The organism is Massilia arenae, from assembly GCF_008014745.1.
Classification (GTDB): domain Bacteria; phylum Pseudomonadota; class Gammaproteobacteria; order Burkholderiales; family Burkholderiaceae_D; genus Telluria; species Telluria arenae.
Genome location: NZ_VPFD01000016.1, coordinates 55500 through 112705, shown reverse-complemented (window position 1 = coordinate 112705; position 57206 = coordinate 55500). Strand labels below are relative to the sequence as shown.

Annotated in this window: 52 protein-coding genes, 1 tRNA gene and 1 riboswitch (2 of these 54 cut by a window edge); of the genes, 39 read left to right on the top strand and 14 right to left on the bottom strand. The window is 63.9% G+C overall.

The genetic code is table 11. The features are described from left to right. The 19 genes from dapB to FVD38_RS15580 form a co-directional block, all read left to right on the top strand. Positions 1–302 carry the end of a 4-hydroxy-tetrahydrodipicolinate reductase gene (gene dapB, locus FVD38_RS15670; RefSeq protein WP_123071717.1) on the top strand. Its footprint begins 508 nt before the window's first position, so only the last 302 of its 810 coding nucleotides appear in the window; the start codon falls outside the window, past its left edge; its stop codon occupies positions 300–302. A 2-nt stretch (positions 303–304) separates the two neighbouring features. Further along, the gene (locus FVD38_RS15665; protein WP_147935670.1) at positions 305–631 is read left to right on the top strand and encodes a barstar family protein; all 327 of its coding nucleotides are present in this window, start codon (positions 305–307) and stop codon (positions 629–631) included. 133 nt (positions 632–764) lie between these two features. Further along, entirely contained in the window at positions 765–3407 is a 2643-nt protein-coding gene (leuS, locus tag FVD38_RS15660; protein ID WP_147935669.1) for a leucine--tRNA ligase, read from the top strand. An 8-nt stretch (positions 3408–3415) separates the two neighbouring features. Then, positions 3416–3925, top strand: a complete 510-nt coding sequence (locus FVD38_RS15655) for an LPS-assembly lipoprotein LptE (RefSeq protein ID WP_123069771.1) — start codon at positions 3416–3418, stop codon at positions 3923–3925. A 14-nt stretch (positions 3926–3939) separates the two neighbouring features. After that, positions 3940–4953, top strand: a complete 1014-nt coding sequence (gene holA, locus FVD38_RS15650; protein ID WP_147935668.1) for a DNA polymerase III subunit delta — start codon at positions 3940–3942, stop codon at positions 4951–4953. Positions 4954–5019: 66 nt separating this feature from the next. Continuing rightward, positions 5020–6285, top strand: coding sequence for a glutamate-5-semialdehyde dehydrogenase (locus FVD38_RS15645; RefSeq protein WP_147935667.1), 1266 nt, complete (start codon positions 5020–5022; stop codon positions 6283–6285). A gap of 18 nt (positions 6286–6303) precedes the next feature. Next, entirely contained in the window at positions 6304–6717 is a 414-nt protein-coding gene (locus FVD38_RS15640; RefSeq protein WP_123069768.1) for a CopD family protein, read from the top strand. 216 nt (positions 6718–6933) lie between these two features. Next, positions 6934–8136, top strand: a complete 1203-nt coding sequence (locus FVD38_RS15635) for a THUMP domain-containing class I SAM-dependent RNA methyltransferase (RefSeq protein ID WP_414675154.1) — start codon at positions 6934–6936, stop codon at positions 8134–8136. A 12-nt stretch (positions 8137–8148) separates the two neighbouring features. Then, the gene (locus FVD38_RS15630) at positions 8149–9438 is read left to right on the top strand and encodes a multidrug effflux MFS transporter (protein ID WP_147935666.1); all 1290 of its coding nucleotides are present in this window, start codon (positions 8149–8151) and stop codon (positions 9436–9438) included. A gap of 317 nt (positions 9439–9755) precedes the next feature. Beyond that, entirely contained in the window at positions 9756–11933 is a 2178-nt protein-coding gene (locus FVD38_RS15625) for an HDOD domain-containing protein (protein ID WP_147935665.1), read from the top strand. A gap of 8 nt (positions 11934–11941) precedes the next feature. Further along, the gene (locus FVD38_RS15620; protein WP_147935664.1) at positions 11942–14155 is read left to right on the top strand and encodes an EAL domain-containing response regulator; all 2214 of its coding nucleotides are present in this window, start codon (positions 11942–11944) and stop codon (positions 14153–14155) included. 6 nt (positions 14156–14161) lie between these two features. Continuing rightward, positions 14162–15733 carry a tetratricopeptide repeat protein gene (locus tag FVD38_RS15615; RefSeq protein WP_147935663.1) on the top strand — a complete coding sequence of 524 codons (1572 nt, stop codon included), beginning with the start codon at positions 14162–14164 and terminating at the stop codon, positions 15731–15733. Between the two features lie 104 nt (positions 15734–15837). Continuing rightward, positions 15838–17067 (top strand): putative DNA modification/repair radical SAM protein, encoded by a 1230-nt coding sequence (locus tag FVD38_RS15610; RefSeq protein WP_109346055.1) that lies wholly within the window; start codon positions 15838–15840, stop codon positions 17065–17067. Further along, complete coding sequence (locus FVD38_RS15605) at positions 17064–18617, top strand: UdgX family uracil-DNA binding protein (RefSeq protein ID WP_147935762.1); 1554 nt, start codon at positions 17064–17066, stop codon at positions 18615–18617. The genes FVD38_RS15610 and FVD38_RS15605 overlap by 4 nt, the downstream gene beginning before the upstream one ends. Before the next feature lie 119 nt (positions 18618–18736). Then, a complete protein-coding gene (locus FVD38_RS15600; RefSeq protein ID WP_147935662.1) occupies positions 18737–19768 on the top strand; it encodes a TraB/GumN family protein in 1032 nt (343 codons plus the stop codon). Positions 19769–19836: 68 nt separating this feature from the next. Continuing rightward, positions 19837–19910 (top strand) — tRNA-Gly (locus FVD38_RS15595). 33 nt (positions 19911–19943) lie between these two features. Continuing rightward, a complete protein-coding gene (locus FVD38_RS15590; protein ID WP_147935661.1) occupies positions 19944–20153 on the top strand; it encodes a hypothetical protein in 210 nt (69 codons plus the stop codon). A 112-nt stretch (positions 20154–20265) separates the two neighbouring features. Beyond that, complete coding sequence (locus FVD38_RS15585) at positions 20266–21153, top strand: aldo/keto reductase (protein ID WP_229493712.1); 888 nt, start codon at positions 20266–20268, stop codon at positions 21151–21153. Further along, positions 21150–21818 carry a DUF6064 family protein gene (locus tag FVD38_RS15580; protein ID WP_147935659.1) on the top strand — a complete coding sequence of 223 codons (669 nt, stop codon included), beginning with the start codon at positions 21150–21152 and terminating at the stop codon, positions 21816–21818. Before FVD38_RS15585 ends, FVD38_RS15580 begins: the two co-directional genes overlap by 4 nt. A gap of 4 nt (positions 21819–21822) precedes the next feature. Here the strand turns inward: FVD38_RS15580 and FVD38_RS15575 are convergent, their stop codons facing one another. Then, positions 21823–22353: a YqhG/Tai3 family protein gene (locus FVD38_RS15575; RefSeq protein WP_147935658.1), complete on the bottom strand. Its 531-nt coding sequence runs from the start codon at positions 22351–22353 to the stop codon at positions 21823–21825. Between the two features lie 138 nt (positions 22354–22491). Next, on the bottom strand, positions 22492–23607 hold the full coding sequence (locus FVD38_RS15570) for a succinylglutamate desuccinylase/aspartoacylase family protein (protein WP_147935657.1): 1116 nt from the start codon (positions 23605–23607) through the stop codon (positions 22492–22494). A gap of 171 nt (positions 23608–23778) precedes the next feature. Between FVD38_RS15570 and trmB the strand changes: the two genes are divergently transcribed. The 3 genes from trmB to FVD38_RS15555 all read left to right on the top strand — a co-directional run bounded on the left by trmB (position 23779) and on the right by FVD38_RS15555 (position 26551). Continuing rightward, positions 23779–24459, top strand: a complete 681-nt coding sequence (gene trmB / locus FVD38_RS15565; protein WP_147935656.1) for a tRNA (guanosine(46)-N7)-methyltransferase TrmB — start codon at positions 23779–23781, stop codon at positions 24457–24459. A gap of 131 nt (positions 24460–24590) precedes the next feature. Beyond that, positions 24591–25805 carry a sensor histidine kinase gene (locus FVD38_RS15560; RefSeq protein WP_147935655.1) on the top strand — a complete coding sequence of 405 codons (1215 nt, stop codon included), beginning with the start codon at positions 24591–24593 and terminating at the stop codon, positions 25803–25805. Then, positions 25802–26551, top strand: a complete 750-nt coding sequence (locus tag FVD38_RS15555; RefSeq protein WP_147935654.1) for a LytR/AlgR family response regulator transcription factor — start codon at positions 25802–25804, stop codon at positions 26549–26551. The genes FVD38_RS15560 and FVD38_RS15555 overlap by 4 nt, the downstream gene beginning before the upstream one ends. Before the next feature lie 5 nt (positions 26552–26556). On the opposite strand, the gene recQ is transcribed toward FVD38_RS15555, so the two are convergent. Continuing rightward, positions 26557–28389 carry a DNA helicase RecQ gene (recQ, locus tag FVD38_RS15550; RefSeq protein WP_147935653.1) on the bottom strand — a complete coding sequence of 611 codons (1833 nt, stop codon included), beginning with the start codon at positions 28387–28389 and terminating at the stop codon, positions 26557–26559. A 41-nt stretch (positions 28390–28430) separates the two neighbouring features. Next, entirely contained in the window at positions 28431–29264 is an 834-nt protein-coding gene (locus FVD38_RS15545) for an undecaprenyl-diphosphate phosphatase (RefSeq protein WP_147935652.1), read from the bottom strand. Positions 29265–29502: 238 nt separating this feature from the next. Here FVD38_RS15545 and FVD38_RS15540 point away from each other — a divergent pair, with 238 nt between their 5' ends. Then, entirely contained in the window at positions 29503–29910 is a 408-nt protein-coding gene (locus tag FVD38_RS15540) for a hypothetical protein (protein WP_147935651.1), read from the top strand. Position 29911: 1 nt separating this feature from the next. Here FVD38_RS15540 and FVD38_RS15535 read toward each other — a convergent pair whose 3' ends face one another. Next, positions 29912–30193, bottom strand: coding sequence for a YkgJ family cysteine cluster protein (locus tag FVD38_RS15535; RefSeq protein ID WP_308616899.1), 282 nt, complete (start codon positions 30191–30193; stop codon positions 29912–29914). A gap of 203 nt (positions 30194–30396) precedes the next feature. Here FVD38_RS15535 and FVD38_RS15530 point away from each other — a divergent pair, with 203 nt between their 5' ends. The 4 genes from FVD38_RS15530 (at position 30397) to FVD38_RS15515 (ending at position 33582) form a co-directional block, all read left to right on the top strand. Further along, positions 30397–31038 carry a TetR/AcrR family transcriptional regulator gene (locus FVD38_RS15530; RefSeq protein ID WP_147935650.1) on the top strand — a complete coding sequence of 214 codons (642 nt, stop codon included), beginning with the start codon at positions 30397–30399 and terminating at the stop codon, positions 31036–31038. Between the two features lie 161 nt (positions 31039–31199). Continuing rightward, entirely contained in the window at positions 31200–31853 is a 654-nt protein-coding gene (locus FVD38_RS15525; protein WP_147935649.1) for a protein-L-isoaspartate O-methyltransferase family protein, read from the top strand. Between the two features lie 9 nt (positions 31854–31862). Continuing rightward, positions 31863–32186 carry a rhodanese-like domain-containing protein gene (locus tag FVD38_RS15520; protein WP_123067826.1) on the top strand — a complete coding sequence of 108 codons (324 nt, stop codon included), beginning with the start codon at positions 31863–31865 and terminating at the stop codon, positions 32184–32186. A gap of 37 nt (positions 32187–32223) precedes the next feature. Beyond that, complete coding sequence (locus FVD38_RS15515) at positions 32224–33582, top strand: TolC family outer membrane protein (protein WP_147935648.1); 1359 nt, start codon at positions 32224–32226, stop codon at positions 33580–33582. A gap of 90 nt (positions 33583–33672) precedes the next feature. Here the strand turns inward: FVD38_RS15515 and ribB are convergent, their stop codons facing one another. The 7 genes from ribB to FVD38_RS15480 form a co-directional block, all read right to left on the bottom strand. Continuing rightward, positions 33673–34320 (bottom strand): 3,4-dihydroxy-2-butanone-4-phosphate synthase, encoded by a 648-nt coding sequence (gene ribB, locus FVD38_RS15510; protein WP_123067824.1) that lies wholly within the window; start codon positions 34318–34320, stop codon positions 33673–33675. A 102-nt stretch (positions 34321–34422) separates the two neighbouring features. Then, positions 34423–34574: riboswitch (FMN riboswitch) on the bottom strand. Between the two features lie 97 nt (positions 34575–34671). Next, on the bottom strand, positions 34672–35781 hold the full coding sequence (locus tag FVD38_RS15505; protein WP_147935647.1) for a hypothetical protein: 1110 nt from the start codon (positions 35779–35781) through the stop codon (positions 34672–34674). A 15-nt stretch (positions 35782–35796) separates the two neighbouring features. Next, a complete protein-coding gene (locus tag FVD38_RS15500; protein WP_187271609.1) occupies positions 35797–37359 on the bottom strand; it encodes a hypothetical protein in 1563 nt (520 codons plus the stop codon). Positions 37360–37397: 38 nt separating this feature from the next. Beyond that, positions 37398–40223, bottom strand: coding sequence for a type VI secretion system Vgr family protein (locus FVD38_RS15495; RefSeq protein ID WP_147935646.1), 2826 nt, complete (start codon positions 40221–40223; stop codon positions 37398–37400). Between the two features lie 205 nt (positions 40224–40428). Beyond that, the gene (gene gloA, locus FVD38_RS15490) at positions 40429–40842 is read right to left on the bottom strand and encodes a lactoylglutathione lyase (protein ID WP_147935645.1); all 414 of its coding nucleotides are present in this window, start codon (positions 40840–40842) and stop codon (positions 40429–40431) included. A gap of 99 nt (positions 40843–40941) precedes the next feature. Next, on the bottom strand, positions 40942–41373 hold the full coding sequence (locus tag FVD38_RS15485) for an OsmC family protein (protein ID WP_123067820.1): 432 nt from the start codon (positions 41371–41373) through the stop codon (positions 40942–40944). 3 nt (positions 41374–41376) lie between these two features. Further along, on the bottom strand, positions 41377–41703 hold the full coding sequence (locus FVD38_RS15480; RefSeq protein WP_147935644.1) for a hypothetical protein: 327 nt from the start codon (positions 41701–41703) through the stop codon (positions 41377–41379). Positions 41704–41847: 144 nt separating this feature from the next. On the opposite strand from FVD38_RS15480, the gene FVD38_RS15475 reads away from it, so the two are divergent. The 10 genes from FVD38_RS15475 to FVD38_RS15430 all read left to right on the top strand — a co-directional run bounded on the left by FVD38_RS15475 (position 41848) and on the right by FVD38_RS15430 (position 52859). Then, positions 41848–42756 (top strand): DUF3667 domain-containing protein, encoded by a 909-nt coding sequence (locus FVD38_RS15475; RefSeq protein ID WP_147935643.1) that lies wholly within the window; start codon positions 41848–41850, stop codon positions 42754–42756. 130 nt (positions 42757–42886) lie between these two features. Beyond that, on the top strand, positions 42887–43789 hold the full coding sequence (locus FVD38_RS15470; RefSeq protein ID WP_147935642.1) for an NAD kinase: 903 nt from the start codon (positions 42887–42889) through the stop codon (positions 43787–43789). A gap of 66 nt (positions 43790–43855) precedes the next feature. Then, positions 43856–45520, top strand: a complete 1665-nt coding sequence (gene recN, locus FVD38_RS15465; RefSeq protein ID WP_147935641.1) for a DNA repair protein RecN — start codon at positions 43856–43858, stop codon at positions 45518–45520. A 277-nt stretch (positions 45521–45797) separates the two neighbouring features. Further along, positions 45798–46226: an organic hydroperoxide resistance protein gene (locus FVD38_RS15460; RefSeq protein WP_147935640.1), complete on the top strand. Its 429-nt coding sequence runs from the start codon at positions 45798–45800 to the stop codon at positions 46224–46226. A gap of 147 nt (positions 46227–46373) precedes the next feature. Further along, positions 46374–47477 (top strand): ferrochelatase, encoded by a 1104-nt coding sequence (hemH, locus tag FVD38_RS15455; RefSeq protein WP_147935639.1) that lies wholly within the window; start codon positions 46374–46376, stop codon positions 47475–47477. A 238-nt stretch (positions 47478–47715) separates the two neighbouring features. Beyond that, a complete protein-coding gene (gene grpE, locus FVD38_RS15450) occupies positions 47716–48291 on the top strand; it encodes a nucleotide exchange factor GrpE (RefSeq protein ID WP_147935638.1) in 576 nt (191 codons plus the stop codon). Between the two features lie 121 nt (positions 48292–48412). After that, positions 48413–50365: a molecular chaperone DnaK gene (gene dnaK / locus FVD38_RS15445; RefSeq protein WP_147935637.1), complete on the top strand. Its 1953-nt coding sequence runs from the start codon at positions 48413–48415 to the stop codon at positions 50363–50365. 115 nt (positions 50366–50480) lie between these two features. Continuing rightward, entirely contained in the window at positions 50481–51614 is a 1134-nt protein-coding gene (gene dnaJ / locus FVD38_RS15440; protein ID WP_147935636.1) for a molecular chaperone DnaJ, read from the top strand. 200 nt (positions 51615–51814) lie between these two features. Continuing rightward, positions 51815–52513, top strand: a complete 699-nt coding sequence (gene can, locus FVD38_RS15435; RefSeq protein WP_123069023.1) for a carbonate dehydratase — start codon at positions 51815–51817, stop codon at positions 52511–52513. Continuing rightward, the gene (locus FVD38_RS15430) at positions 52491–52859 is read left to right on the top strand and encodes a nucleotide pyrophosphohydrolase (RefSeq protein WP_147935635.1); all 369 of its coding nucleotides are present in this window, start codon (positions 52491–52493) and stop codon (positions 52857–52859) included. Before can ends, FVD38_RS15430 begins: the two co-directional genes overlap by 23 nt. A 114-nt stretch (positions 52860–52973) precedes the next feature. Here FVD38_RS15430 and FVD38_RS15425 read toward each other — a convergent pair whose 3' ends face one another. Next, positions 52974–53504: a PEP-CTERM sorting domain-containing protein gene (locus FVD38_RS15425; RefSeq protein ID WP_147935634.1), complete on the bottom strand. Its 531-nt coding sequence runs from the start codon at positions 53502–53504 to the stop codon at positions 52974–52976. A 412-nt stretch (positions 53505–53916) separates the two neighbouring features. Here FVD38_RS15425 and FVD38_RS15420 point away from each other — a divergent pair, with 412 nt between their 5' ends. Further along, entirely contained in the window at positions 53917–54696 is a 780-nt protein-coding gene (locus tag FVD38_RS15420) for a gamma-glutamyl-gamma-aminobutyrate hydrolase family protein (protein WP_147935633.1), read from the top strand. Between the two features lie 80 nt (positions 54697–54776). Beyond that, on the top strand, positions 54777–56147 hold the full coding sequence (locus FVD38_RS15415) for a glutamine synthetase family protein (RefSeq protein WP_147935632.1): 1371 nt from the start codon (positions 54777–54779) through the stop codon (positions 56145–56147). A gap of 148 nt (positions 56148–56295) precedes the next feature. Here the strand turns inward: FVD38_RS15415 and FVD38_RS15410 are convergent, their stop codons facing one another. Further along, positions 56296–57206: the 3' portion of a high affinity choline transporter 1 gene (locus FVD38_RS15410; protein WP_147935631.1), read on the bottom strand. 550 nt of this gene lie beyond the right edge of the window; only the last 911 of its 1461 coding nucleotides appear in the window; the start codon falls outside the window, past its right edge; it ends in the stop codon at positions 56296–56298.

Below are 57206 nucleotides of genomic sequence, written 5' to 3'. Positions count from 1 at the left end.
GGATGGGCGAAGTGATCGCCGACGCCATCGGCCGCGACCTGAAGGAATGCGCCGTCTATGGCCGCGAAGGCGTCACCGGCGAGCGCGATCCGTCGACCATCGGCTTCGCCACCGTGCGCGGCGGCGACGTGGTGGGCGACCATACCGTGATGTTCCTCGGCACCGGCGAACGCATCGAGATCAGCCACAAGTCGAGCAGCCGCGTGACCTATGCCCACGGCTCGCTGCGCGCGGCGCGCTTCCTGGCGGACAAGGCCAACGGCCTGTTCGACATGCAGGATGTGCTGGGCCTGAAAGGTTGATCATGGCGGTGGCAGAACTGAACGGCGCCGTCATTGTCGATGAGGCATCGTTTCATCAGCAGAGCCGCGAGGCCTTCGGTTTCCCGGACTCGTATGCGGACAGCATCGACGCCTGGGTCGACTGCATGAGCTATCTGCGCGACGACGAGAACATGACCAAGTTCCGCCTGAAAGCGGATGAAGTGCTGGAAATCGTCATCCTCGAGGCCGACAAGATGAAGGCGGCGGCGCCGGACCTGATCGAAGAGCTGAGCTATTGCGTCGGCGGCATCAACGAGCGCTATGAGGATTACGGCGAAAAGCCGGCGCTGGAGCTGATCCTGCGTTGATTTCCCTGGGGCAGCGTTCATCGAGACGCTGCCTTTTTTTCATATTTTTCCCGCCTGCACCGCGCCACTCCGCAGTGCAAAATGAACCAGTTATAATGACCGGTTCCACATCCCACCTTACGTCTGCAGAATCATGCAAGAAAAATATAGTCCAGCCGAAGTAGAACAAGCCGCCCAGGCCTACTGGAAATCGATCGACGCCTATAAGGCCGTCGAAAACGATCCTCGTTTCCCGAAAGGCAAGTATTACGCCTGCTCGATGCTGCCTTACCCATCGGGCAAGCTGCACATGGGTCACGTGCGCAACTATACGATCAACGACGTGATGTACCGCTACCTGCGGATGAATGGCTATAACGTCCTGATGCCGATGGGTTGGGATGCGTTCGGCATGCCGGCCGAAAACGCGGCGATGGCCAATAACGTGCCGCCGGCCGAATGGACCTACTCGAACATCGCCCACATGCGTGGCCAGATGGAATCGATGGGCCTGGCGATCGACTGGTCGCGCGAGATGACCGCGTGTAAACCGGACTACTACAAGTGGAACCAGTGGATGTTCCTCAAGATGCTCGAGAAGGGCATCATCTACCAGAAGACCGGCACCGTGAACTGGGACCCGGTCGACCAGACCGTGCTGGCCAACGAACAGGTCGTGGACGGCCGCGGCTGGCGTTCGGGCGCGCTGATCGAGAAGCGCGAGATCCCGATGTACTACGTGCGCATCACCGACTACGCCGACGAACTGCTCGACCACGTCGACAACAAGCTGCCGGGCTGGCCGGAGCGCGTGCGCACCATGCAGGCTAACTGGATCGGCAAGTCGACCGGCGTGCGCTTCGCCTTCCCGCATAGCGTGAAAGACGACAGCGGCGACGCGATCGGCGAAGGCAAGCTGTATGTGTTCACCACCCGCGCCGACACCATCATGGGCGTGACCTTCTGCGCCGTGGCGCCGGAACACGCGCTGGCCCAGCACGCGGCCCGCAACAATCCGGCCCTGCAGGAATTCATCGCCGAGTGCAAGATGGGTTCCGTGATCGAAGCCGATATGGCGACCATGGAGAAGAAGGGCATGCCGACGGGCCTCTTCGTCACCCATCCGGTCACGCAAGAACAGATTCCGGTCTGGGTCGGCAACTACGTCCTGATCACCTATGGCGACGGCGCCGTGATGGGCGTGCCGGCGCACGACGAGCGCGACTTCGGTTTCGCGAAAAAATACAACCTCCCGATCAAGCAGGTGGTGGCGGTCGAAGGCCAGGAATTCTCGCTGGAGGCCTGGCAGGAGTGGTACGGCGACAAGGAAGCCGGCCGCACCATCAATTCGGGCAAGTACGATGGCCTCGATTACACCTCGGCCGTGAACGCGGTCGCCGGTGAACTGGCCGAACAAGGCCTGGGCGAGAAGAAGACCACCTTCCGCCTGCGCGACTGGGGCATTTCGCGCCAGCGCTACTGGGGCACCCCGGTGCCGATGATCCACTGCGGCGACTGCGGCATCGTGCCGGTGCCCGAGGCCGACCTGCCGGTCGTGCTGCCCGAGCACCTGGTCCCGGACGGCACCGGCAATCCGCTGAACAAGGACGAAGCGTTCTTGACATGCGACTGCCCGAAATGCGGCAAGCCGGCGCGTCGCGAGACCGACACGATGGACACCTTCATCGATTCGTCGTGGTACTACATGCGCTATACCTCGCCGGGTTCGAACGAGGCGATGGTCGATGCCCGCAACGATTACTGGATGCCGATGGACCAGTACATCGGCGGCATCGAGCACGCCGTCATGCACCTGCTGTACGCGCGCTTCTGGACCAAGGTGATGCGCGACTTCGGCCTGGTGAAGTTCGACGAGCCGTTCGTCAACCTGCTCACCCAGGGTATGGTGCTCAACGAGACCTACTACCGCGAAGACGCGTCGAGCAAGAAGACCTGGTTCAACCCGGCCGACGTCGATCTGACCTTCGACGACAAGGGCCGTCCGCAGAGCGCGACCCTGCGCGCCGACGGCCAGCCGGTGGAAATCGGCGGCACCGAGAAGATGTCGAAGTCGAAGAACAACGGCATCGACCCGCAAGCCCAGATCGAGCAGTACGGCGCCGACACTGCGCGCCTGTTCACGATGTTCGCCTCGCCGCCCGAGCAGACCCTGGAATGGTCGAACAGCGGCGTCGAAGGCGCCAGCCGCTTCCTGCGCCGCGTGTGGGCCTTCGGCTACGCGCAGCGCGAGCGCATCGCCGCCAGCTTCAATGGCGAAGCGCAAGGCACGCTGAACGACGACCAGAAGACGTTGCGCCGCGAAGTGCACAAGGTGCTGCAGCAGGCCGACTACGACCTCAAGCGCATCCAGTACAACACCGTGGTCTCGGCCTGCATGAAGATGCTCAACACGCTGGAGTCGGCCAAGCTGGACGACTCGGCGGCCTCGAACGCGATCGTCGCCGAAGGCTTCTCGATCTTCCTGCGCCTGCTGAACCCGGTCGCGCCGCACATCACCCACGCGCTGTGGCAGGAACTGGGCTTTGCCGGCGCCCATGGCGACATCTTGAACGCCGCCTGGCCGCAGGTCGACCCGGCCGCGCTGGAGCAGTCCGAGATCGAGATGATGATCCAGGTGAACGGCAAGCTGCGCGGCTCGGTCAAGGTGGCGAAGGAGGCCGACAAGGCCGCCATCGAAGCCGCGGCCCTGGCTTCCGAGGCGGTGCAGAAGTTCATCGAAGGCACGCCGAAGAAGGTCATCGTGGTGCCGGGCAAACTCGTCAACATCGTGGTGTAAGGATCAATATGTCGAACAAGACCCTGGTGCGTGCGCTGGCGGCACTCTTGATGGCAGGCGTGCTGGCCGGCTGCGGCTTCCAGCTGCGCGGCAGCGACGGCCAGTACAACCTGCCGTTCCAGAGCATCTGGCTGTCGTTCGGCGAAGCCTCGCCGCTGGGCACGGAACTCAAGCGCAACCTGCGCGCGGGCGACACCGTGCGCATCGAGACCGACGCCTCGAAGGCCCAGGCCCTGTTCGACGTGATCAGCGAAACGCGCGGCAAATCGATCCTGTCGCTCAACAGCCTGGGCCGGGTGCGCGAGTATTCGCTCAGCTACACCCTGGTGTTCCAGGTGCGCGACGCCAACAACCGCCAGTTGCTGGCGCCGACCGAGATCACCCTGCGCCGCAACATCGCCTTCGACGAATCGCAGGTGCTGGCCAAGGAATCGGAAGAAGCGCTGCTGTACCGCGACATGCAGTCCGACCTGGTGCAGCAGATCCTGCGTCGCCTGGCCGCGATCAAGCCGGCGTGAGGAAGTAAGCGACGATGCAGTTGCGGCTCGAGGCACTCGACGGCCATCTGGGCAAGGGACTGGCTCCCCTGTACGTGATCGCCAGCGACGAGCACCTGCTCGCGCTGGAAGCGGCCGACCGGATCCGCAAGACGGCGCGCGCGCAAGGGTACACCGAGCGTGACGTGCTGACGGTCGAGCGCAGTTTCAAGTGGGGCGAGCTGCTGGCCGCCAACCAGGCGCTGTCGCTGTTCGGCGACAAGAAGCTGATCGAGCTGCGCATCCCGACCGGCAAACCGGGCAAGGACGGCAGCGCCGCGCTGCAGAGCTACGCGAAAGATCTCAGTCCCGACAATCTCACCCTGATCACGCTGCCGAAGCTGGACTGGCAGACCGCCAAGTCGTCGTGGGTGACGGCGCTGCAGCAGTCGGCGGTCTATATCGAGATCCCGAACGTCGAACGCGCCCACCTGCCGGGCTGGATCGGCCAGCGGCTGTCGAGCCAGGGCCAGAGCGTCGAGCGCCAGAGCCTGGACTTCATCGCCGACCGGGTCGAGGGCAACCTGCTGGCGGCGCACCAGGAAATCCAGAAGCTGGGGCTGCTGTACGAGCCGGGCAAGCTTAGTTTCGAACAGGTGCACGACGCCGTGCTGAACGTGGCGCGCTACGACGTGTTCAAGCTGTCCGAGGCGATGCTGGGCGGCGATCCGGCGAGGTTGGCGCGCATGCTCGAGGGTTTGAAAGGCGAGGGCGAGGCGCTGCCGCTGGTGTTGTGGGCGGTGTCCGAAGAAATCCGCACGCTGCTAAAATTAAAGACCGGCATGTCGCAGGGACGCCCGCTGGGCGCGCTGCTGAAGGAATACCGGATCTGGGGACCGCGCGAGCGGATGATGGAACCGGCGCTGCGCCGCGTGTCGCTTGGCACGCTCGAAGCGGCGCTGCAGGACGCGGCGCAGGTCGACCGCATGGTCAAGGGCTTGCGCGCGAAGAGGTTCGCGGGCGACGCGTGGGATGCGATGTTGCAGCTGGCGTTGAAGGTGGCGCGCTAAGGCAGCCGCTCTCGATACGGATGTGCATCGCTCGGCGCGCCTGATCGATAACGCAACGGGAACACGATGGACATCACCGCACACATGCACCAACTGGGCCGCCAGGCCCGGGCCGCCTCGCGCGCCATGGCGCGCGCCAATACGGCCACCCGCAACCGCGCATTGGAACTGATCGCCGCCGCCATCGAACGCGATGCCGATAGCCTGCGCGCCGCCAACCAGAAGGATCTGGAAACGGCGCAGGCGGCCGGCCTGGCCCCGGCCCTGATGGACCGCCTGGCCCTGTCGGACAGTGCGATCGCCACCATGGTCGCCGGCCTGCGCCAGATCGCCACCTTGCCCGACCCGGTCGGCGAGATCTCGAACATGAAGGTGCGGCCGAGCGGCATCCAGGTCGGCCAGATGCGCGTGCCGCTGGGCGTGATCGGCATCATCTATGAGGCGCGCCCGAACGTGACGGTCGACGCGGCCGGCCTGTGCATCAAGAGCGGCAACGCCGCCATCCTGCGCGGCGGTTCGGAAGCGATCCACTGCAACCGCGCGCTGGCGACGCTCGTGGCCGAGGGCCTGGCGGGCGCCGGCCTGCCGCAAGACGCGGTGCAGGTGGTCGACACCGTCGACCGCGCGGCGGTGGGCGCCATGATCACGATGCCGGAGTACGTGGACGTGATCGTCCCCCGCGGCGGCAAGGGCCTGATCGCGCGCCTGATGAAGGAAAGCACGGTGCCGATGATCAAGCACCTGGACGGCATCTGCCACGTCTACATCGACGACAAGGCCGACGTCGAGAAGGCGCTGGCGGTCGCGTTCAACGCCAAATGCCACCGCTACGGCACCTGCAACACGATGGAGACCCTGTTGGTGGCGCGCGGGATCGCGCCCACCGTGCTGCCGCGCCTGGCCGCGCTGTATGCGACGCAAGAGGTCGAGCTGCGCGCCGACCCGGAGTCGCGTGAGATCCTGGCCGGCTATCCGCACCTGGCCGCCGCCACCGAGGAAGACTGGGCGACCGAATACCTGGCCCCGATCCTGGCGGTGAAGGTAGTGGCCGACATGGATGAGGCGATCGACCATATCACCGCGTACTCGTCGAAGCACACCGAGGCCATCGTCACCGAGGACTACACGCGCGCCATGCGCTTCCTGCGCGAAGTAGACTCGGCCTCGGTGATGGTGAACGCCTCGACCCGCTTCGCCGACGGCTTCGAATACGGTCTGGGCGCCGAGATTGGCATCTCGAACGACAAGCTGCATGCGCGCGGCCCGGTCGGGCTGGAAGGACTCACCTCGCTCAAATACGTCGTGTTCGGGCACGGCGAAGTTCGTCAATAATCAACAACAAGGAACCGCATGTACCTCTGGATCAAAGCCCTGCACATCGTCTTCATCGCCTCGTGGTTCGCCGGCCTGTTCTACCTGCCGCGCATCTTCGTGAACCTGGCCCAGGAAACCAACCCGGCCGCGACCGAACGCCTGCTGGGCATGGCGCGCCGCCTGTACCGCTTCACCACGATCCTGATGGTGCCGGCGCTGCTGCTCGGCCTGTACCTCGCGATGATGATCGGCATGAAGCACGGCTGGCTGCATGCGAAGCTGGTGCTGGTGATCCTGGCGATCGGCTACCATCACGCCTGCGGTTCGATCCTGAAGAAATTCGAGCGCGGCGTGAACACGCGCAGCCACAAGTGGTTCCGCTGGTTCAATGAAGTGCCGGTGATCCTGCTGTTGGTGATCGTGATTCTCGCGACGGTCAAGCCGTTCTAAGACGCGGCCTGTGCACGTCGTCCCCGCGAAGGCGGGGACCCAAGGTGCTTGCTCAGCCACTTGCGCATGCGCTGCTGGCTGCGCTTAAGACTTGGGTTCCCGCCTTCGCGGGAACGACGTGCGCAAGCAGGTAGCAATAACTATTCTGACGGTCATCCGGCACAACCGGTGACGCGTTATCAACACAGTTTCATCAACGGACAAAGGGTACCCCTCATGGCCTCATATTTTTGCCCATGCCCGCGCGGCATGGAAGCGGCGCTGGCCGAAGAGCTGGGCGAGATCGCCCAACTCTCCACCACCTTCAAGGTGCACAACCAGGTGCCGGGCGGCGTGCACTGCTCGGGTTCGATGCAGGACGCCTGGCTGGTCAACCTGCATTCGCGTATCGCCTCGCGCGTGCTGATGCGCATGGGCCAGCGTAGCTACAGCAACGAGAACGACATCTACGACCTGGTGCTCGAGCAGCCCTGGGAAGACTGGTTCGGCCCCGATCACACGATCCGGGTGGACGTCACCGCCGTCAAGTCGCCGCTCAAGAGCCTCGAATTCACCACGCTCAAGATCAAGGACGCGATCTGCGACCGCTTCCGCGACCAGTACGACAAGCGCCCCTCGGTCAACACCCGCGAGCCGGACATGCGCATCGTCGGCTTCCTCGACCAGCGTAACTTCATCATCTACCTCGATACCTCGGGCGAAGCGCTGTTCAAGCGCGGCTGGCGCGAAGAGACGGGCGACGCGCCGCTGCGCGAAAACCTGGCCGCGGGTCTGCTGCGCGTCTCGGGCTGGAAGCCGGGCGTGCCGCTGTTCGACCCGATGTGCGGCTCGGGCACGATCCTGGTCGAGGCGGCCCAGATGGTGCAGGGCATCCCGCCCGGCGCGCGCCGCCGCTTCGCCTTCGAACAATTCGCCGACCACGACCGCCAGGCCTGGGCCGACATGAAGGCTGCGATCAAGCCGAACCCGCTGCCGACCGAGCCAACCATCTTCGGCTCCGACATCTCGGGCGACATGGTCGCCATGACGCGCCATAACCTGAAGGTGGCCGGCATCCTGTTCGACGTGCCGCTCAAGCAGATCGAGGCCCAGCACGTGGTGGCGCCGACCGAACAGGCAGGCATCCTGCTCACCAACCCGCCGTACGGCGAACGGATCGGCGTGCGCGGCGACAGCACCGTCCCGCAGGACGAGATGGCGCTGGGCTTCTACTCGGCCTTTTCCACCACGCTCAAGCAGCGCTTCGCCGGCTGGACCGCCTACCTGTTCACTGCCGATCTGGGATTGCCGAAGATGCTGCGCCTGAAGGAATCGCGCAAGACGCCGTTCTTCAACGGCGCGCTCGAGTGCCGCCTGTTCCGCTTCGACATGGTGGCAGGCTTCAACCGCCGCGAAGAAGCGAAACCAAAGCAGGACTGACCTGGACTGACGATGCTGCCGCCAACCGACCCGCCCGATCTTCCGAAGGACCCCGTCACCCCGGTTCCACTTCCTCCCCCCCACAAGATCGTGATGCTGTCGGCCGGCGGCCTGGCCACCCTGCTGGCGGCCCTGGCGATGCTGGGGCCGTTCTCGATCGACGCCTACCTGCCGGCCTTCCCGCAGATCCAGGCCGAGCTGGCGGCGACCCCGCTCGAGGTGCAGCAGACCCTGACCGCCTATATGCTGGCCTTCGCCGGCATGGTGCTGTGGCATGGCGCGCTGTCGGACGCCTTCGGGCGCCGCAACGTGATCCTGGTGGCGCTGGTGGTGTTCGCGATCGGCACCTTCGGCTGCGCCTCCGCGTCCTCGGTACATTACCTGTGGGTGTTCCGCATCATGCAGGGCGTGTCGGCGGGGGCCGGCGTGGTGGTGGGGCGCGCCATCATCCGCGACCTGTATTCCGACACCGCGGCGGCGCGCCTGCTGTCGATGGTGACGATGATCTTCTCGATCGCGCCGGCCATCGCGCCGGTGGTGGGCGGCTGGATCGTGCTGTGGTTCGACTGGCGCGCGATCTTCCTGGCGCTGTGCATGTACACCGTGCTGCTCGCCTGGTTCTGCTGGAAGCACCTGCCCGAGACCATCCCCAGCACCCAGCGCCAGCCATTCAACCCGCGCTTCCTGGCCAAGAGCTACGGCGCCATCTTCAGCTCCTTCCTGTTCCACATGAAGGCCGGCGTGACCGCCCTGAACTTCGGCGGCCTGTTCCTGTACATCGCGGCGGCGCCGGTCATGCTGCCCGAGAGCCTGGGCCTGGGGCCGTCGCAATTCGCCTGGCTGTTCGTGCCGACCGTGAGCGGGATCTTCCTCGGTTCGCTGATGGCCAACCGCCTGGCCGGCAGGATGGACTTCGCGCGCCAGATCCGCATCGGCTTTTTCTTCATGCTCGCCGCGGTGACCTTCAACGTGACCTATCACGCCTTCCTGCCGCCGGCACTACCGTGGACGGTGGCCCCGATGTTCTTCTTCACCTTCGGCAGCTCGCTGATCGCGCCCGGCGCGACCCTGCTGGCGCTCGACCTGTTCCCGCACATCCGCGGCACCGTGGCCTCGTGCCAGTCCTTCGTCTCGACCCTGCTCGGCGCAATCGTGGCCGGCGTCGTCGCGCCGATGCTGTCGCACTCGGTGCTGGCGCTGGCCGTCGGCCAGATGTTCTTCGTGCTGGTCTCGCTGGCGTTCTGGGATACGGCGCGGCGCCACCGGCGAAAATTGCGCGCACGGGGAGAGCAGGTCCCCTAAACATGAACCCGGCTCCTGCCGGGTTTTTTGTGTCTAAAACTCACGATTTTTTATGCAACAGTCGTATCGATGCAACAAGCATAGGCCTCATTCCCCTCTGCCGTACAGTTAGAACTAATCCTCGGCAACAGTTATTAGTGGAACTATTGTTCCTGATCAGAAATGTATATATGCTACGATACGTTTTTTACATCCGGAGCAGAGGGCAATTCACTCGCCTGTTCCATTGACTGAAGTGCCAGATGTTGTGGCCGCCCCCGGGTAGCGGGCAATGCCACCAACCCAACCTTCGACAAGTGGCGGCCGTGCTAGAAAACATGCACCAATCCGACCAGGACATCCGCAATCGTTTGCTGATTGCCCGTCTGCCGGCCATGCCGCAGATCCTGGTCAAGCTGATCGAGCACCTGCAGGCCGACGACCTCGGCATGCCGGAACTTGCCGCCCTGATCGCGAAGGATGCCGGCATGACCGGCAAGCTGCTGGCGGTCGCCAACAGCTCCGCCTACCACCGCCACACGCGCAGCGCCGACCTCGAACAGTCGCTGGTGGCGCTCGGCACCGACATGATCAAGACCCTGGTCATCAGCGATTCGGTGTTCCAGACCTTTAACAGCTTCCCGCATTCGAACAGCATCGACCTGCGCGCGTTCTGGAAGCATTCGCTCGCCGCGGCGGTGCTGGCGCGCGACGTGGCGCGCTCGCTCGACTACGCGCATCCCGAAGAAGCCTACCTGGCCGGCCTGCTGCACAACGTCGGCCGGCTGGCGCTGCTGGCCGCGGCGCCCAAGGAATACGGCTTCAACTTCACCGCGCGCGACGACGACGATTTGTGCGCGGTCGAGCAGCGCACCCTGCAGATCACCCACACCGAGGCCGGCGCCTGGCTGATCGAGCGCTGGCAGCTCGATTCCTTCCTGGCCGACGCGGTGCTGTACCACCACGAACCGAGCGAGCGGCTCGAATCCAGCCATCCCCTGATCCGCATCGTGCGCCTGGCGCATGTGCTGTCCCATCATGCGGACGATGCGACGATGGTGAACGAAGCCGGCGCGCTGTGCGGCGTCGATGCCGCGCAGGCGGCCAAGCTGATCGAGAAGGCCGCGCGCCAGGTCGAGCAGGCCGCCGCCCACCTGGGCATCGACCTGGCGGGCGCCGACGACATCCCGAGTCCGCCGGCCTGGGCGCCGCCGCCGCCCGCCGATCCGGTGCAGCAGCGCCTGAATGAGGAAGTGCGCAATATGGTGCTGGTGTCCGAAGTCGGCCAGAGCCTGGCGCGCCAGCAGGGCGAATCCGGCCTGCTGGACGCGATGACGCGCACCGCGCGCATCCTGTTCGATTTCGACAGCGCCGTGGTGCTGCTCGAGAACCCGACCGGCCAGCTGCTTGCCGGCGCCCCGACCTTCGGCGCGCAGCGCATCGCCGAGTTCACGCTGCCGCTGGCGAAAGGCGGCCCGGTCGCGCGCAGCGCGCTGGAACGCCGTCCGGCTTTCGTGCAGCGTGCGCGCCACCACGATCAACTGGGCCTGGCCGAGGAACAGCTGCTGCGCATGCTTGGCACCGACAGCCTGGTGGTGGTGCCGCTAGTCGCCGGTCCGCGCTGCCTGGGCGTGCTGGTCGGCGGCGTGCCGGGCTGGCAGCTGCCGCATTGCCAGCGCCGCGAGCGCTTCATGCAGGCCTTCGGCGCGCAGGCCGCGAGCGCGCTGGAAAACCTGCTGCTCGAGCGCGGCCACGCGCGGCGCCAGCTGGCCAGCGTGGCCGAGGAATTCCGCGACGCCTCGCGCCGCGTGATCCACGAAGTGAACAACCCGCTGGCGATCATCAAGAACTACCTCAGTGTCCTGGACGGCAAGCTGGCGCGCCAGGAGCCGGTGGGCGGCGAGCTGTCGATCCTGAACGAAGAGATCGACCGCGTCGGCCAGCTGATCGGCAGCCTGGCCGACCAGAGGACGCCGGACGCCGTTCCGCGTCCGCTCGATGCGGCCAAGGTGGTGGACGACGTGCTGCGCCTGTTCCGCGGCAGCGGCTACGTGCCGGCCACGACCCAGGTCATGGCGCGCATGGAGGGCGATGGCGCGATCGAGGGCGATCCCGACCTGCTCAAGCAGATCCTGGTCAACCTGGTCAAGAACGCGGTCGAGGCCCTGGGTTCGCGCCCGGCGGGGCGGATCGAGATCGTCAATCGCGGCCACGTGAACCGCGAGCGCAAGGTCTACCTGGAGCTCGTCGTCAGCGACAACGGCCCGGGCCTGTCGCGCGAGGTGCTGGCCAACCTGTTTTCTCCGGTCAGGAGCGCCAAGGACGGCGCCAACGCCGGCGCCAACGGCAACCGCGGCCTGGGCCTGTCGATCGTCCACGGCCTGGTCAAGCAGCTGGACGGCCACATCGCCTGCCGCAGCGGCAGCGCCGGCACTTCCTTTGAAATCCTCCTGCCGGCGTGGTCCGGCGCCGGCGCGGCCCCCGCGCTCCCGGCGCGCGCCCTCGGTTCCGCTTAACCCTCACCATGAACGCGCATCCCGCCACCATGCTTCCCGGCGAACCCGCTCCCTTCTCCCAGACCCTCGAGACCGACAGCCAGCCACGCCTGCTGCTGGTCGACGACGAGCCACGCCTGCTGTCCTCGCTGTACGAACTGCTGCAGGGACGCGGCTACCGCCTCACGACAGCGCCGTCCGGGTCTGACGCTTTGGCACACCTTTCGCGCCAGCACTTTGACCTGGTCCTGCTCGACCTGCGCCTGCCCGACATCGGCGGCCACGAGATCATGGACTTCATCAACGAGAAGGGCATCGACGCCGACGTCATCGTGATGAGCGGCGAGATCGGCATCGACGCCGCGATCGGCGCGCTCAAGCGCGGCGCCTACAGCTACCTGCGCAAGCCCTATAGCCGCGAAGAGCTGCTCTCCACCGTGAGCAATGCGCTGCAGCGGCGGCGCTTGACGCTGGATAATGCGCGCATCGCGAACCAGCTCGAGAACTCCGAGAAGATGTACCGCTACCTGGTGGATTCGTCGCCGGACATCATCTATACGCTGAACCACGAGGGCCGCTTCACCTTCGTCAATGACCGCGCCTACCAGCTGCTGGGCTATACCCGCGAAGAGCTGATCGGCCAGCATTACTCGATCCTGGTGCACGAGGAAGACCTGGAGCGCGCGCGCTATGTTTTCAACGAGCGCCGCGTCGACGAGCGCGCTTCGCGCAACGTCGAGCTGCGTCTGAAGTGCCGTGGCGGCAACGGCCATGACCGCACCTTCAACACCACCCTGATGACGATCTCGCTCAACGCGATCGGCATGCACGTGCCGGACCAGGAAGTCAGGAAGCTCGAATTCTTCGGCACCTATGGCGTGGCGCGCGACATCACCGACCGCAAGCGCGCCGAAGAAGTCATCTCCTACCAGGCCTACCACGACATCCTGACCGACCTGCCGAACCGCATCCTGTTCAAGGACCGCCTCGGCCTGGCCGTGATCCAGGCCAAGCGCAAGCAGACCGAGCTCGCGGTGATGTTCATCGACCTGGATCGCTTCAAGCTGGTCAACGACACGCTGGGCCACGTGAAGGGCGACGAATTGCTGCAGCAGGCAGCCGGCCGCCTGAAGGAATGCCTGCGCAAGGGCGACACCCTGGCACGCCAGGGCGGCGACGAATTCACCATCGTGCTGCCCGAGCTGCGCGACCGCGACGACGCGCGCATGGTGGCCGATAAATTCCTGGAGGTGCTGCAGGAACCGTTTGACCTGGACGGCCACGAGGTGCACATCTCGGCCTCGATCGGCATCGCGATCTATCCGAAGGATGGCGAATCGATCGACGAGCTGCTGCGCCACGCCGACATCGCGATGTACCAGGTCAAGGCGCTGGGCAAGAACGGCCACAGCTTCTACCACGACTCGATGCTCGAAGTGTCGCACCAGAAGATCGCGCTCGAGCAGGCCTTGCGCCGCGCGCTCGAGCACGACGAGCTGGAGATGTTCTACCAGCCGCAGATCGACGCCATGAGCGGCCGCATCACCGGCGCCGAAGCCCTGATGCGCTGGAACCATCCAACCCGCGGGCGCCTGTCGGCCGGCGAATTCCTGCCGTTCGCCGAAGAGAACGGCCTGATGCTGCCGATCTCGGACTGGATGATCGGCGCGCTGTGCCGCGACATGCTGCACTGGAATGCGATCGGCGGCAGCGACATTCGCCTGTCGCTGAATTTGTCGCCGCAATACCTGGACCGCGGCGACTTTTTCGAGAAGATGCGCGGCGCGCTGGCGCGCTACGGCATCTCGCCGCAGCAGATCGAGGTGGAGATCACCGAGAACATCTGCATCCGCAATCCGCAGTATGCGATCGAGCAGCTCAACAAGCTGTGCCAGTTGGGTGTGTCGATCGCGATCGACGACTTCGGCACCGGCTACTCGTCCCTGTCCTACCTGCACCGCTTCCCGATCCATACCGTCAAGATCGACCAGTCCTTCGTCAAGGAGATCCACCAGGAAGACGGCCACTATCCGGTGATCCTGGCGATCATCTCGATCGCGCGCGGCCTGGGCCTGAACCTGATCGCCGAAGGCGTCGAGACCGAGGAGCAGGCGCGCTATCTGCGCGCCAACGGCTGCCTGACGATGCAGGGCTATCTGTTCTATCGCCCGATCTCGCTGCAGGACTTCATGGCCGCGCTGCGCACCCAGTCTGGCGGCGCCCTGCGCGCGGTACAGGCCTGACCGATCATGCTCGACGCCACGCTGCAATCGAGCGCCACGCCTACTTATAGCGCTGAGTTCTTGCGAGTAAAGGCGCAGGCCGAGCGCGGCGTGGTGCAGGCCCAGCACAGCCTGGGCTTCATGTACGTGAGCGGCCAGGGCGTGCCCAAGAGCGACGAGCTGGCGGTGGCCTGGTACCGGATGGCGGCGGCGTCGGGATTGGTGCAGGCCCAGTACAACCTGGCCGTGATGCTCCAGAAGGGCCAGGGCGTCGAGCAGGACTTCGGCCAGGCGGCCCACTGGTATGGGCGCGCGGCCGAACAGGGTTATGCGCCGGCCCAGTACAACCTGGGCTGGCTGTATGCGAAAGGCCATGGCGTGGCCAGCGACGTGGGCCAGGCGCTGCACTGGTTCAGCCAGGCGGCCGACCAGGGCGAGCCGGGCGCGCAGCACAACCTGGGCATGATGTTCGAGACCGGCAAGGGCGTGGCCCAGGACCAGGAAGCGGCGCTGCACTGGTATCGGCGCGCCGCCGAGCAGGGCTATATGCGCTCGCAGTACAACCTGGGACTGCGCTACGACGCCGGCCAGGGCGTGGCGCGCGACGCGCGCGAAGCGCTGGCCTGGATGCGCAAGGCAGCGGAGCAGGGCCATGCGCCGGCCCAGTTCAACCTCGGCCTGCGCTACGACAAGGGCCAGGACGTCGAGCAGGACAGCCGGCAGGCGATCCTGTGGTACGGCCGCGCCGGCGAGCAGGGACACGCCAGCTCGCAGTTCAATCTCGCGCTGATCTACGACACGGGTCACGGCGTGGCGCGCGACGAGGCGCTGGCCCTGGCATGGTACCGGCGCGCCGGAAACCAGGGCCATGCCGGCGCCCAGAACAGCCTCGGCATGCGCTATGAACGCGGACAGGGCGTCGCGGTCGACGCGGCGCAGGCGGCCGCCTGGTACCGGCGCGCGGCCGAGCAGGGACTGCCGGCGGCCCAGTACCAACTTGGGCAGCTGCTCGATGCCGGCAACGGGGTCGAGCAGGATCCGGCCCAGGCGACCGAGTGGTATCGCAAGGCGGCCGAGCAGGGACACCTGCGCGCCCAGTTCGACCTGGGCCTGCGCTATGAGAGTGGCAACGGCGTCGAACAGGACAGCGCGCAGGCCCTGGCCTGGTACCGGCGCGCGGCCGGCCAGGATTACGCGCCGGCCCAGTACATGGTCGGCGCGCTGCTCGACCGCCTGGAGAGCGGCGACCCGTTCGAGGCGACCGACTGGTTCCACAAGGCGGCCGACCACAGGCACGCGCTGGCACAGTTCGAGCTGGGGCTGCGCTACGACTGCGGCAAGGGCGTGGAGCGCGACTACGAGGCGGCCCATTTCTGGTACCTGTGCGCCGCGCGCCAGGGCCATGCGCGGGCCCAGTTCAACCTCGGCGTGATGTATGCGGCGGGACAGGGCGCCCAGCGCGACCTGGTCGAAGCCTATGCCTGGCTGCACCGGGCCGGCGGCGCCGGCGTGGCGCCGGCCACGGCCTACATGGCAAAGATCGCCGGGCGGATGGAGCCGCAACAGTTGTCCCAGGCGGAGCGTTTGATTTCAGTCTGATGTACCGCATTTGAACCGTCGGCAGGTGTGCACGGCTGCGCCAGTGCACCGTGTGCGTATGCACGCCGCGTTATACTGTATGCCCATACAGTCACGCCTGCGCGATGGAACTCAACGACAAGCTCGAAATCCTGGCCGACGCGGCCAAGTACGACGCATCCTGCGCCAGCAGCGGTGCGCCCAAGCGCGGCTCCGAAGGCAAGGACGGCCTGGGCGCCACCACCGGCATGGGCATCTGCCACAGCTATACGCCGGACGGCCGCTGCGTCTCGCTGCTCAAGATCCTGCTCACCAATTTCTGCATCTACGACTGCCAGTACTGCATCAACCGGCGCACCTCGAACGTGCCGCGGGCGCGCTTCGCGGTCGACGAGGTGGTCAAGCTGACCCAGGATTTTTACCTGCGCAACTACATCGACGGCCTGTTCCTCAGCTCGGGCATCATCCAGTCGGCCGACTACACGATGGAGCAGCTGGTCGCGGTGGCGCGCCAGCTGCGCGAGGTGCACCAGTTCCGCGGCTACATCCACCTCAAGACCATCCCCGACGCCGATCCATTGCTGATCCAGGAAGCCGGCCGCTGGGCCGACCGCCTGTCGGTGAACATCGAGCTGCCGACCCACGACAGCGTGACCCGCCTCGCGCCCGAAAAGAGCGTCCACACGATCAAGCTGGCGATGGGTTCCATTCGCCGCAAGCTGGACGAAAAAGCCGAAGAGCCGAAGGCGCCGGCCTTTGCGCCGGCCGGCCAGAGCACGCAGATGATCGTCGGCGCCGACGCCAGCGACGACCACACCATCCTGAACACGGCCGAGACGCTGTACGGCAGCTATAAACTCAAGCGCGTGTACTACTCGGCCTTCAGCCCGATCCCGCAAAGCCCCGGCAGCGTGCCGCTGGCGCCGCCGCCGCTGCTGCGCGAGCACCGCCTGTACCAGGCAGACTTTCTGTTGCGCGGCTATGGCTTCACGGCCGGCGAACTGATGCCGCAGACGGGCAACCTGGCGCTGGACGTCGACCCCAAGCTGGCCTGGGCCTTGAGCAATCGCGAGCATTTTCCGATGGACCTGAACCGGGTGGATGCATCGCTGATCCCGCGCATTCCTGGCATCGGCCTGCGCAACGCCAAGCGCATCGTCGAGCTGCGCCGCCTGCGCCGCATCCGCTGGGAAGATCTGTCTCGCCTGCGCTGCAGCCTCAAGAAGCTCGCCCCCTTCGTCGTCACCGCCGACTACAAGCCGGCGCAGGGCGCGACCAGTTCCGACCTGCTGCGCAAGCACATGGCCGATGCGCCGCAGCAGATGAACCTGTGGCCCGAATTGCAGGCGGCATGAACCTGGACGCCAGCGCCGCCGCCCTCGCCGCAACCGCGGTAGCGAGCGTGCGCGCGGGCCAGCCGTTGCTGGTGGACGGTTTTACCACGTGGCGCGCGGTGGCGCGCGAACTGCTGCGCGCCGGCGTGCCGCCCCAGGCGATCACCTGGGGTGCGCCGGGCGCCGACCTGTTCTCGGGTGCGCCGGGCGAGGCCGCGCATCATGGAGGCGACCTTCTGTCGTCCCAGGTGCAAGCAGCCGCGCAGGAGCCTTCGAACGCAACGGCGCCAAGGCCGCCGAGGCCACAAGTCCCGCGCTCCCTGATGGAGATGCTGCAGACCGCCGCCTGCTACCGCGACCATGACCGCTGGGCCTTCCTGTACCGGGTGATCTGGCGCTGGCAGCAGGGCGAGCACGACGTGCAGTCGCCCGCCGATCCGGACGGGCAGCGGCTGCACACGATGGCCAAGGCAGTGCGGCGCGAGGTACACGATATGCACGCCTACATCCGATTCCGCGAACGGCCGATGGAGGCCGGCGCGCCCCATTTCGTGGCCTGGTTCGAACCCGCCCACGATGTCTTGCCGCAGGTGGCCGAACACTTCGTCGCGCGCATGGGCAAAGTGAGCTGGATGATCGCCACGCCCGACGCCAGCGTGCTGTGGGACGGCGCCACCCTGCACCATACCGGCCCCCTGATGTCGAGCGCGGCCGATCTCGACGATGCCGGCGAGGCGCTGTGGCTGACCTATTACCGCAGCATCTTCAATCCGGCGCGCCTGAACACGCAGGTGATGAACAGCCATATTCCTTCGCGCTTCTGGAAGAACCTGCCGGAAGGCGCGCTGGTGCCGTCCCTGGTAAGCCAGGCCGGCCTCGGCGCGCGCCGCATCGGCCAGGTGGAGGCGGTGGGAAGGCGCAGCGGTCGCACGATCCCGATCGAAGCGGAAATGGCGCAGCCCGAGCGACAGCTGCCGTCGAAGCTGGACGAGTGCCGACGCTGCGAGCTCTGGGAACACGCGACCCAGGCGGTCGGCGGCGAAGGGCCGAAACACGCAAAGATCATGCTTGTCGGCGAACAGCCGGGCGACCAGGAAGACCTGGCCGGCCGGCCCTTCGTGGGCCCGGCCGGCAAGCTGCTCGACCGCGTGTTCGAGCAGGCCGGCGTGGAGCGCGAGGGCGTCTACATCACCAACGCCGTCAAGCATTTCAAGTGGGAGCCGCGCGGCAAGCGGCGCCTGCACAAGACGCCGGCGCAGAAGGAGATCGAGGCCTGCCACTACTGGCTCGAGAAGGAGATCGCCACCCGCAAACCCAGGGTCATCGTGGCCATGGGCGCGACCGCGCTCAAGTCGGTGCTGCAGACCGGCAGCGTGACGTTGAAGGACAAGCTGGGACGGCCGGTGCGCCATGGCGACAGCTGGGTGGTGACGGTCTATCACCCGTCGTACGTGCTGCGCGTGCCGGACGAAGCGAGCAAGCACGAGGCGCTTTCGGTGATGGTCGAGGGCTTGAGGCTGGCGCAGGAATTGCTGGACCGGCCCGACGTTCCGGAGCCGCCGGAAGGCTGACATATGCATTTATATGCACAATATGCGCTGCTCATGTAATTGAAACAGCCGTGTTACAGCGGGTTCGCCAACGATGCCATTGGCGTAAGATCTGGCGATTCTCATCACCGGATCATTTCATGAACAAGCTCGCCGTACCTGCTTTCTGCATATGCATGCTGGCCGCTCCCGCCTGGGCGCAATCGGAAGATGTGGCCGTCACGGCGCAGGCCGCCGTCGATGCGCTTGAGACCGCTGCCGAACCGGTGCCGGAGCAGATCCACGTCGTGGCCCAGCGTCCCGGCCCGGGTATGTGGAAAGTGTCGAAGGGCGAGCACGTCTTGTGGGTGTTCGGCATGTACGGGCCGGTGCCGCAGGACATGCAGTGGCGCTCGCAGCAGGTCGAGAATGTGATCCGTAATTCGCAGGAATACCTGTCGCCGCCAACCGCTTCAGCCAATCCCGGTTTCTTCAAGTCGATCACACTATTGCCGAGCATGATCGGTATGCGCAAGAATCCGGATGGCGCAACCTTGCGCGACGTGATGCCGGCCGAAGACTACGCGCGCTGGACCGCGCTCAAGGCCAAGTACCTGCCTGAGAACGATGACGTCGAGCGCGAGCGTCCGATCTTCGCGGCGGAGGTGTTGTCGAACGCCGCGCGCAAGCAGGCGGGCCTGGTCGACAGCTACACGGTGCGCAAGCCGCTGCTGGACCTGGTCAAGAAGGCGAAGCTGAAGGAGACCGCGTCGACCTTCCAGCTGCCGATGGACAATGCGCGCACGGTGCTGAAGAATTTCAAGAAATCGACCCTGGGCGACGCCGCCTGCCTGACGCGCACGATGGCTACGCTGGAACAGGACCTCGAGGCCGCCAGCCGGCGCGCCAATGCATGGGCCAAGGGCGACGTGGATGAGATGCGCAAGCTGGACTTCGCCACGCGTGAAGAGGCCTGCTTCGGCGCCCTGATGAACAGCGCGGCATTCGATGCCGAGCCCGAATTCAAGAACATGAAGGCACGCGCGGATGCGATGTGGATTGCTTCGGCCGAGAAGGCGCTCGCGGCCAATGCCTCGACCTTCGCCGTGCTGAAGATCGAGAGTATCTTCGACCCGAAAGGGGTGATTGCTGCGCTGGCAGCGAAGGGATATACGGTCGAGCAGCCGGATTGATCCGGGGCAGGCGCGGGAGGGACGGGAAATTGTCAAACCGTCCCAAACGCGCGTAGAATGCTGGCAACGCGGGTGTAGTTCAATGGTAGAACGGCAGCTTCCCAAGCTTCATACGAGGGTTCGATTCCCTTCACCCGCTCCACGCGATCATGTCGTATCCGCCGATGCTCATGAAATGATCTTCAAGACATCATTCAAAGACCGCTCTCTGCTGCTGTTGACGGGCCTCGTCGCAGCAGGGGCAGCATGGGCCTTCTGGCGCTACCTCGGCGAAAACGGATTTGTCGTGCTGGCGGCCATTGCGATGGTAACGCTCTGGCTCGACAATCGGCGTCTGCGGCGCCAACTGCGCGACAAGCCACCGTCCGGGCCGGAACAGCACTGATAGCAGCGCCATCTCATCTTTAGACGCAGTATCCTGTTGATTCCTGCACTCAGCCATGCGAGGAACAAGGATGATACTGGACTCACCTTCACGCCGCCGCCTACTGCAAGCAATGCTCGCCGCATCCGGCAGCCTGGCCCTGCCAATGCTGCACGCCGCGCCAGCCAGGGCGCCGCTGCTCACCCGCCCGATCCCCTCGTCCGGTGAGCAGATCCCCGTCATCGGCCTGGGCAGCTGGATCACCTTCAACGTCGGCCGCGACCCGCAGGCGCGCAAGGAATGCCAGGAGGTGATGCGCCAGTTCCTCGCTGGCGGCGGCCGGATGATCGACTCGTCCCCCATGTACGGCTCGGCCCAGGACGTGATCGGCGAAGCCGTGCAAGCCATCAAGCCGCCGACCTTGTTCTCGGCCGACAAGGTGTGGATCAGCGGCGGCGCCCGTGGCGTGCAGCAGATCGAGACTTCCCGAAAACTGTGGCGCGTGCCACGCTTCGACCTGCTGCAGGTGCATAACCTGCTGTCGTGGGAAGAGCATCTGCAGACCCTGCTGGCGATGAAGAAGGAGGGGCGGCTGCGCTATGTCGGCATCACGACGTCCGAAGGGCGGCGCCACGGCGAGATCGAGAAGATCATGGCCTCGCACCCTATCGACTTCGTGCAAATCTCGTACAACGCCCTCGACCGCGAGGTCGAACAGCGCATCCTGCCGCTGGCGCGCGAGCGCCGCATCGGCGTGATCGTCAACCGGCCGTTCCGCCAGGGAGATTTGACGCAGGCGCTGGCCGGCAAGCCGCTGCCCGGCTGGGCCGCGGATATCGGCTGCACCACCTGGGCGCAGGCGCTGCTGAAGTTCCTTGTGTCCCATCCCGCCGTCACCTGCGCGATCCCCGCCACCTCGAACGTGGCCCACGTGCGCGAGAACCTGCTGGCCGGCACTGGCCGGATGCCCGACGAGGCCCTGCGCAAGCGCATCGCCCAGGATGCCGAAAGGCTGGCATGAGCGAGTGGTGGACCTATACACTGTCAGACTTCCTGATGTTCTCGCAACGCAGCTACTACCGGCTCATCGCCCTGTACAACGAGGCGGTCTGGCCCGCGCACCTGCTGGCGCTGGCGGCCGGCCTGATCGTCATCGGCTGCATCGCGCGCCCTGGCGCCCACACCCGCCGCATCGCGCTGCTGGTGCTGGCCGTGGCCTGGGGCTGGGTGGGGTGGGCGTATCAACTGGAACGCTATGCGGACATCAATACCGCCGGCCCCTGGTTCGCGCTCGCCTTCGGCGTGCAGGCCGTGATGCTGTGCTTCATGGCGCTGCAGTCGCGCGCTGCGACGCCGGCCGGGATGCAGAAGCAGGTAGCGCTGGGGCTGACCGGCCTGGCGGTGATCGCGTACCCGCTACTGGCGCCGGGTAGCGGCCGTGGCTGGAGCCAGGCCGAGGTGTTCGGCATCGTACCCGATCCGACCGCGATTGCGACCTTGGGCGTGCTGCTGGCCTGTCGTGCGCACCCGATTGCCTGGCTGATCCCGCTGGCGTGGTGCGCGGTGAGCGGGGCAACTCTGATGGAGCTGCGCGTCTGTTATGCCTGGCTGCTGCCGACGTTCGCCATCCTCGCGGTTGCGGCCGGTTTACTCTTCAGGCATGCAAGGCGTTCGCCAGTACATTGAGCGGCTATTTTCCGCTGTCAGGAAGCTTACGCGCGAGCAGCTGTTTGAGAGAGGCATCCGACATGCCCGGATAACGAATGTCGCCGATGCGCCATGCACCCTGGTTTTTGGTCAGGCGATATTCCAGCTTTACCTTCTCGCCATTAGCAGGATAGGTAAATTCGACAGCCACGATATCGTTCGGCATGGAACGGATCGACAAGTCGACTGCGGCAGGGTCTTGCGAGGCGAAGATCGGGTCGAAGTCGAGGTTGCAGATCCCACCGACCTTGGCGACGCAAAGACGATCCTTGATCAGTAGAGAAGTCAGCTCCTGGTCGAAATAGCGACGAAGGACCGGGTCCTCTTGCTGCGCCAGCGGTTTGCCAAAGAGATCGTCTGAGCTTGAAAGTACCTGCCATGCAAATGCCTTGTACAGGCTGCCGACAATGGCGATCTTCTCGTCGGCTACGTGTGGCGCCGCACCTGTCTGCGTCACGAGCACGAAAGCCAGCGATGTCGAGCCAAGTACGCGATTAAGGAGGGTAGGCAGCATACTCGGGCTTCTCCCTGCGGTGGGTTGGACCTGCCCGGAAGTCCTTTTGGGCGAACTGGGATTATTGTCGCCCGGCGGGTGAGAACATTGTGCAATCGCAACCATTTGCCAAGGCCAAGTGACCTCAGCAAAAGGCCTTTAGCTCGACAACAGATTGCCCAACCTGAACGAATCCGTTCCCGCCACTTTGCAAATATGCATCCCACGCAGCAGGTGCCGGTGCGCCGTGCTGGCGAACAGCAGTCCCGGACGGCTGGCCGACACGGTGGTCACCTGGCCGCTGACCGGATTGACGATGTCCGCGATCGGCTCGCCCGCCGCCACCTGATCGCCCAGCTTCTTGCGAAACACCAGCACGCCCGCGTGCGGCGCCACCAAAGGCTCGACCGCATCGAGCGGCGTCGGGCCGCAGTGCGCCGCAGGCAGGGCGTTCGCCGGGATGTCGAGCACACCCACATGCGCCAGGTACTGCAGGATGGCGTCGGCATCCTGCTGCGCATAGTCGTAGTTCACGTCGTTCTCGCCGCGCAGTTCGACAGTGACAGCGGCGCAGGCGGGCGGAATGGCGGCGTCCGTAAAATGGTCGGCCAGGTCCCACCACACCCGGCTGCAGGCTTCGTCGAAGGCTTCGCCGCCCGACTCCTTCGCCACCAGCAGCACGCGCGCGCCCATCAGGTCGGCCAGTGGCTGGATCACGTCGACCAGCGGCGTGCCGGTGTACATGTGCAGCACCGCCTCGTTATCGCAGTGCAGGTCGAGCACGATGTCGGCGTCGATCGCCATCGTCAGCAGGAGTTTCTTGAGCGTGGCGGCATTGTCCGCCGGCTCCCAGGCCGCCACCTCGTCGCGGGCCAGCTCGCGGATCAGCGCGACGTTGGCCGCAGCGTCCTGGCCCAGCCGGCCTTCGAGCGCGCTTTTGAGGGCGGCGGCCACGTGGCGATAGGAGCGGTTGAAGTTCAGGCCGGTGGACAGGTCGTAGCGGCCGAAGGGCGCGCCATGCAGCACCTGGGACAGGCCGAGCGGGTTGGCTGCCGGGACCAGGACGATCTCACCCTTGATGCGCCCTTCGGCATCGAGCTTGTCGAGCTGCCCGCGCAGCAGGTGTGCGACCAGCATTGCCGGCACTTCGTCGGCGTGGATCGCGGCCTGGATGTACACCTTCTTGCCGCTGCCGGCTACGCCGTAGTGGAACGACGTCAGGTTCAGGGTGGCGACACTGTCTTCGATGGCGATCGGGTGTTTCGTCGAGTGCATGGCAAGGAGCTCCGGCGTTGCTGGGGGAAGACACCAATTATGCGCGATTCCGCCTTGCCGCCACGCACGGTCGATGGTGGGAGCAGCTGCGCTATAATGACAGCCGTTTTTTCCGCATACTCAACGCTCCCCATGTCTTCTGAAAAGCCTACCAGTGGTCCGGCACGGTCCATGCTGTACGATCCAACCGAACACCGCATCCGCAGTTTCGTCACGCGCGCAGGGCGGCTGTCGACCGCGCAGGCGCGGGCTTTCGAGGAGCATGGACCCAAGTTCCTGATCGAATACAAGAAGGAAACGCTCGACCTCGAACAGGCCTTCGGCCGCAAGGCGCCGGTGGTTCTCGAAATCGGCTTCGGCATGGGCGACACCACGGCCCATATCGCGAAGCTGATGCCCGAGAAGGACTTCCTGGGCGTCGAAGTACACACGCCGGGCGTGGGCAGCCTGCTCAAGCAGATCGGCGAGCAGGGCATCGATAACCTGCGCCTGGTCCAGCACGACGTGTTCGAAGTGCTGAACCACACGATCGCCGACGGCTCGCTGCACGGCGTGCACGTGTTCTTCCCAGATCCATGGCACAAGGCGCGCCACAACAAACGCCGCCTGATCCAGCCGGCCTTCGTCAAGCTGCTGTGCCAGAAGATCGCGCCGGGCGGCTACCTGCACCTGGCGACCGACTGGGAAGACTATGCGGTGCAGATGCTCGAGGTCTTGAGCGCCGAGCCGGAGCTGGTCAACACCGCCGAGGGCTATGCGCCGCAGCCTGCATACCGTCCGCTGACCAAGTTCGAGAACCGCGGCATCAAGCTGGGTCACGGCGTCTGGGACCTGGTCTTCACGCGCAAGTAAGTGTCAATCCGGGGGCGAATCGTCGTTCGTTCCCCCGTCTTCGTCGTTCGTCGCCACCTGCTGTCCCGGGCCACCGGAAGTTCCTAGACTGGACTCGTTGATATACATTAACGAGCACAGAGGAGAACGGCATGTGGAAACGCATCGAACAATGGAACCGTGAGGTGGAATCAGAGCAGCTCGCGGTCCTGCGCGACCCTGCGCTGGTGGATCAGGTGCCGGCCGGCTGCCGCCGTTTTTTCGCCCGCAAGCTGGCGGAAATGTCGCCCGCCGAGCGCGAATCCCTGTACAAGTTTTCCAGTACCGTCAGCACCTCGGCCGCCCTGCTGGCGGTGCTCAAGCTGAGCGTCGTGCTGTCGGTGCTCGGTTTCCTGATCAATCTTGCCTTCCTGCCGTCGACACCATGGTGGCAAACGGTCGTCGCCGCCAATGCGATCGGCATTGCGGTGGCCATGTCGCTGATCGGCGTCTGGTTCAACTACGGGAAGGTCGTGCGCGCCAAGGGCAGGGCGCTGGTCACGATCGTCGGCCTCGGCCTGGTGGGCGGGCTGTTCGGCGGATTGACCGCGATGTTCGAGACGGGCAGCCATTGGTCCATCCTGGTCGACAAGCTGCCCAGGATCGTCGTGACCGTGATACTCGTCGTGACTGCACTGGTGGCGATACCGGTCATCCTGGTTGCCGTACTGCGCAATCGTCACTACGAAATCCAGGCCGCGCAACTCAAACGCGATGCCGAGCAGGAACGCCTGGCGCGCGAACTGAGCGAAACCCAACTGCGCCTGCTGCGCGCCCAGATCGAACCGCACTTCCTGTTCAACACCCTGGGCGCAGTGCAGCAGCTGGCCGAGCAGGGTGCTCCGCGCGCTGCCGAACTCACGGCCCACCTGATCGACTTCCTGCGCGGCAGCATGAGCGATATGCGCTGCGAGCAGGTGGCGCTGGCCACCGAATTCGGTCTGGTCGAGTCCTACCTGCGGGTGATGCAGATCCGTATGGGCGAACGGCTGCGCTACACGGTCGACGTGCCGGAAGCGCTGGCAGCCACCCAGGTGCCCAGCATGCTGGTGCTGACCCTGGCCGAGAACGCGATCAAGCATGGCATCGAACCGTCCCTGCACGGCGGCGAGATCGTCGTCACGGCCCACGACGACGAGGGAACGATCCGCATCCGGGTGCGCGACAGCGGCGTCGGCATGAGCGACACGCCGGGCGCCGGCACCGGCCTGGAAAACGTACGCCACCGCCTGCGCCTGGCCTATGGCGAAGGAGCCTGCCTGCTGCTCTCCGAAGCCGAACCTGGCCTGCTGGCCGAAATCGCCATCCCCTGCAAGGAGCCGAAATGAGTGTCACAGTGCTGGTCGCCGAAGACGAACCCCTGATGCGCGAGCGCCTGCTCGGCATGCTGGCCACGGCCTGGCCCGAAGCCCAGGTAGTCGCTGCGCCCGAGAACGGCATCGATGCCTGGGACGCCTGGCTCGAGCACGAGCCGCAGGTGGTCTTTCTCGACATCCGCATGCCCGGCATGTCGGGCCTGGAAGTGGCCGAGCGCATCGGCCGCCGTTCGCACGTGGTGTTCGTCACCGCTTACGACCAGTATGCGGTCGATGCCTTCGACACCGGTGCGGTCGACTACCTGCTCAAACCCATCCAGCCGGGTCGGCTCGACAAGGCCCTGGCGCGCCTGCGCGAGAAGCTGGACGCCCGTCCGGACGATGTCAGCGAGGTGGTACAGCAGGTGAAGGCGGCGTCGCCGCCACCGAAGCGCGAAAAGCTCAAATGGCTCAAGGCCAGCGTCGGCAAGCAGATTCGCCTGATCGACGTCGAGGAGGTGCTGTTCTTCCAGGCCGACACCAAGTACACGCGGGTGGTGCTGGCCGACTCGGAGGCGCTGGTGCGCATCCCGCTCAAGGACCTGGTGGGCGGACTCGATGCGGGCCTGTTCTGGCAGATCCACCGCGGCACGCTGGTGAACGTGAATGCGATCCGGGCGGCCGAGCGGGTCGATGCCGAACGCATGCAGGTGCTGCTGCGCGGGAGCGACGAGGTGCTCCCGGTCAGCCGCAGTTTCACCCACCTGTTCCGGGAGTAGTCCGGTCAGCTCATCTCGTTGATGATCGCGACGATCTCGTCGCCATACGAGACGAGCTTCTTCTCACCGACGCCCGATACGCCGCGCAGCTGGTCGATCGACGACGGCTTGACCTTGGCGATCTCGCGCAAGGTCGCATCCTGGAACACGACATAGGCCGGCACGCCGTGCTCGCGCGCGGTGCCCATGCGCCACGAGCGCAGGCGGTCGAAGATCGCCTGTTCGTCGCGCGACAGTTCGGTTTCTTCGTAGCTCGAGCGCGAGGTGGACGGACGCTTTGCCTTGACCGGCTTCTGGTACTGGCGCAGCTGCACCTTCTGCTCGCCCTTGAGCACCGGGCGCGCGGCGTCGGTGAGCTTGAGCGAACTGAAGGCGTCGTGGTCGACCGTCACCAGGCCGAGGGCGATCGCTTGCCGCAGGATGGCGCGCCATTCCTGTTCGGAGCGGTCGGCGCCGACGCCATACACGGTGAGCTTGTCGTGATGCCACTGGCTGATGCGCTCGGTCTGCGCGCCGCGCAGCACGTCGATCACGTGGCCGCCGGCGAAGCGCTGGTCGACCCGGTAGATGGCCGACAGCAGCTTTTGCACCGGCACCGAGCCGTCGAAGCTGACCGGCGGCACCAGGCAGGTATCGCAGTTGCCGCAAGGGCCGGAGCGCTCGCCGAAGTAGTCGAGCAGGCGCATGCGCCGGCAGCTGAGCGTTTCGCACAGGCCCAGCATGGCGTCGAGCTTCATCGACAGCACGCGCTTGAAGGTTTCGTCGGCCTCGGATTCGTCGATCATGCGGCGCTGCAGGACCACGTCTTGCAGGCCATAGGCCATCCAGGCGCTGGCAGGAGCGCCGTCACGGCCGGCGCGGCCCGTCTCCTGGTAATAGCCCTCGATGCTCTTGGGCAGGTCGAGGTGGCAGACGAAACGCACGTCGGGTTTGTCGATGCCCATGCCGAAGGCGATGGTGGCGACCATGACGATATTCTCTTCGCGCAGGAAGCGGGCCTGGTTGGCGGCGCGCACCGTGTGCTCCATGCCGGCGTGATACGCCATGGCGCGGATGCCGTGCTCGTTCAAAAAGTCCGCCGTCTCCTCGACCTTCTTGCGCGACAGGCAATAGACGATGCCGGAATCCTGCGCGTGTTCGCTGCTGATGAAATCGATCAGCTGCTTGCGGCCGGTGGTTTTCTCGACGATCGAGTAGCGGATATTGGGACGGTCGAACGACGAGACGAACTGGCGCGCGTCTTCGAGCTGCAGGCGGTGCGCGATCTCGGCCCGGGTCTGCTGGTCGGCGGTCGCGGTGAGGGCGATGCGCGGCACGTTAGGAAAGCGCTCGTGCAGGATCGACAGCCGGATGTATTCGGGCCGGAAGTCATGACCCCATTGCGAGACGCAGTGGGCCTCGTCGATGGCGAACAGCGAGATACGGCTGCTTTCGAACAGTTCGAGGCAGCGCGGCGTCATCAGGCGCTCGGGCGCCACGTAGACCAGGTCGATCTCGCCGGTACGCACCAGGCGCTCGATGCGCATGGCTTCTTCGAAGCTCTGGGTCGAGTTGAGGAAGGCCGCGCGCACGCCGACTTCTTCCAGCGCATCGACCTGGTCTTGCATCAGCGCGATGAGCGGGGAGACGACGACGCCGACGCCGTCGCGCAGCAGGGCGGGGATCTGGTAGCACAGCGACTTGCCGCCGCCGGTCGGCATCAGGACCAGCGCGTCGCCACCGCTGGCCACGTGTTCGACGATCTCTCCCTGCTGCCCGCGGAAGGCGGGATAGCCGAAGACCGTCTCCAGCACGTGGAGAGCGCGCGCGCCGAGGTCGGCGCCGATATCGGGATTCATACTGTCTGTTTCAGTGTTTTGGATCTGGGTAAGGCGCTAGTTTACTCCGACCAGTTGACCAAGCCAAAGTGAGCGGTCACCAGCACCAGGATACCGAATACGATACGGTACCAGGCGAAGATCGTGAAGTCGTGCGTGCTGATGTAGCGCAGCAACCAGCGCACGCACAGGAAGGCGGCGATGAAGGCCGAGACGAAGCCGAGGCCGAACATCGGGACGTCGGCCATCGACAGTGCCTCGCGTTCCTTGACCACAGAATACACCGTAGCGCCAAGCATCGTCGGCATGGCAAGGAAGAACGAGAACTCGGTGGCCGCCTTGCGCGACAGGCCGAACAGCATGCCGCCGATGATGGTCGAGCCCGAACGGCTGGTGCCGGGAATCAGGGCGAAGGACTGGGCGAAGCCGACCTTCAGGGCATCGAGCGCCGTCATCTGGTCGACCGTCTCGACCCGCGGCGGCGTCGCGCGCTGGCGCTGGCGGTGTTCCACCCACAGGATGATGACGCCGCCCACGACCAGGGCGATCGCCACCGGCACCGGGTGGAACAGGAGTTCGGTGATCGTGGCGCTGAACAGCACGCCGGCCACGGCGGCCGGCATGAAGGCGATCGCGACGTTGCGCGCGAAGCGCTGCTGCAGCGGATCCGAGCCCAGCCCGGCGAACAGGCGCATGACACGCTCGCGGTACTCCCAGACGACGGCCAGCACGGCGCCCAGCTGGATCACGATCTTGAATACCGTTTCTCTGACGCCTGTGAAGTTGAGCAATTCGCCCGCAAGAATCAGGTGACCAGTGGAAGAAATCGGAAGAAATTCGGTGAAGCCCTCGACCAGGCCCATGATGATCGCCTTGATGGCGAGCGCAATATCCATGAATTGTGTTGGTGTGGAAGTGATCTGGGGACGAGCCGGGACAGGCACGCCGGCTTGGGCTCGAAGCTTACCATGAGCCGGGCCGCCACCGTTGGGCTAACTGAACCGTACGGGCGATTTTGCGGGGGTAATGTGCGGCCGGCCGGCGCCTGGACCTGCGCGCGAATGAAAAAAGCGCTTGCATCGAATGTGAAATCGCGTGCTAAACTAAATCCATGAGTAATCCTGCACTCACCCAATGAGTCTATTATTGGTCATCATCCTTGCCGCGCTGTCCTGGCTGGCATTTCATGACTGGCAGTTGCCCAACGCATTACGCTACCGACCCTTCCAGGGCCGGGTCTGGCGCAGTTCCTTCCCATCCGCATCCCGTAAAGACATCCGCGAATTCCTGTCGGTGTTCGGCGCCGCCTTCTCGTTCGGCGACAGCGAGAAGCTGCACCTGCGTCCCGACGACCAGGTGCTGGGCGTGGTGCGCGCCGCCAGGTCCGCACGCTGGATGCCCGACGCATCCGACATCGAGCCGCTGGCGCGCGCTCTGCGCGAGCGCTACGACCTGCGGCTGGACGAGGTCTGGCATGACGGCTTGACCCTTGGCGGGTTGTTCCAGCGCGTGCAACAGGCGCGTGGAAAATCGGCGGTCTAGCTCAGGAAGATGCGCAGGCAGGTGCGGTAGCCTTTTCCAGCTCGCTCAGCCAGCGGATCGCCTGCGGGCGGTCGTCGCCGCACATCTCGTGCGATGGCTGCAGGCCGCCGCAGAAGGCCGGCCGTTCCGGTTGCCCAAAGATGCGGCAGCGTTCATCCTCTCCCAATTGCACGCAACGCACCCCGGCCGGTTTGCCGTTTGGCATACCGGGAATCGGGCTGGTGATCGAGGGCGCGGTGCAGCAGGCGCCGCATTGCGGCCGGCACTGGAAAGAGGCGGACATGGACATCGAGGATTGCCTGAAACAGAGCCCGCCAGTATACCTCCGTCGTCTGCAATGGCCGGCAACATCTTCGTGAAACCGGTTTAATCTACGGTTACTACCATATTTCGACTAATATAGTTTCGGTTATACAACGCTTGCTTGACTGTACGGACGAGCGCGGTCTATATTGGTTGTTCCTTAGATAATTTCTGGGCGGGAATATGGACTGCCAACTTGACAGCAAGCCGCGCTGGGAACGTCGCAAGGATGCGCGTCCCAAGGAACTCCTGGCATCTGCCATGGAGCTGTTCGTCGAACGCGGTTTCGCCTCTACGCGCCTGGAAGACGTGGCGCGCCGCGCGGGGGTGTCGAAGGGAACGCTTTACCTGTATTACGCCAACAAGGAAGACTTGTTCAAGGCCGTCGTCCGCCAGACCATCCTGCCGATGATCGACGATGCCGAGACCTCGGTGGCGGAGTTCGATGGGCATAGCGCCGAATTACTGCGCCATGTGATGCTGTCGTGGTGGGTGCGCATCGGCTCGACCAAGGCCTCAGGCATCAGCAAGCTGATCCTCGCCGAAGCCGATAATTTCCCTGAACTGGCGCGCTTTTACCAGGAAGAGGTCATGACGCGCCGCATGCGCATGATTTCGAACATGCTCGAGCGCGGCATCCGCCGCGGCGAATTCCGCGCGATCGACGTGTCGCAGACGGCCCAGGTGCTGATCGCGCCGCTGCTGATGCTCTCGACCTGGAAGCATACGATCGCCCCCTGCGAGCGCTGCGACCTGCAGCCCGAGGCCTTCCTGGAAGCCTTCCTCGACATCACCCTGCACGGCCTGCTTCCTCCATCCAAGTAACTTGTCAATCACGCCAGGGACGGATTTCTGGCGTTCATCCCCCCCAAACTGCAGACTGTCGCAATTTTCCTCTGGCTCGGCCGTGCATCGTTAAGATGTGCGTCCAGAGGCCATTGAGCGATTAGAATATCGGATTATTTATTTTTCCACCGAGAACTGAAATGAATATCGAACAAGCCCGCTTCAACATGATCGAACAGCAAATCCGTCCTTGGAACGTCCTGGACGAGGACGTGCTGGCGCTGCTGCACGTGGTCAAGCGCGAACAATTCGTGCCGAAGGCCTACGAGAACCTGGCATTTGCCGACGTCGAGATCCCGCTGGCGGGCGGCGAAACGATGTTCAATCCGAAGGTCGAAGCGCGCATCGTGCAAGAGATCGCGGTGCAGAAACATGAGAACGTGCTGGAGATCGGCACCGGTTCCGGCTACATGACCGCGCTGCTGGCGCACACCGCGCGTCACGTGACCACGGTCGAGATCCAGCCAGAAAGCGTCACCCTGGCCAAGGAAAACCTGGCCAAGGCGGGTGTGATCAATGTCAGCGTGGAAGAAGGCAATGGCGCCCAGGGCTGGTCGACGGGCACCGAATACGACGTGATCGTGGTCTCGGGCGGCCTGCCGGTGCTGCCGGAAGCCCTGGTCAAGCAACTGAAGGTGGGCGGCCGCATGATCGCCATCCTGGGCGAGGCGCCGGCGATGACTTGCCAGCTGATCACCCGCACCTCGGAAACGGCGCACGACGCGGTCAAGGTGTTCGAGACCGTGACCAAGCCGCTGACCGGCGCCGAAGCGCCGTCGCGCTTCACCTTCTGAGGACGAGCGATGCGACAGATAACCGCACCCGAGTTGGCCGCCTGGCTGGCCGACCCGGCGCGCGAGCAGCCGCTGCTGCTCGACGTGCGCGAGGACTGGGAATTCGAGACCTGCAAGATCGCAGGCTCGACCCAGATCCCGATGCACCTGATTCCGGTCCGCGTGGGCGAGATCGACGACGACCGGGAAGTGGTGTGCATCTGCCACCACGGCGCGCGCAGCATGAACGTGGCTGCCTTCCTCGAGCGTAACGGGTTCAGTAACGTAACGAATTTAACGGGCGGGGTACACGCCTGGGCCGTACAGGTCGATCCGTCGATGCCGAAGTATTGACCTGATCCTCAACTAGATGACTCCTGTGGAGATAGCAATGCAGAAACCCCTACTTGCCGTGCTGCTTGCCAGCGCGTGCTTCTCGCTCAACGCACATGCTGCCGACCTGATCCAGGTGTACCAGCAGGCGCTGGCCAACGATGCGACGTATGCGAGCGCGCGCGCCTCGCTGGCCGCCGGCCGCGAGCGGATCACACAGGGGCGTGCAGGCTTGCTGCCGACCGTGGGTCTCAGTGGTGGAATCAGCAAGAACGACAGCGACTTCGATCCATGGAATATCGGCCAGGTGGGCACCTTGCCGAACGGCCAGCCGGGCATCATCGATTCGAGCGGTTCGAACCTGCGCACCAACGAATACACGCTGTCGCTGCAGCAGCCGCTGTACCGCTGGGATCGCTGGCAGACTTACCAGCAGAGCAAGCTGCAGCAGGCGATCGCCGAGGCGCAGTTCGCCCAGGCCCAGCAAGACCTGATCACGCGCGTGGCCACGGCCTATTTCGACGTGCTGGCGGCGCAGGATGCGCTGGAGTCGACCCGCGCCCAGAAGGAAGCGACCACCGAACAGCTCGCGTCGGCCAAGCGCAACTTCGAGGTCGGTACCCAGACCATCACGGACACCCACGAGGCGCAGGCCGCGTATGACCTGGTGCTGGCGCAGGAATTCGCTGCCGTCAATGACCTGGACAACAAGCGCAACACGCTGCAGACGATCATCGGCACCGCGCCGGGCAATCTGGCCGCACTGAAGCCGGGTGTGACGCTGGCGGTACCGCAGCCGGCCACGGTCGATCCCTGGGTATCGTCGGCCGAGAACCAGAACTATGGCGTGACCGTCGGCCAGCTGCAGGTCGAGATCGCCATGCGCGACATCTCGCGCAACCGCGCCGGCCACCTGCCGACCGTCGACCTGGTGGCGAGCTCGACCCGCCGCGACGTCAACGGCCGCACCGGCAGCTCGGGCGACACGAAGAACAATGCGATCGGCGTGCAGTGGAGCGTGCCGATCTTCAGCGGCTTCGCCGTCACCAGCCGGGTGCGCGAATCGATCGCGCTGGAAGACAAGTCCCGCAACGACCTGGAAGCGACCCGCCGCAACGCGGCGCTGCAGGCGCGCCAGTCGTTCCTGGGCGTGAATAGCGGCCTGGCCCAGGTCAAGGCGCTGGAAGCGGCGGAAGTGTCGAGCCAGTCGGCGCTGGAGTCGAACAAGCTGGGTTACCAGGTGGGCGTGCGTATCAATATCGACGTGCTGAACGCCCAGCGCCAGCTGTACCAGACCCGCACCGACCTGTCGCGCGCGCGCTATGACGTGATCATCAACGGCCTGCGCCTGAAGGCGGCGGCCGGTTCGCTGCGCGAGGCGGACCTGGTGCCGGTGAACAGCTTGTTGGGAGAGTGATCTTCCGAGCCTGCGCCATGGATGCGCAGGCAGCTTGAAAAAAGCCCGGGGGCCAGCATGCTGGCAACCCGGGTTTTTTCATTTTTTATCTTACAGCGCGCGTGCCCGGCGCCACTGGATCAGTTCGGCGATGGTGAGGATCGGGAAGGCGCGCTCTTCGGCGAACTGCTCGATCTGCTCGCCGCGCATCATGGTGCCGTCCGGGTTCATCAGCTCGCACAGCACGGCGGCCGGCTGCAGGCCGGCCAGCTTGGCCAGGTCAACCGAGCCTTCGGTGTGGCCGGCGCGCGCCAGCACGCCGCCCGGCGTGGCGCGCAGCGGGAACACGTGACCGGGACGCACCAGGTCGTCCGGCTGCGCATTGCGCGCGATCGCGGCCTGGATGGTGGAGACGCGGTCCGCGGCCGAAACGCCGGTGGTCACGCCATGGCGGGCTTCGATCGAGACCGTGAACGGGGTGCCGTAGCGGCTGCCGTTTTCCGGCGCCATCGGCGGCAGTTCGAGCGCGCGCACCTTCTCGTCGGACAGGCACAGGCAGACGATGCCGCTGCATTCACGGATCATCAGCGCCATGGATTCGACGCTCAGTTTTTCGGCGGCGACGATCAGGTCGGCCTCGTTCTCGCGGTCGAAGTCGTCGAGCAGGATGACGGGAATACCGGCGCGCATGGCGGCCAGGGCGGCGGCGATACGACCTTCGAGGTCATTGCTTTGAAGGGTGTAGGTAGGGACTAACATGTGAAACGCTCCTCGCAGTGGTTGGCGAAAAACGCATCAGGGCAAAGCGAAACCGCGCACCTGTTCAACCGCAAAGGCACGGGTGATCAGGCGCATGACAGCGCACATCTTCTTTCATCCGGACTATACCGTCGGCCCTGGCTTCTCACCAGGTCTGCTGACCCTGCTCAATGGGAGTTGAGCAGGCGCTCGCGGGCTCGACCTGTGAAGGTCATACCGCCGGTGGGGAATCGCACCCCGCCCCGAAGACGTAATTAAGTTGTTGCCTGCTGAGCAGCAGGCGGGAGGATTGTAGCAGCGGTGTGCGGAGTTTGCTGGAGGGCGGTCAAATCCTGGCTGCCGCTCCGTCTGTCAGTCTTGCTGGGTGTCCCATTGCCAGATAGTTTTTCCATACGATGACTCGACATCTGGAAACGCCTCGCCATGCTCGAACCGACGTCTCGACTCTAGGCGCGCGGGCGTGAAGTAGTAACCCGAGTTCTGACACTTGTCGCCTGCTTGGAAGCGTTGGGTCGCCCGTGTGGCAGAGGGCGTGGACGTTTCAACTTCTTCTATGGATTCGAATTCTCCTTCTACAATCTCGACAAAACACCAGTGTGTCGGACGCGCCGTGAATGCATAGCGTGCGACCAAACTTGGAGCTAATGCGAGACTTAGTGAACTGTTCGCGTATTCATCGCTTGCCAGATCTGGGTTTGACAAGTTTGCCAAAACAAAGTCACGCATTGCTGCTTCATCGATCCAGAGCCTGGATCGTCCAACTGCGGCCAAAGCTGCTAGACCCAGATCGTTAAATGTCGAGCTCGGTATTAGTTTGCCATGTGGTGAGCCATTCCATGCGAACTGCAGAGAAGCGTGCGGATCGTCAACGGCGACATATACACCGGTTCGGGGCGGTACTTGGTCCGTACCTGAAATGACCTCTGGCAATACCCGAAACTTTGGAATTGTCTGCATTGCCGATGCATGATCTACCCATGCCAGCGCAAGTTCAAAGTCGCTCCACCAACTTACTTGATAACGTTTCTGCATTGTGCTATCGATCTTGCGAGCATAATTTGAGAGTTCGGCGAACATGGCATCAAATTGCTCTTCTTCGTCGACAGTGGCCCATTGCATCGAATACTCGCTTAATCCGCGAGCACATTGGTGAGTGCCTGTGACATGGAAAATATTGGAGGAGCGATCAGATATGGCTTTCGTGACAGACTGTTGAAAATCAGCTAAAAATTGCCAGGCGCAATTTGACCAGTTCTCGGTCGTGTCGCGATCCCCCCATTGTGCGCTATGCAAGAATCGATCCCTTCCCTCAATGCGGCTTTGATTGACTTTTGATTCAGCAAAAGATTTTATTTGATAGACTCGATCGCGAAGCCCCTCTAAATAACTTGATGATGAAAAATAGTATAGGAGAGCCGCTTGCTTCTTTTGCCAAGTGGTGAGGGAAATGTTCTGAGTCATGATTTTTTTTCGCTCTCAGTTATTAATTTGTGTGGTTTGACCAGGAAGAGATGGAAGGCCGATCCTTTGGCTGAAACCAGCTCCTCCGAATTCGGTATAGTCCCATCCGGTTTCAAACGGGCCACTTATATTCGGATGATTGATGGATTCCCGTATTTCGACATACTGATCCCTTTCGGATTTTTCGATTTTTTCGTATGTGGCTCGATCGATTGATTGAGTCAGGTATTCATTATCTTCGCCTGTTCTCTTGTAAAATTTCGTTGTATCGTTTCGCGGGTCAGCTCTATCGATTTTGAAAACTATTTGCTCACCCCCACCTTCGAGATGATGATCTGGAAGCATCTCCTTTTTCTGACCAGCTGCAGGTCCTTGCCATGCCTTTAAAGTCTCTCCCGGCTTGACGTCGTAGACAACAAACTGGCCATTCCCATTCCAATCTGGCCATACCGCGAGAATTTTTCTCCAAGCAGCTTTTGGATCTGGAGAGTTCTGTATTTCGTTAAAGACTTTCTCGCTTATCCAGCAGTCACTCATGGCTCGGCTATTAGGAGATATAATCCGAAAAAGACGTGTTGGTCCTTTGATGGAAACACTAGCCATTTTGTGGAAGGATTCTATGTTGTCATCGCTTAGCGACGGCCAACCCTCTTTGACCTTTTCCTCGACGCGCTGGCGCTCTACATTTACTTTTTGTGAAGGGAATTTCAGATTTTGTCCCGTGCTCAGCCATGATGGCTTCGGGTTCGAATTTCTCATCTGGGTTACGGCTGCAGCCTCCGGGATTCCTCCACGGTAGTGGACATTCTTAACGTTTATAATTCCGTGGCGCAGTCTTAGCGATTCTTTTCCCAGTCGCATGATGATCGCATCGAGTATCTCATCTATCGGCCCACATGCTTTCCGTAACCCTTCATCCGCTTTCCCTCGAACCCAAACGATTGTATCGAGCGCCGCTTTCGCCTTGGTTCCCACGCGAGGAATATGCTGGACCTTGGCTACAAGGGCTTGTGTCGTATTTACTCCTTTGTCGAACGCGCGCAATAGCGTGCCAGGATTCGTTTTCGCCTTGACCTGCTTGATCTCCTTCGCGAGCCACGCGAAAACGTCGTCGACCTTGAGGCGACGGAGATAGTGTTGGCATGTTTCGCGGCGTAACAGCGCTACCACGCACGTCATTGAGGCGTCTACGGCAAGCGAGAATCCCTTGCTTGCTCCCCGCCGGACATACGAGAAGAACACCTTCAACACGCCCTTGACCAAGGACCCGAGAACCGGAAACAGCCCAATGAGCGTCAGCGCCAGCGCAACCCACGACCACATATCGTCCGGCTCCTGTCGCAGCTTCTTGCAGTTCGCGACCAAGTCCCGCACATCGCAGACCTGGTCGACCAGGGGAATCATCGAGATGGCGGCATCGGCCACGATCTGTCCGGTGGACCGGTTCTCATTGAAGTCTCCCTGAATCGCTTCCCAAAACCACTCCCAGGCGCTTTTGTCGTCCTCTGCTTCTGCTTGTGGTGTGCCGGTACTCCATGCAACTGCACTACGCAACTGGGTAGGATTTATCTCGGCCATTGCTACGCTCCGGCAGGCGCTGCGTTATTGGGCAAACTTCAACGGGTCAATGCTTCCAATGGATCGTGAGGATCCTCATCGTCAGGCTTTCGCGGCTTGTAAATGACCTTCTTGACCGCCTTGTTTTCGACGTTCTCGTGCAAAGCCTTGCCGTCTTTGTCGAGCGTTCCTGTAACGACTGGCCCATCCTGAAAGTGGATCTCGTAATCGACATCGGGAATGCCCTCGGCGATCTCGGGATCGAGGTAGTGCAAGGCAATCCAATGCTGCATCTCGGGACTGAGCTCCCCCGGCAGATTGCGCAAATTGGCGGTGTTGCGACGGCCCTTGTCGAAGACGTGCTTACCACCCTTGACCGAAAACTTCCCGGGACAGGCGAAGGTAATGTCGCCACCTTCCAGCGTGATCGCCGACTCACCGGCCTGCAGCACGATCTTTTCCTTGGCCTTGATCTCGATCCGGTCATTCACCGAAATCACGGTGACCTCCTTGTCCGCCAGGATTTCCAGCTGATCCGTATGCGCTTGCAGCGACACCGGCCCATTCGCCGCGATCGCCTGGATCCCACCCCCATGCGAAAACAGGCTCGCCGCGCCGCCCGCCACGGTCGACACCGTGTGCGCCGCAGCGATATGGAAATCCGACTGCGTCGTCCACTGCATCTGTCCGCCCGCATAGACCACGGTCGATGCCGGCGTCGACCAATTCACGCTGGCCGCCGAGTCCATCAGCACGATCGCCGCCCCAAATTTTTCAACGGGCTGCTCACCATCGAGCTCGCGCGACCCCGCCTTGGCCTTGATTGCCGTCTGCCCACCCACCGCGCCGTCATACTTGCCCTTGGCGTGCGGATCGATCAGCGCGATGAATTCCTCCTGCGCCTTGGCCGCATCTATACTGAACAACGCCTGCGACTGGCCGGCCGCATCGCGCAGCGCATCGCCCAGCGACTGCGCCGCCTTGAACTGCGCCACCGCCTCGGCCGCATCCATCTGCGTCGACGTGATCCCACTCCCGAGCTGCGGCCGCGCGCTGGTCGACAGCAGCACGCCTTCACCGCCACGCACGACCGCCCAGGCATCGGTGCGCAGCTCGAAGCCGCTGCCGCGATACCGCCCGCGTTGAGAAGTCCCAGGCGGCTGCTCGATCAGGTAACCGAGATTGAGTTCGCTGCCGGCGCTGCTGCTTGCCAGCCGCGTGCGCAGTTGTCCGGACGTGTCATCGACCTGCCATTGATTGAAGCCCCCGCCATCGAAGTTCCGGCTATGAATCCCGGACAGCACCCCGGCATGCTCGGCGCCCGAATCCACGCCGGCCGGGAACGGCGGCAGGTCAACGCCGTTATGCAACTGCGCCACGATGACCGGCCGGTCGATATCGCCCTCGATGAAATCCACCAGCACTTCGGTGCCGATGCGTGGCGTGAACACCGTTCCCCAGTTCGGCCCTGCCAGCGCCTCGGCTACGCGTATCCAGCAGCCGGAAGCGTCATTGCCCGGCGCGCTGCCCCGTTCATCCAGGTTGTGAGACAGGCCGCCCGGATTCGGATTGACGCCACGCTGCCACGCGAACTGGACTTTGACTTGATGATCGCGTGTGCTGGTGGCAACCGTATTCGGCAAGCCGACCACGAGTGCCGTCTGCGGCCCCAGGCTCGTGCAGGGATGTGGCGCTGCGATGGCGGCCGGTACCAGCGCCACCACGTCGCGCACGCAGGCGAAGGCATTGCGATAGGTACCGTTCTCGATCTGTTTCGCCGCGCCCGCGATGCCCGTGTCGAAGTTGTTGCGCGCTTCATGTTGTACCCACAACACGGTGAAGGCGTTGGCGCCGCCCGGATAGCGATCGTGCTGCGTCAACGTAAAACCATGTCCCGCCGCCAGCCGGCGCACGGCGCCCGCGCCTTCGAAGACCTTGTTGTCCAACTCGAGCGCCAGCAGCATCAGCTCGCTGTGAGCACGCATCGCGGCCCCAGTGTCTCCACCGGTGCGTTCGCCGCTACCGTCATGAATGGACAGCACCGGAACGGCGCCGACGTCGAGGTGCGAACCCAGTTCGGCCGCCGGCGCCAGCAAGATGGATGGGTTCCAGCTGCTGATGCTGACGCCGTTGGCGGCAAGCCGCCGCCGCGCGTGGAAGGTGTCGATCGCATCGTCGCGCTCGGTTGCACGTACGCCATGAAAGCGCAGCGTCGCGCCGCCCGGCGTCGGGGGAATCCGCGCCCGCCGGTCGAAGATCACCAGCCGGTGCCGCGCCTGGCCGTGGTCGGCGCCCGCCACGGTCTCGAACGGAGAATGATCGAAGCGCCAGCTCAAACCCTCGGAGGCGAGCAGCCGCTCGAAGAAGGCGTAATCGCTTTCGCGGTACTGCGTGCAGACGGGCCGCGGCGCCAGTTCCTGCGTCACGTCGAATGAGACGTCAACCTGTGGATAGTCCGCCAGTAATTCACAGACGATGTCGCGCACGGTCTTGTTCTGGAACAGGTAGCAGTCGCGCCGCAGCGTCAACAGCGCCAGCGCCGGTTCGAGTACCAGCCGGTAGCGGGCGACGCCGCCATCGGCCCCCAGCCAGGAGGCTTGCGTACAGAGGCCATGCCAGGCGCGCCGGCCGCCATCCGGCTGCAGCAGGCCGACGCTCAATTCTTCGCCGATAAAGGAAGACAGGTCGAGGTCGGTCGAGGTGCTGAGCGCATCGACCTCGAAACGGAACAGCGCATTGACGGCTTCGCGTCCGGAGAAGCGCTCCGCCACGAGCGATTGCGGCAGGCCGCTTTTCTGGCTGCTGGCCAGGGTGAGGAGCCGCGCATGCTGGCTCAGGCCCGTGCCGAACAGGCCGAGCGAAGCGGGGTCGGGAAAGGCTCTCATGGGCGCGGGCAAGCCGGGATGGACATCGTCGCTCCTTTGCGTTGGCGGCAATGTCGATCTTAAGAGAGCGGGTCTTCCAAGTGATGCCTGCAGGCATGACGGTCGTCAAGCCGCAAGTGGGATATGCGTAGCGGGTAGAGCGAAATAAAAAATGGCGCGGCACCTACAGGCGCCGCGCCATCCTTGCTGAAAATTCAGTCAGTGTTCAGGTGCTCAGCCCACCGCCGCTGGCATGGTCGGCGCGCTCGATCAGCTCGACCTTGTAGCCGTCGGGATCGGTGATGAAGGCGATCACGGTGGTGCCGCCCTTGACCGGGCCCGGTTCGCGGGTGATGTTGCCGCCGGCCGCGCGCACCTGTTCGCAGGTGGCGTAGATGTCTTCGGCCGAGATCGCGATGTGGCCGTAGGCGCTGCCCATGTCGTAGCTGTCGGTGCCCCAATTATAGGTCAGCTCGAGCTCGGCGTGGTCCGGATTGCTGCCGTAGCCGAGGAAGGCCAGGCTGTACTTGTATTCCGGGTTATCGCTGGTGCGCAGCAGTTTCATGCCCAGCACCTTGGTGTAGAAGTCGATGGAGCGTTGCAGGTCGCCGACCCTCAACATGGTATGCAGGATGCGCATTTTGGCTTGCCCTATGTGTTTCGAAGAACCGCCATTCTATGCGTTCGACGGCATCCTTGCCGGAGGCGCCGCAGGCCGCATGGCCCGCGGCGCGCCGGATCAGTTCTCGAGTTTGGCGTCGAGCGTGATCTTCGCGTTCAGCAGCTTCGAGACCGGGCAGTTTTCCTTGGCCGTGGTGGCCGCCTTGTCGAAGGCTTCCTGGCTCGCGCCCGGGATCTTCGCCACCAGCTCGAGGTGCACGGCCGTGATCGAGAAGCCGCCCTCGACCTTTTCCATCGACACTGTCGCCTTGGTGCGCAGCTCGTCGGCGGTCAGGCCGGCCTGGCCCAGTTGGCCTGACAGCGCCATCGTGAAGCAGCCCGCGTGCGCCGCGCCGATCAGCTCTTCGGGATTGGTGCCTGGTGCGTCTTCGAAGCGGGTATTGAAGCCGTAGGGCTGGTCCTTGAGGGCGCCGCTGCCGGTCGATACCTGGCCCTTGCCATCTTTGATGCCGCCGCTCCAGACGGCGCTGCCATCGCGTTTGATCGTCATGTGTTATTTCCTTTCAGTGTCGTTGTCGTTGTCTTCGGGTGCCGGCTCGGCATCATGGTCGCGCATGTCGCGATGACGGTCGGGCTGCGGCTGGGCCTGGCCGGTGGCGCCGGGGGCGGGATCGACCGCCTCCGAAATGCCGGGCGTGTTGCGCGAGTCGGTATCGACCAGCCCTTGCTCGAGGTCCTTGGCCGCCTGCTTCATGACGCCGCGCGGTTCCTGGTCCTGGCCGTCCGGCGTCTCGTCGCGTTCGTGTGGCTGGCGTTTGACGCCATCGTTGCTCATCGGTTCCTTCGTGTTGACGAACCGGTCCTTGGATTCAGTCACCATGGTGCTCTCCTTTGTCATTTCGTCATTCCCATCGTAACTGTGTCGCATCGAAACAGTCGCGCAATTGAAAGCCGTAATTTGATGATGCTTTTTTGCAATTAGATGGTTAACATGGAAGCTTGACCGTATTGACGGAAGCGCACTGTGACTCCAGACACCCTGACTCACCATGCCGGCATCGCCTGCAAGAACTGTGGCGCGACCACGCAGGGCAATTATTGCCAGCAGTGCGGGCAGGCCACCCACCTGCACGTGCCGAGCGCACGCGAATTCCTGCACGAGTTCATCGCACACTACGTGGCGCTGGAGGGCAAGCTGTGGAAGTCGCTGGCCCTCCTGATCGCCCGTCCGGGTTTGCTGACCTGCGAATACATCGAGGGCCGCCGCGTGCGCTATCTCGAGCCGTTGCGCCTCTACCTCACCTTCAGCATCATTTTCTTTGCGCTGTTCAAGCTCAGTGGCGTCGAGGTGGCGCGCTTCGACGAGCCGACGCCGGCCCTGGCCGCCGCGGTGGCCGAAGGGCGCGCCAAGGAGACGGTGCTGGGCCCGGCCATGGGGACGAACGCCGCCGAGTATGAAAAGGCCCTGGCCATGCTCGACAAGAAGGCCAGCAATGTGCATCCGGTATTGCGCGAGCGGGTGGCCCGTTTCCTGTCCCTGACCCCGGCGGCGCAGAGGGCAACGCTCAAGCAAGCCTTCTTCAGTTATACGCCGTATGCGATCTTCGCCATGATGCCGCTGTTCGCGCTATACCTGAAGATCCTGTACCTGGGCACCGGCCGCCGCTACGGCGAGCATTTCCTGTTCGCCCTGCACGTGAATGCCTTCGCCTTCCTGATGCTGTCGGTGATGATCCTGGTGCCAGAGACCTGGAAATTCATTACCTTCGCGCTATTGCTGTGGCTAGTGTTTTACCTGCCGATGGCAATGCGCCGCGTTTACGAACGCAGCTGGGTGGGCACCGTCGTCCGCTGGGTCGTGCTGATCTTCGCGCACATCGTGACCTTGGTCTCGGCTGTATTGACCGTAATGAGCATGGTACTGATGGGCTGAACTTGCAGTGCAGGGGCGGCGCCAGCTATACTGTTCATCTATACAGTAATTACCGAGCGCCGTATGGCAGTCGCAGGGATTATCGGTTAATCTCCAGCGTGTCGTTTAACCCTATACTGCAGAGACCGTCATGCCCGCTTCGCCCCAACCGCAACAGATCATCGCGCTCGTTGTGCGGCATAACACGGCAGGCGTCGAAGAGCCGGTCGGCCGCATCCGCGATTTCCTGCGAGAGGCGGGCTACCGCGTGGTGTTCGAGGCCGATACCGCGGCCAACCTGCAACTGGACGATATCGATTCGATGACCGTGGCCGAGATCGGCGCGCAGGCGAAGATCGGGATCGTGGTCGGCGGCGACGGCACCATGCTGGGCATCGCGCGCCAGCTGGCCGCGTACGACATTGCCCTGATCGGCATCAACCTGGGCCGGCTCGGCTTCATCACCGACATCCCGCTCGACGACATGCTGCCGGCGCTCAGCGAGATCCTTCAAGGCCGTTCGCGCGCCGAAGAACGGACCCTGCTCGAGGCGCGCGTGATGCGCGACGACGAGCAGATCTTCTGCAGCGTGGCCGTCAACGACGTGGTCGTGGCGCGCGGTACCGGCGCCGGCATGGTCGAACTCAAGCTGACCGTCGACGGTCAATTCATGTATAACCAGCGCTCGGACGGCCTGATCGTGTCCACGCCCACCGGCTCCACCGCCTATGCGCTGTCGGCCGGCGGTCCGCTGCTGCACCCGAGAATGAAAGGCACGGTGCTGGTACCGATCGCGCCGCACGCGCTGTCGAACCGGCCGATCGTGGTGCCCGACGACAGCGAGATCGTGGTCGAGCTGGTCAGCGGACGCGACATCAGCGTGAACTTCGACATGCAGACTTTCACCAGCCTGCAACTGGGCGACCAGATCGTCATCTCGCGTTCGCCGCACACGATCACCTTCCTGCATCCGCTCGACTGGAGCTACTACCACACGCTGCGCCAGAAGCTGCACTGGAACGAATACCCCACCAACGACGGCAAGCTCAAGTAAGTCGCCACGATCCAGCGCCTGACCTGATCGCCACAGAATCGCCAATCACCGGAGACCCGATTTTTCATGCTGCGCACACTGACCATCCGCGACTTCGTCATCGTCGACGCCATCGAACTGGAGTTCTCGAACGGCTTTTCGGTGTTCACCGGCGAGACCGGCGCCGGCAAGTCGATCCTGATCGATGCGCTGCAACTGGCGCTGGGCGGACGCGGCGACGCCAGCATGGTGCGCGAAGGCGCGGCCAAAGCCGACATCACGGCCGATTTTTCGCCGACCGCAGCGGCGTCGAGCTGGCTCGAGCAGCATGAATTCGGCGTCGAGGAGGGCGGGGCGCTGCTGCGGCGTGTGATCGACAACGCCGGCCGCTCCAAGGCCTATATCAATGGCGTGGCCGCCACCGCGGCCCAGTTGCGCGAACTGGGTGAGCTGCTGGTCGACATCCACGGCCAGCACGCCCACCAGTCGCTGCTCAAGCCGGACGCCCAGCGCGCGCTACTGGACAATCAAATCGCGGTGCGCGATCCGCAGGCGCGCATCGAGGCGCAAGAAGTGTCGCAGTCCTGGCGCGCCTGGCGCGCGCTGGTGCGCCAGCGCGAGGAATACGAGACCAATGCCAAGAACGTGCTGATCGAGCGCGAGCGCCTCGAGTGGCAGGTCAGCGAGCTGGATAAACTGGCGCCGAAGGCCGGCGAATGGGGCGAGATCAGTAACGAACACAGCCGCCTATCGCATGCCGCCAGCCTGCTCGAAGGCGCCCAAGAAGCCCTGGCTGCGATCTCGGAATCCGAGCATCCGATCCTGTCGCAGCTGTCCTCGCTCAATGCCAAGCTCGGCAAGCTGGTCGACGTCGACGCGCAACTGCAGTCGGTGCTCGACTGCATGGAGCCGGCCCGCATCCAGCTGCAAGAGGCCGTGTCCGAGCTGAACAATTACATCGACAAGGTCGAGCTCGACCCTGGCCGCCTGCGCGAGGTCGATGCCCGCATGGAGGCGCTGCACAGCGCCGCGCGCAAGTACCGCGTCACGCCCGAAGAATTGCCCGAAGAACACGCGCAATTGGCCACCAAGCTGCGCCAGCTGGCCGACGCTACCGATATCGAGGGCTTGCGCAAGCAGGAAGACAAGGCCGCAGCCGCCTATATGGAAGTGGCGGGGCGCCTGTCGGTGCGCCGCGTCAAGGCCGCCGCCGAACTGGGTACGCAGGTGACGGCCGCGATGCAAGAACTGAGCATGAGCGGCGGCAGCTTCGCCATCGGTCTCAATAGCGGCGAGCCGGGCGCGCATGGCCTCGAACAGGTTGAATTTTTGGTCGCCGGCCATGCCGGCGTGGCGCCGCGTCCGCTGGCCAAGGTGGCCTCGGGTGGCGAACTGGCGCGCATCTCGCTGGCGATCTCGGTGATCACCTCGAACGCGACCACGGTGCCCACCCTGATCTTCGACGAGGTCGATACCGGCATCGGCGGCGGCGTGGCCGAGGTGGTGGGGCGCCTGTTGAAGCGCCTGGGCCGTCAGCGGCAAGTGCTGTGCGTGACCCACTTGCCGCAGGTGGCGAGCCAGGCCAACCAGCACTTCCAGGTGGCCAAGGGCACGACGGGCGAGGGCCGCACCGTATCGCGCATCGACGTGCTCGACAGCCGCGCGCGGGTCGAAGAGGTGGCGCGCATGCTGGGCGGGATCGAGATCACCGAGACCACGCGCAAGCATGCGCGGGAGTTGCTCGCTTCCTGACATCGGCCAACAGCCTCAGCACGTCGTTCCCGCGCAGGCGGGAACCCAAGTCCTTCGCGCTGCCGATACCGCCAAACGTAGCGTCAGCGCTAACAACCTCAGGTTCCCGCCTGCGTGGGAACGACGTGCGTGCGGCGCGGGCGACAATGTGGTGACCGGTCTGCACCTATCCAATTAGTTGTCATGCCGCTTTCTTCATTCTGTGGCAGAGTGACGTTCGACCTGCGGCCCTCACGCCGCAGCATCGTTCGCCAACCCAACCATGGAAGGAATTCGCATGAGCATCGAAAAAGTCCTGTACCGCGCCCAAGCCACCTCGCAAGGCGGCCGTGAAGGCACCTCGAAAAGTTCCGATGGCGTCCTTGACCTGAAACTGAGCACGCCGAAGGAACTCGGCGGTGGTGGCGGCTCGGGTACGAATCCTGAGCAGCTGTTCGCGGCCGGCTACTCGGCCTGCTTCCTGGGCGCCCTGAAATTCGTGGCCGGCCAGGCCAAGGTCGCACTGCCGCAAGACCTGACCATCACCGGCGACGTCGGCATCGGCCAGATCCCGACCGGCTTCGGCATCGAAGTCGACCTCACCATCAAGGCCCCGGGCATGGACCAGGCCCAGCTGCAAGAGCTGGTCGACAAGGCCCACATCGTGTGCCCATACTCGAACGCTACCCGCGGCAATATCGACGTGCGCCTGCACGTGAACACCTGATTCCGGTGGCATAAGACAGGTTCCGTGGTTCGAGCGCCACGGAAGGCGGTGGCGCCACTCCGGCAAAAGGGGGCGTCACCGACTTTGGCGACTGCCCCCATCGCAGTCCCCCCATATAATAGGCGGTCCTTTCTTGAGCCACTGTCTATGCCATTTCGTAAAGAACCGCCTCACATCCACGGCACCGTGCCGCACAGCGCGATCGTCCTGGTCAACCTGGGTACCCCGGACGAGCCGACCCGCTCGAGCGTGCGCCGCTACCTGAAGCAGTTCCTGTCCGATCCGCGCGTGGTCGAGATACCCAGCCGCATCTGGTGGTTCATCCTCAACCTGTTCATCCTGCCGTTCCGTTCCGGCCAGTCGGCCGCCAAGTACCGCACCATCTGGACCCGCGAAGGCTCGCCCCTGCGCATCCACACCGCCCACCAGGCGGCAAAATTGCAGGCCGTGCTGGCCGAACGCGGCCACGAAGACGTCAAGGTGGCGATGGCCATGCGCTACGGCACGCCGTCCCTGCCCGACGTGCTTGACCAGCTGAAGGCCGACGGTTGCGACCGCATCGTCGTGCTGCCCGCCTACCCGCAGTATTCGGGCACCACCACCGCCTCGATCTGGGATTCGGTGTTCCAGCATTACGCGCGCGTGCGCAACGTGCCCGAGCTGCGCCTGGTGAAGCACTACCACGACCATGAGGGCTATATCAACGCGTTGCGCGACAGCGTGCAGGCCCACTGGGACGCCCACGGCCGCGGCCAGAAGCTGGTAATGAGCTTCCACGGCACGCCCAAGCGCACCCTGGAGCTGGGCGACCCGTATTTCTGCGAGTGCCAGAAGACCGGGCGCCTGCTGGCCGACGCGCTCGGGCTCGCGCCGGACGACTACCTGGTCACCTTCCAGTCGCGCTTCGGCAAGGCCGAATGGCTGCAGCCGTACACTGCACCGACCGTGCAGCAGCTGGCGCGCGACGGCGTCGAGCGCATCGACGTGATCTGTCCGGGCTTTACCAGCGACTGCCTCGAGACACTGGAAGAGATCTCGATGGAAGTGCGGCATGATTTCATCTCGAACGGCGGCAAGGACTTCCACTACATCCCCTGCCTGAACGCCTCGCCGTCCTGGATCCGCGGCATGGCCGAGATCGCCGAACAGCACCTGATCGGCTGGCCCACCATCCAGACCCCGGCCCAGCGCGAGGCACGCCGCCTCGACGCAGAGCGCGGCGCGCAGAACGCGGCCCGCCTGGGTGCCTGAGCCGTCGCATGCCGGCGCCACCCCGGCATCGATTCCACGGCCTTTCACAAGCGCTTGCTTATTGACAACCTGCTAAAATGCCAGGTTGTTGGTACTGGGCGCCGTATTTATCCGTTTTTCAGATGCCATCTCTGCAATTCCCCTTGAAATTGTAGGAGATCGCCTCATCTGGGGCGCTGTGTATCGATCCGGATACGTTTCTAACTCAGCCAAGTCCTTGATTCTAGGAGTTTTTCCGATGCAAGACCAAGAAAACAAAGAGGTGCTCGACCAGCAAGCTGGCGAAGCGCCTGCCGCTGACGCCACTGAGGGTGCGACCGCACAAGCCGCCGCGCCGGCCACTCCGTCCGCAGAGCCAGGCCTCGAAGAACAACTGAGCGCCACCGAAGCCAAGCTGGCCGAGATGCATGACGCCTTCATGCGCGCCAAGGCCGAAGCGGACAATATCCGCCGCCGCGCCCAGGAAGACGTGAGCAAGGCCCATAAATTCGCCATCGAAAGCTTCGCCGAGGCCATGGTGCCGGTGCGCGACAGCCTGGAAATGGCCGTCAAGGTCGAAGCCCCGACGGTCGAGTCGATCCGTGAAGGCGTCGAAATGACCCTCAAGCAGCTCACCGCCGCGTTCGAGAAGAACCGCCTGGTCGAAGTGATGCCTCAGGCGGGCGACAAGCTGGACCCGAACAAGCACCAGGCCGTGGCCGTCGTGCCGTCGGAACAGGAAGCCAATACCGTGGTCACCGTGCTGCAAAAGGGCTATATGATCGCCGACCGCCTGCTGCGTCCGGCCATCGTGACCGCCGCAGCGCCGAAATAAGGACCGGCAGCGGCATCTGTGTGTGTTCTAACTGACGCTGTCAACTGAACCACTTGAAACCACGCTGCCCCTTCCCAATATTGAATCCATCAGAAATTCACAAATACTAAAGGAACACATCATGGGCAAAATCATCGGTATCGACCTGGGCACCACCAACTCCTGCGTCGCCATCATGGAAAACGGTACCCCGAAGGTGATCGAGAACGCCGAAGGCGCGCGTACCACGCCGTCGATCATCGCCTACCAGGAAGACGGCGAGATCCTCGTCGGCGCGCCGGCCAAGCGCCAGGCCGTGACCAATCCGAAGAACACCCTGTTCGCCGTCAAGCGCCTCATCGGCCGCAAGTTCGACGAGAAGGAAGTGCAGAAAGACATCTCGCTGATGCCGTACCAGATCGTCAAGGCCGACAACGGCGACGCCTGGGTCGGTGTACGCGACAAGAAACTGGCAGCCCAGCAGATCTCGGCTGAAGTGCTGCGCAAGATGAAGAAGACCGCCGAGGACTACCTGGGCGAAGAAGTCACCGAAGCCGTCATCACCGTGCCGGCCTACTTCAACGACTCGCAGCGCCAGGCGACCAAGGACGCCGGCCGCATCGCCGGTCTGGACGTCAAGCGCATCATCAACGAGCCGACCGCGGCTGCGCTGGCATTCGGCCTGGACAAGACCGACAAGGGCGACCGCAAGATCGCCGTGTATGACCTGGGTGGCGGCACCTTCGACGTCTCGATCATCGAGATCGCGGACGTGGACGGCGAGAAGCAGTTCGAAGTGCTGTCGACCAACGGCGACACCTTCCTGGGCGGCGAAGACTTCGACCAGCGCGTGATCGACTACATCATCGACGAATTCAAGAAGATCAACGGCCTCGACCTGTCGAAAGACCCGATCGCCCTGCAGCGCATCAAGGCTTCGGCCGAGCGCGCCAAGATCGAACTGTCGTCGTCGCAGCAGACCGAGATCAACGAGCCGTACATCGCCATGGCGAACGGCGCGCCGGTCCACCTGAACCTGAAGATCACCCGCGCCAAGCTGGAGTCGCTGGTCGAGGAACTGATCGCCAAGACCATCGAGCCATGCCGCATCGCCATCAAGGATGCCGGCGTCAAGGTTTCGGACATCGACGACATCATCCTGGTCGGCGGCATGACCCGCATGCCGATGGTGCTCGAAAAAGTGAAGGAATTCTTCGGCAAGGATCCACGTCGTGACGTGAACCCGGACGAAGCCGTCGCCGTCGGCGCCGCGATCCAGGGTTCGGTCCTGTCGGGCGAGCGCAAGGACTTGCTGCTGCTGGACGTGACCCCGCTGTCGCTGGGCATCGAGACCCTGGGCGGCGTGATGACCAAGATGATCCACAAGAACACCACGATCCCGACCAAGTTCTCGCAGGTGTTCTCGACCGCCGACGACAACCAGCCGGCCGTGACCATCAAGGTCTACCAGGGCGAGCGTGAAATCGCGCAAGGCAACAAGAGCCTGGGCGAGTTCAACCTGGAAGGCATCCCGCCGGCAGCACGCGGTACGCCACAGATCGAAGTGACCTTCGACATCGACGCCAACGGCATCCTGCACGTCGGCGCGAAAGACAAGGCCACCGGCAAGGAAAACAAGATCACCATCAAGGCCAACTCGGGCCTGTCGGAAGAAGAAATCCAGAAGATGGTGAAGGACGCCGAGCTGAACGCGGAAGAAGACAAGAAGGTCAAGGAAATGGCGGAAGCCCGTAACCAGGGCGACGCACTGGTCCACTCGACCCGCAAGTCGCTGACCGAATACGGCGACAAGCTGGACGCGGCCGAGAAAGAGAAGATCGAAGCGGCGATCGCCGATCTGGAAGGCGCGATCAAGAGCGGCGACAAGGCAGACATCGATGCCAAGACCGCAGCCCTGTCGAGCGCAGCGCAATCGCTGGGCGAGAAGATGTATGCCGACATGCAGGCGCAGCAGGCAGGCGGTGCGGGCGCTGCAGGCGCCGGCGCGGCCGGTGCGGCCGGTGGCGAACAGTCGGCCAAGCAGGACGACGACGTGGTCGATGCCGACTTCAAGGAAGTGAAGGACGCCAAGTAAGCGTCTTTGGCGCGGGAACGAACAGTTTCCCGCGCATAGGCCGAGCCGACACCTTCACTGGTCATCGGCTCGGTTTTTTTGTCAGAGATACAGCAGATAACTTTAGGTGCCGACCATGGCGAAGCGTGATTTTTACGAGATCCTCGGGGTCGCAAAGGGTGCGTCGGAAGACGAGATCAAGAAGTCGTATCGCAAGCTTGCGATGAAGTACCACCCTGACCGCAACCCGGACAACAAGGAAGCGGAAGAGAAGTTCAAGGAGGTCAAAGAGGCCTACGAGATGCTGACCAATCCGGAGAAGCGCGAAGCGTATGACCGCTACGGTCACGCCGGCGTCGATCCGAACAGCGGCATGGGCGGCGGCTTCGGCGGCGGCGCGGGCGGTTTCGGCGACGCCTTCGGCGACATCTTCGGCGACATCTTCGGCGGCGGCGGCCGTGGCGGTCGCGGTGGCGGCCCGCAGGTGTACCGCGGCGCCGACCTGCGCTACAACCTCGAGATCACGCTTGAGCAAGCGGCCCACGGCTTCGACACCACCATCCGCGTGCCGAGCTGGGACAAGTGCGACACCTGCCACGGCAGCGGCGCCAAGCCGGGTACGCAACCCGTGACCTGCACCACCTGCGCCGGCCATGGCCAGGTACGCATGCAGCAAGGCTTCTTCAGCATCCAGCAGACCTGCCCGAAATGCCATGGCAGCGGCAAGATCATCCCAGAGCCGTGCGCGGCTTGCGGTGGCGCCGGACGCATCAAGCGCAACAAGACGCTGGAAGTGAAGATCCCGGCCGGTATCGACAACGGCATGCGCATCCGCTCGTCGGGCAATGGCGAGCCGGGTACCAACGGCGGGCCGCCGGGCGACCTGTATGTGGAGATCCACATCAAGCAGCACGCGGTGTTCCAGCGCGAAGGCGACGACCTGCATTGCGAAATGCCGATCTCGTTTTCCAAGGCAGCCCTGGGCGGCGAGATCGAAGTGCCGACGCTCACCGGCAAGGTGTCGTTCACGGTGCCCGAAGGCACCCAGACCGGCAAGACCTTCCGCCTGAAGGGCAAGGGCATCAAGAACGTGCGCTCGGGCTATACCGGCGACCTGTTCTGCCACGTGGTCGTAGAGACCCCGGTCAAGCTGACCGACAAGCAGAAGGAACTGCTGCGCGAGTTCGACCGCCTGACGTCCGAAGGCGGCGCCAAGCACAGCCCGCAAAGCAAGGGCTGGATGGACAAGGTCAAGGACTTCTTCGAATAAGCTGTTGTACTCAACCGCCGGCGGGCACATGCCCCCGGCGGTTTTTTTTCGCCTGGCCCGGCCGCAGCCGGCCGCCATGCAACGCTGTTACACTTCACGTATTTTGAGGAGCACCGCCGAAACGCCCGCACAAGATGGGCCCGGCAACGTCGAACGGGAGCCTCCCGCCCGACGGCAACACGACAATATAAGGAATCACGATGGACAAGTACAAGACCAAGGGATTGACCGCGGCAGAGCTGTTTGAACGGAACCGTACCTGGGCCGCCTCGATGGTGGCCGAAGACCCGAACTTCTTCAAGGCCCTGCAAGACCAGCAGGCGCCCGAATACCTGTGGATCGGCTGCTCGGACAGCCGCGTGCCGGCCAACGAGCTGCTGGGCATGGCGCCGGGCGAGCTGTTCGTGCACCGGAACATCGCCAACGTGGTCGTGCACTCCGACCTGAACTGCCTCTCGGTGCTGCAGTTCGCGATCGACGTACTCAAGGTCAAGCACATCATCATCTGCGGCCACTACGGCTGCTCGGGCGTGCACGCGGCATTGACCGACATCCGCGTCGGCCTGGCCGACAACTGGCTCGGCCACGTGCGCGACGTGCGCGAGAAGCACGGCAAATACCTGGGCAACGTGGCCGGCCGCGCCGCCACCAATCGCCTGGTCGAACTGAACGTGGCCGAGCAGGTCATGAACACCGCCCACACCACCATCGTGCGTGACGCCTGGGAACGCGGCCAGCCGCTGACCATCCACAGCTGGGTGTACGGCGTGCATGACGGCTTGCTGCGCGACCTGGGCATCACGGTCAGCAGCTTCGACGAGATCGCGCCGAAACTCGAGCGCGTGCTCAACGGCTATCTGGACGGCGGAGAAGTGCGTGACGAACGCCGCGGACAGTGATCTCGCGCGTCTGCGCGCCATCGTTCGCGAGTTCGTCGACGAGCGCGACTGGGATCAGTTCCACACGCCCAAGAACCTCGCCTCGGCCCTCTCCGTCGAGGCGGCCGAGCTGCTGGAGCATTTCCAGTGGCTGCAGGCGGGCCGCGCCGACGAACTCGGCGCAGGCAAGCTGAACGAGGTGCGCCACGAGATGGCCGACGTGCTGGTGTACCTGGTGCGGCTGGCCGACAAGCTCGACGTTGACCTGTTCCAGGCAGTGGAAGAGAAGATGGTGCTCAACCGCGCCAAGTACCCGGCCGAGCTGGTGCGCGGCGATATGCGCAAGTACGACGAGTACAAGAAGTAGGGTGGAACGGGGCGCGTAGCTGGCCTTGCCTTCCACACGCTCGACCTGCACCTGCAGGGGAGCAGGACCTGCCGCGGCGCCGCCCGCGGCAGGTCCTTCAAGCCGGGCCGCGGATCAGTCCTTGTGCTGCTTGCGACGGCGGGTAGCGGCCAGGCCGAGCATGCCGGCGCCGAGGGTGAGCAGGGTGGCCGGTTCAGGGACTTCACTTACCACGACCGGCTCCACCCAGGCGACCAGCGTCGAATAGTCGAAGTTGACGGTATCGAGCAAGCCGGACACCCAGATCGTGACATCCAGCGTGCCCGTCTCCTGCAACTCGGTGAGTGCGCTGAACTCGTATATCTGGCCGTTGTACGTGACGTTCTGGACCGTTGCGGCAAGGTCGCCGTTGAAGAAGAATCTCACCGTCTCGCTGAAGCCGAGGCGGTCGTACAGGCGCACATACAGATCGGCAGACACCAGGGTTGCGTTCGGCAGGTTGGCCCCGATCAGCTCATGTGTGAACGTGATCGGCGTAACAAACGTGACCAGCCAGTTCGGGTCTGCATCATACGTATCAGTGTACTGGACTGGAACAGCATGTACCGCACCGGTCGTGGCCAGCATCAAGGCTGCAGCACCCACTAGTTTTTTCAGGACTTTCATGATTACCCTCCGTTTTGGTTTGATTTCGAGTAATACGTCGCTTCGATATGAAGCACGGGTCACTATGCAAATCGCGTGCCACGGATGAGCATTTGATTAAAATCAAAGAGTTACCCAAAGCGCATGGAATTTTGACCAACTGTATGTAACTTTGCCCGACACCACCAAATGGTGTAGAGACTTTGTCAGCCTGTTTTTTCGCCGTTCACATTGATCTAAAAACGTTTCGTGACGGCCCGTAACGTGTGGGCAGGGCTCGCCGATGTCCGTTAAGCTTTTGACATGGAATCGCATTTTTATTAGCAGATCGGCAGGAGAAGCGCCTCGCTGGCGTTGTGTTTGATCTGGATTAAAGGCCCCCGCACAGGATCAGGCTGTTTTGGTCTCGCGCGCTCAACACAAGGTAGAACCCATGCGCCCTATCGTCATCGTTCCCGCATGCACGCGTGATTTCGGCGAACACCCGTACCACGCGGCCCAGCACAAATACGTCGACGCCGTCACCCTCGGCGCCGACTGCGCGTCCCTGATCCTGCCGTCGCTCGGCGCGTCGCTGGACCTGGACACCCTGTTCGGCACCATCGACGGCATCATGTTGACCGGTTCGGCATCGAATGTGCATCCGAGTTATTACTCTGAGGAAGTGCTCGATCCCTCGCTGCCGCAGGATCCTGCGCGCGACCAGACCACCTTGCCGCTGATCCGCGAGGCGGTGCGGCGCGGCGTGCCGATCATCGCGATCTGCCGCGGCTTCCAGGAGATGAACGTGGCGCTGGGCGGCAGCCTGCACCAGGCGGTGCAGACCGTCGCCGGCAAGTTCGACCATCGCGAGAAAGCCGAGCTGGGCATGGATGAGCAGTACGGCGACGCCCACAACGTCAGCCTGTGCCCCGGCGGCCTGCTGGAGCGCATCCTGGGCGTGCCCGAGATTCCCGTCAATTCGCTGCACGGGCAGGGCGTGAACGAACTGGCGCCCGGCCTGACGGTCGAAGCTGTGGCGGAAGACGGTCTGGTGGAGGCATTTACCGTGTCGAACGCGCCCGGTTTCACCCTGGCCGTGCAGTGGCATCCCGAGTGGCGCATCCAGCACAATCCGTATTCGATGAAGATGTTCGGGGCCTTTGGCCAGGCGTGCCGCGAGTATCACGAGCGACGCTGCGAGAATTACGAACGGCGCCGGAGCCTTGCATGAGCGCCTCTGCCAAGGGCCCGGGACCGAGGCTCCCCGACTCTCCTGCCTTCTGCACCCTTCAACGACAGTGAGGCAACTACATGGCAATTCGCGATAACTTCAGCTATACCGACATGGAAGAGTGGCTCGACGCCAAGCGGGTCACCGAGATCGAATGCCTGGTGCCCGACCTGACCGGGGTGGCGCGCGGCAAGATCCTGCCGCGCGTGAAATTCACCGATGAACGCGGCATGCGCCTGCCCGAGGTGGTGCTGGGCATGACCGTCACCGGCAACACGCCCGAGCGCGACTCCGCCTATGAGCGCGCCATCTCGAGCATCGACCGCGACATGATCCTGCGCGCCGACCCGAGCACCATCACCATGGTGCCGTGGGCGGCCGACCCCACCGCGCAAGTGATTCACGACTGCTACTACGCCGATGGCAAGCTGGTGGACTTCGCCCCGCGCAGCGTGCTGCGGCGCGTGCTCAAGCTGTATGAGCAGCGTGGCTGGAAGCCGGTGGTGGCGCCCGAGCTCGAGTTCTATCTCACCGCCAAGAACATCGACCCCAACCTGCCGCTGGCGGCGCCGATCGGCCGCAGCGGCCGCGCCGAGACCAGTCGCCAGGTGTACAGCATCGACGCCGTCAACGAATTCGATCCGCTGTTCGAGGACATCTACGATTACTGCGAGATGATGAATCTCGACGTCGACACCCTGATCCACGAGATCGGCGCCGGCCAGATGGAGATCAACTTCCAGCACGGCGAGCCGCTGGGCCTGGCCGACAAGGTCTTCTATTTCAAGCGCACCCTGCGCGAGGCCGCGCTCAAGCACGATATGTACGCCACCTTCATGGCCAAGCCGATGGCGGGCGAGCCGGGTTCGGCGATGCACGTGCACCAGAGCGTGGTCGATGCCGAGAGCGGCAAGAACATCTTCAGCAATGACGACGGTTCTCCGTCGACCTTGTTCCAGCAGTATATCGGCGGCCTGCAACGCTATATGCCGTCGGCGATGGCGATCGTCGCGCCCTATGTGAATTCCTACCGCCGCATCGTGCGCGAGACGGCGGCGCCGATCAACCTGCAGTGGGGCATCGACAACCGCACGGTGGGTTTCCGGGTGCCGGTATCGGGTTCGCAGGATCGCCGCGTCGAGAACCGCGTGATCGGCGCCGACGCCAACCCCTACCTGGCGCTGGCGATCACGCTGGCCTGCGGCTACCTGGGGATGACGGAAGCGATCGAACCGTCACCGATGGTCGAGGGCAACGCCTACGATATGCCGGTGGAGCTGCCGCAGGGATTGTCGGAGGCGATCACCCTGCTGCGGCGCGAGGACCGGTTGCGCGACGTGCTGGGGGAGCGCTTCATCGACGTCTATACGGCGGTGAAGGAGCTCGAGCACCGCGAGTTCATGCAGGTGATCAGTCCGTGGGAGCGGGAGCATTTGTTACTGCATGTTTGATTAGCCAGGCGTTATTGGCATTCATGCGGACTTAGGTTCCCGCCTCCGCGGGAACGACGTATATATGACTCGGGCCACGATCGTCGACCGTGGCCCGCACCTATCGCACGTCGTTCCCGCGCAGGCGGGAACCTAAGTATCAAGCAGCTTACGCCTTAGCCTCCAGCACATCCTGCGTCTCCCCACGATTCTTCAGCACCTGCGGCGCCAGCGACCCCACCACCATGCCCACAAAGGCCGCGATCAGCCCCGCCAACTGGCCCGGGAAATGCTCGCCCAGCGATGTGATCTGCTCGAAGAACAGGATCCAGGTGAACAGCCCCGCGCCGATCGAGAAGATGGCGCCCTGGGTGGTCGCGCGCTTCCAGTACAGCCCCATCACCAGCGGGATGAAGGCGCCGACCAGCGGCACCTGGTAGGCGCCCGACACCAGTTCGTAGATCGAGGTGCCTTCCATCGCGATCGCATACAGCAGCACCAGCGCCGCGAACACGACGATCGAGACGCGCATCGCGAACAGCTGTTCGCGGTCGGTCATGCCGGGACGCAGGTTCTTGAGGATGTTCTCGACAAAACTGGTCGACGGGGCCAGCAGGGTGGCCGACGAAGTGCTCTTGATCGCCGATAGCAGGGCGCCGAAGAACAGGATCTGCATGACCAGCGGCATCTGCGTCATCACGAAGGTCGGCAGCAGGCGCTGGTAGTCGTTCTGGGCCAGGTCCAGCGCGGTGCTGCCCATCACGACCACGGCGGCGGCCACGATGAACATCGGCACGAAGGCGAACACGATGTAGCTCGCGCCGCCGACGATGGCGCCGGTGCGCGCGGTCGGCGCGTCCTTGGCCGACATCACGCGCTGGAACACGTCCTGCTGCGGGATCGAGCCGAACATCATCGTGACCGCGGCGGCGATGAAGAACATCACGTCCTTGAGGCTGGGCTCGGGCAGGAAGCGCCACAGGTCGGCCTGCTGGGCCATCGCCAGCACGTTGCCGGCGCCGCCGGCCAGGTCGGCGGCGAACCAGGCGATCACGCTCATGCCCACCACCAGCACGATCA

What these genes read in the sequence shown, in the direction of transcription:
- FVD38_RS15635 (WP_414675154.1), top strand. Translation starts at nt 6,934, where the DNA reads ATGGCCTCATATTTTTGCCCATGCCCGCGCGGCATGGAAGCGGCGCTG.
- FVD38_RS15520 (WP_123067826.1), top strand. Translation starts at nt 31,863, where the DNA reads ATGCGACAGATAACCGCACCCGAGTTGGCCGCCTGGCTGGCCGACCCG.
- FVD38_RS15460 (WP_147935640.1), top strand. Translation starts at nt 45,798, where the DNA reads ATGAGCATCGAAAAAGTCCTGTACCGCGCCCAAGCCACCTCGCAAGGC.
- FVD38_RS15655 (WP_123069771.1), top strand. Translation starts at nt 3,416, where the DNA reads ATGTCGAACAAGACCCTGGTGCGTGCGCTGGCGGCACTCTTGATGGCA.
- FVD38_RS15560 (WP_147935655.1), top strand. Translation starts at nt 24,591, where the DNA reads ATGTGGAAACGCATCGAACAATGGAACCGTGAGGTGGAATCAGAGCAG.
- FVD38_RS15530 (WP_147935650.1), top strand. Translation starts at nt 30,397, where the DNA reads ATGGACTGCCAACTTGACAGCAAGCCGCGCTGGGAACGTCGCAAGGAT.
- FVD38_RS15625 (WP_147935665.1), top strand. Translation starts at nt 9,756, where the DNA reads ATGCACCAATCCGACCAGGACATCCGCAATCGTTTGCTGATTGCCCGT.
- hemH (WP_147935639.1), top strand. Translation starts at nt 46,374, where the DNA reads ATGCCATTTCGTAAAGAACCGCCTCACATCCACGGCACCGTGCCGCAC.
- FVD38_RS15535 (WP_308616899.1), bottom strand. Translation starts at nt 30,193, where the DNA reads ATGTCCGCCTCTTTCCAGTGCCGGCCGCAATGCGGCGCCTGCTGCACC.
- FVD38_RS15600 (WP_147935662.1), top strand. Translation starts at nt 18,737, where the DNA reads ATGAACAAGCTCGCCGTACCTGCTTTCTGCATATGCATGCTGGCCGCT.
- trmB (WP_147935656.1), top strand. Translation starts at nt 23,779, where the DNA reads ATGCTGTACGATCCAACCGAACACCGCATCCGCAGTTTCGTCACGCGC.
- FVD38_RS15545 (WP_147935652.1), bottom strand. Translation starts at nt 29,264, where the DNA reads ATGGATATTGCGCTCGCCATCAAGGCGATCATCATGGGCCTGGTCGAG.
- FVD38_RS15525 (WP_147935649.1), top strand. Translation starts at nt 31,200, where the DNA reads ATGAATATCGAACAAGCCCGCTTCAACATGATCGAACAGCAAATCCGT.
- FVD38_RS15570 (WP_147935657.1), bottom strand. Translation starts at nt 23,607, where the DNA reads ATGCACTCGACGAAACACCCGATCGCCATCGAAGACAGTGTCGCCACC.
- FVD38_RS15640 (WP_123069768.1), top strand. Translation starts at nt 6,304, where the DNA reads ATGTACCTCTGGATCAAAGCCCTGCACATCGTCTTCATCGCCTCGTGG.
- FVD38_RS15585 (WP_229493712.1), top strand. Translation starts at nt 20,266, where the DNA reads ATGCTCGCCGCATCCGGCAGCCTGGCCCTGCCAATGCTGCACGCCGCG.
- dnaJ (WP_147935636.1), top strand. Translation starts at nt 50,481, where the DNA reads ATGGCGAAGCGTGATTTTTACGAGATCCTCGGGGTCGCAAAGGGTGCG.
- holA (WP_147935668.1), top strand. Translation starts at nt 3,940, where the DNA reads ATGCAGTTGCGGCTCGAGGCACTCGACGGCCATCTGGGCAAGGGACTG.
- can (WP_123069023.1), top strand. Translation starts at nt 51,815, where the DNA reads ATGGACAAGTACAAGACCAAGGGATTGACCGCGGCAGAGCTGTTTGAA.
- FVD38_RS15580 (WP_147935659.1), top strand. Translation starts at nt 21,150, where the DNA reads ATGAGCGAGTGGTGGACCTATACACTGTCAGACTTCCTGATGTTCTCG.
- dnaK (WP_147935637.1), top strand. Translation starts at nt 48,413, where the DNA reads ATGGGCAAAATCATCGGTATCGACCTGGGCACCACCAACTCCTGCGTC.
- grpE (WP_147935638.1), top strand. Translation starts at nt 47,716, where the DNA reads ATGCAAGACCAAGAAAACAAAGAGGTGCTCGACCAGCAAGCTGGCGAA.
- FVD38_RS15495 (WP_147935646.1), bottom strand. Translation starts at nt 40,223, where the DNA reads ATGAGAGCCTTTCCCGACCCCGCTTCGCTCGGCCTGTTCGGCACGGGC.
- FVD38_RS15610 (WP_109346055.1), top strand. Translation starts at nt 15,838, where the DNA reads ATGGAACTCAACGACAAGCTCGAAATCCTGGCCGACGCGGCCAAGTAC.
- FVD38_RS15620 (WP_147935664.1), top strand. Translation starts at nt 11,942, where the DNA reads ATGAACGCGCATCCCGCCACCATGCTTCCCGGCGAACCCGCTCCCTTC.
- FVD38_RS15615 (WP_147935663.1), top strand. Translation starts at nt 14,162, where the DNA reads ATGCTCGACGCCACGCTGCAATCGAGCGCCACGCCTACTTATAGCGCT.
- FVD38_RS15555 (WP_147935654.1), top strand. Translation starts at nt 25,802, where the DNA reads ATGAGTGTCACAGTGCTGGTCGCCGAAGACGAACCCCTGATGCGCGAG.
- FVD38_RS15485 (WP_123067820.1), bottom strand. Translation starts at nt 41,373, where the DNA reads ATGACGATCAAACGCGATGGCAGCGCCGTCTGGAGCGGCGGCATCAAA.
- FVD38_RS15505 (WP_147935647.1), bottom strand. Translation starts at nt 35,781, where the DNA reads ATGACTCAGAACATTTCCCTCACCACTTGGCAAAAGAAGCAAGCGGCT.
- FVD38_RS15645 (WP_147935667.1), top strand. Translation starts at nt 5,020, where the DNA reads ATGGACATCACCGCACACATGCACCAACTGGGCCGCCAGGCCCGGGCC.
- recQ (WP_147935653.1), bottom strand. Translation starts at nt 28,389, where the DNA reads ATGAATCCCGATATCGGCGCCGACCTCGGCGCGCGCGCTCTCCACGTG.
- FVD38_RS15470 (WP_147935642.1), top strand. Translation starts at nt 42,887, where the DNA reads ATGCCCGCTTCGCCCCAACCGCAACAGATCATCGCGCTCGTTGTGCGG.
- FVD38_RS15630 (WP_147935666.1), top strand. Translation starts at nt 8,149, where the DNA reads ATGCTGCCGCCAACCGACCCGCCCGATCTTCCGAAGGACCCCGTCACC.
- FVD38_RS15590 (WP_147935661.1), top strand. Translation starts at nt 19,944, where the DNA reads ATGATCTTCAAGACATCATTCAAAGACCGCTCTCTGCTGCTGTTGACG.
- FVD38_RS15425 (WP_147935634.1), bottom strand. Translation starts at nt 53,504, where the DNA reads ATGAAAGTCCTGAAAAAACTAGTGGGTGCTGCAGCCTTGATGCTGGCC.
- gloA (WP_147935645.1), bottom strand. Translation starts at nt 40,842, where the DNA reads ATGCGCATCCTGCATACCATGTTGAGGGTCGGCGACCTGCAACGCTCC.
- ribB (WP_123067824.1), bottom strand. Translation starts at nt 34,320, where the DNA reads ATGTTAGTCCCTACCTACACCCTTCAAAGCAATGACCTCGAAGGTCGT.
- recN (WP_147935641.1), top strand. Translation starts at nt 43,856, where the DNA reads ATGCTGCGCACACTGACCATCCGCGACTTCGTCATCGTCGACGCCATC.
- FVD38_RS15420 (WP_147935633.1), top strand. Translation starts at nt 53,917, where the DNA reads ATGCGCCCTATCGTCATCGTTCCCGCATGCACGCGTGATTTCGGCGAA.
- FVD38_RS15500 (WP_187271609.1), bottom strand. Translation starts at nt 37,359, where the DNA reads ATGGCCGAGATAAATCCTACCCAGTTGCGTAGTGCAGTTGCATGGAGT.
- FVD38_RS15415 (WP_147935632.1), top strand. Translation starts at nt 54,777, where the DNA reads ATGGCAATTCGCGATAACTTCAGCTATACCGACATGGAAGAGTGGCTC.
- FVD38_RS15480 (WP_147935644.1), bottom strand. Translation starts at nt 41,703, where the DNA reads ATGGTGACTGAATCCAAGGACCGGTTCGTCAACACGAAGGAACCGATG.
- FVD38_RS15605 (WP_147935762.1), top strand. Translation starts at nt 17,064, where the DNA reads ATGAACCTGGACGCCAGCGCCGCCGCCCTCGCCGCAACCGCGGTAGCG.
- leuS (WP_147935669.1), top strand. Translation starts at nt 765, where the DNA reads ATGCAAGAAAAATATAGTCCAGCCGAAGTAGAACAAGCCGCCCAGGCC.
- FVD38_RS15515 (WP_147935648.1), top strand. Translation starts at nt 32,224, where the DNA reads ATGCAGAAACCCCTACTTGCCGTGCTGCTTGCCAGCGCGTGCTTCTCG.
- FVD38_RS15665 (WP_147935670.1), top strand. Translation starts at nt 305, where the DNA reads ATGGCGGTGGCAGAACTGAACGGCGCCGTCATTGTCGATGAGGCATCG.
- FVD38_RS15575 (WP_147935658.1), bottom strand. Translation starts at nt 22,353, where the DNA reads ATGCTGCCTACCCTCCTTAATCGCGTACTTGGCTCGACATCGCTGGCT.
- FVD38_RS15540 (WP_147935651.1), top strand. Translation starts at nt 29,503, where the DNA reads ATGAGTCTATTATTGGTCATCATCCTTGCCGCGCTGTCCTGGCTGGCA.